Source organism: Brachybacterium phenoliresistens, from assembly GCF_000576425.1.
GTDB classification, from domain to species: Bacteria; Actinomycetota; Actinomycetes; order Actinomycetales; family Dermabacteraceae; genus Brachybacterium; species Brachybacterium phenoliresistens.
Map to the genome: position 1 here is coordinate 56,552 of NZ_KK069994.1, position 57,305 is coordinate 113,856.

General features: G+C 73.7%; 47 protein-coding genes and 1 tRNA gene (2 of these 48 running past the window's edge). 19 read left to right on the forward strand and 29 right to left on the reverse strand.

The features are described 5' to 3' along the window. The 4 genes from BF93_RS09690 to BF93_RS09705 form a co-directional block, all read left to right on the forward strand. Positions 1-1,532 carry the 3' portion of a solute symporter family protein gene (locus tag BF93_RS09690; protein ID WP_038372320.1) on the forward strand. Its footprint begins 55 nt before the window's first position, so only the last 1,532 of its 1,587 coding nucleotides appear in the window; its start codon lies beyond the left edge, outside the window; its stop codon occupies positions 1,530-1,532. A 236-nt stretch (positions 1,533-1,768) separates the two neighbouring features. Beyond that, positions 1,769-2,863 (forward strand): D-2-hydroxyacid dehydrogenase, encoded by a 1,095-nt coding sequence (locus BF93_RS09695; protein ID WP_051486803.1) that lies wholly within the window; start codon positions 1,769-1,771, stop codon positions 2,861-2,863. A gap of 3 nt (positions 2,864-2,866) precedes the next feature. Further along, on the forward strand, positions 2,867-3,646 hold the full coding sequence (locus BF93_RS09700; protein WP_038372321.1) for an IclR family transcriptional regulator: 780 nt from the start codon (positions 2,867-2,869) through the stop codon (positions 3,644-3,646). 737 nt (positions 3,647-4,383) lie between these two features. Further along, positions 4,384-5,808: an MFS transporter gene (locus BF93_RS09705; protein ID WP_084148436.1), complete on the forward strand. Its 1,425-nt coding sequence runs from the start codon at positions 4,384-4,386 to the stop codon at positions 5,806-5,808. Positions 5,809-5,980: 172 nt separating this feature from the next. On the opposite strand, the gene BF93_RS09710 is transcribed toward BF93_RS09705, so the two are convergent. Continuing rightward, positions 5,981-6,622, reverse strand: coding sequence for a response regulator (locus tag BF93_RS09710; RefSeq protein WP_038372322.1), 642 nt, complete (start codon positions 6,620-6,622; stop codon positions 5,981-5,983). Continuing rightward, entirely contained in the window at positions 6,610-7,929 is a 1,320-nt protein-coding gene (locus BF93_RS09715; protein WP_051486804.1) for a sensor histidine kinase, read from the reverse strand. Before BF93_RS09715 ends, BF93_RS09710 begins: the two co-directional genes overlap by 13 nt. 171 nt (positions 7,930-8,100) lie before the next feature. Between BF93_RS09715 and nrdF the strand changes: the two genes are divergently transcribed. Next, positions 8,101-9,069, forward strand: coding sequence for a class 1b ribonucleoside-diphosphate reductase subunit beta (gene nrdF, locus BF93_RS09720; RefSeq protein WP_038372547.1), 969 nt, complete (start codon positions 8,101-8,103; stop codon positions 9,067-9,069). A gap of 29 nt (positions 9,070-9,098) precedes the next feature. Here the strand turns inward: nrdF and BF93_RS09725 are convergent, their stop codons facing one another. After that, the gene (locus BF93_RS09725; RefSeq protein WP_038372323.1) at positions 9,099-10,214 is read right to left on the reverse strand and encodes a methyltransferase; all 1,116 of its coding nucleotides are present in this window, start codon (positions 10,212-10,214) and stop codon (positions 9,099-9,101) included. 179 nt (positions 10,215-10,393) lie between these two features. Between BF93_RS09725 and BF93_RS09730 the strand changes: the two genes are divergently transcribed. After that, on the forward strand, positions 10,394-11,392 hold the full coding sequence (locus BF93_RS09730) for a phosphotransferase family protein (protein ID WP_038372324.1): 999 nt from the start codon (positions 10,394-10,396) through the stop codon (positions 11,390-11,392). 21 nt (positions 11,393-11,413) lie between these two features. On the opposite strand, the gene BF93_RS09735 is transcribed toward BF93_RS09730, so the two are convergent. From BF93_RS09735 to BF93_RS09755, 5 genes are all read right to left on the reverse strand, one after another. Further along, positions 11,414-12,541, reverse strand: a complete 1,128-nt coding sequence (locus BF93_RS09735; RefSeq protein WP_038372326.1) for a glycosyltransferase family protein — start codon at positions 12,539-12,541, stop codon at positions 11,414-11,416. Position 12,542: 1 nt separating this feature from the next. After that, positions 12,543-13,193, reverse strand: a complete 651-nt coding sequence (locus BF93_RS19795) for a DUF3349 domain-containing protein (RefSeq protein ID WP_051486805.1) — start codon at positions 13,191-13,193, stop codon at positions 12,543-12,545. 12 nt (positions 13,194-13,205) lie between these two features. Then, positions 13,206-13,493 carry a hypothetical protein gene (locus tag BF93_RS09745; RefSeq protein ID WP_051486806.1) on the reverse strand — a complete coding sequence of 96 codons (288 nt, stop codon included), beginning with the start codon at positions 13,491-13,493 and terminating at the stop codon, positions 13,206-13,208. Between the two features lie 3 nt (positions 13,494-13,496). Continuing rightward, positions 13,497-14,723 (reverse strand): inorganic phosphate transporter, encoded by a 1,227-nt coding sequence (locus BF93_RS09750; RefSeq protein WP_038372327.1) that lies wholly within the window; start codon positions 14,721-14,723, stop codon positions 13,497-13,499. Between the two features lie 103 nt (positions 14,724-14,826). Beyond that, positions 14,827-15,501 carry an IMPACT family protein gene (locus tag BF93_RS09755; protein WP_038372329.1) on the reverse strand — a complete coding sequence of 225 codons (675 nt, stop codon included), beginning with the start codon at positions 15,499-15,501 and terminating at the stop codon, positions 14,827-14,829. 166 nt (positions 15,502-15,667) lie between these two features. On the opposite strand from BF93_RS09755, the gene BF93_RS09760 reads away from it, so the two are divergent. The 4 genes from BF93_RS09760 to BF93_RS09775 all read left to right on the forward strand — a co-directional run bounded on the left by BF93_RS09760 (position 15,668) and on the right by BF93_RS09775 (position 18,259). Then, positions 15,668-16,234 carry a hypothetical protein gene (locus tag BF93_RS09760; RefSeq protein WP_156954116.1) on the forward strand — a complete coding sequence of 189 codons (567 nt, stop codon included), beginning with the start codon at positions 15,668-15,670 and terminating at the stop codon, positions 16,232-16,234. Between the two features lie 88 nt (positions 16,235-16,322). Further along, positions 16,323-16,395 (forward strand) — tRNA-Lys (locus tag BF93_RS09765). A 294-nt stretch (positions 16,396-16,689) separates the two neighbouring features. Beyond that, complete coding sequence (locus BF93_RS09770) at positions 16,690-17,316, forward strand: HAD family hydrolase (RefSeq protein ID WP_051486808.1); 627 nt, start codon at positions 16,690-16,692, stop codon at positions 17,314-17,316. A gap of 295 nt (positions 17,317-17,611) precedes the next feature. Continuing rightward, positions 17,612-18,259 (forward strand): phosphoribosyltransferase, encoded by a 648-nt coding sequence (locus BF93_RS09775; protein WP_038372330.1) that lies wholly within the window; start codon positions 17,612-17,614, stop codon positions 18,257-18,259. A gap of 3 nt (positions 18,260-18,262) precedes the next feature. Here the strand turns inward: BF93_RS09775 and BF93_RS09780 are convergent, their stop codons facing one another. Next, positions 18,263-19,162, reverse strand: coding sequence for a macrolide 2'-phosphotransferase (locus BF93_RS09780; protein WP_038372331.1), 900 nt, complete (start codon positions 19,160-19,162; stop codon positions 18,263-18,265). A 184-nt stretch (positions 19,163-19,346) separates the two neighbouring features. On the opposite strand from BF93_RS09780, the gene BF93_RS09785 reads away from it, so the two are divergent. Further along, positions 19,347-19,697 (forward strand): hypothetical protein, encoded by a 351-nt coding sequence (locus BF93_RS09785; RefSeq protein WP_038372332.1) that lies wholly within the window; start codon positions 19,347-19,349, stop codon positions 19,695-19,697. 51 nt (positions 19,698-19,748) lie between these two features. On the opposite strand, the gene BF93_RS09790 is transcribed toward BF93_RS09785, so the two are convergent. From BF93_RS09790 to BF93_RS09815, 6 genes are all read right to left on the reverse strand, one after another. Then, positions 19,749-20,534, reverse strand: a complete 786-nt coding sequence (locus BF93_RS09790; protein ID WP_038372333.1) for an NAD-dependent epimerase/dehydratase family protein — start codon at positions 20,532-20,534, stop codon at positions 19,749-19,751. Positions 20,535-20,612: 78 nt separating this feature from the next. Continuing rightward, complete coding sequence (locus tag BF93_RS09795) at positions 20,613-21,770, reverse strand: GmrSD restriction endonuclease domain-containing protein (RefSeq protein ID WP_198025401.1); 1,158 nt, start codon at positions 21,768-21,770, stop codon at positions 20,613-20,615. A gap of 48 nt (positions 21,771-21,818) precedes the next feature. Continuing rightward, positions 21,819-22,499, reverse strand: coding sequence for an adenylyl-sulfate kinase (locus BF93_RS09800; protein ID WP_051486809.1), 681 nt, complete (start codon positions 22,497-22,499; stop codon positions 21,819-21,821). Positions 22,500-22,583: 84 nt separating this feature from the next. After that, positions 22,584-23,471 (reverse strand): EamA family transporter, encoded by an 888-nt coding sequence (locus BF93_RS09805; protein ID WP_038372334.1) that lies wholly within the window; start codon positions 23,469-23,471, stop codon positions 22,584-22,586. A 184-nt stretch (positions 23,472-23,655) separates the two neighbouring features. After that, positions 23,656-24,465, reverse strand: coding sequence for an HNH endonuclease family protein (locus tag BF93_RS09810; RefSeq protein ID WP_084148439.1), 810 nt, complete (start codon positions 24,463-24,465; stop codon positions 23,656-23,658). Positions 24,466-24,578: 113 nt separating this feature from the next. Beyond that, positions 24,579-25,217 carry a phosphoribosylanthranilate isomerase gene (locus BF93_RS09815; protein ID WP_232226305.1) on the reverse strand — a complete coding sequence of 213 codons (639 nt, stop codon included), beginning with the start codon at positions 25,215-25,217 and terminating at the stop codon, positions 24,579-24,581. A gap of 113 nt (positions 25,218-25,330) precedes the next feature. Between BF93_RS09815 and BF93_RS09820 the strand changes: the two genes are divergently transcribed. Then, positions 25,331-27,088, forward strand: coding sequence for a bifunctional 3'-5' exonuclease/DNA polymerase (locus BF93_RS09820; protein WP_051486810.1), 1,758 nt, complete (start codon positions 25,331-25,333; stop codon positions 27,086-27,088). 34 nt (positions 27,089-27,122) lie between these two features. On the opposite strand, the gene BF93_RS09825 is transcribed toward BF93_RS09820, so the two are convergent. The 5 genes from BF93_RS09825 to BF93_RS09845 all read right to left on the reverse strand — a co-directional run bounded on the left by BF93_RS09825 (position 27,123) and on the right by BF93_RS09845 (position 34,489). Beyond that, positions 27,123-28,796: an FAD-dependent oxidoreductase gene (locus BF93_RS09825; RefSeq protein WP_051486811.1), complete on the reverse strand. Its 1,674-nt coding sequence runs from the start codon at positions 28,794-28,796 to the stop codon at positions 27,123-27,125. After that, positions 28,793-30,976, reverse strand: a complete 2,184-nt coding sequence (locus BF93_RS09830; RefSeq protein ID WP_038372336.1) for a molybdopterin oxidoreductase family protein — start codon at positions 30,974-30,976, stop codon at positions 28,793-28,795. Before BF93_RS09830 ends, BF93_RS09825 begins: the two co-directional genes overlap by 4 nt. A gap of 134 nt (positions 30,977-31,110) precedes the next feature. After that, positions 31,111-32,553 carry an HNH endonuclease signature motif containing protein gene (locus tag BF93_RS09835; RefSeq protein ID WP_051486812.1) on the reverse strand — a complete coding sequence of 481 codons (1,443 nt, stop codon included), beginning with the start codon at positions 32,551-32,553 and terminating at the stop codon, positions 31,111-31,113. 266 nt (positions 32,554-32,819) lie between these two features. After that, positions 32,820-33,776 carry a transketolase family protein gene (locus BF93_RS09840; protein ID WP_038372337.1) on the reverse strand — a complete coding sequence of 319 codons (957 nt, stop codon included), beginning with the start codon at positions 33,774-33,776 and terminating at the stop codon, positions 32,820-32,822. After that, positions 33,773-34,489 carry a 1-deoxy-D-xylulose-5-phosphate synthase N-terminal domain-containing protein gene (locus BF93_RS09845; protein ID WP_051486813.1) on the reverse strand — a complete coding sequence of 239 codons (717 nt, stop codon included), beginning with the start codon at positions 34,487-34,489 and terminating at the stop codon, positions 33,773-33,775. Before BF93_RS09845 ends, BF93_RS09840 begins: the two co-directional genes overlap by 4 nt. A gap of 106 nt (positions 34,490-34,595) precedes the next feature. Between BF93_RS09845 and soxR the strand changes: the two genes are divergently transcribed. Next, a complete protein-coding gene (soxR, locus tag BF93_RS09850; protein WP_198025402.1) occupies positions 34,596-35,078 on the forward strand; it encodes a redox-sensitive transcriptional activator SoxR in 483 nt (160 codons plus the stop codon). Between the two features lie 72 nt (positions 35,079-35,150). Here the strand turns inward: soxR and BF93_RS09855 are convergent, their stop codons facing one another. The 5 genes from BF93_RS09855 to BF93_RS09875 form a co-directional block, all read right to left on the reverse strand. After that, the gene (locus tag BF93_RS09855; protein WP_038372338.1) at positions 35,151-37,298 is read right to left on the reverse strand and encodes an iron ABC transporter permease; all 2,148 of its coding nucleotides are present in this window, start codon (positions 37,296-37,298) and stop codon (positions 35,151-35,153) included. Then, entirely contained in the window at positions 37,295-38,314 is a 1,020-nt protein-coding gene (locus BF93_RS09860; RefSeq protein WP_038372339.1) for an ABC transporter substrate-binding protein, read from the reverse strand. The genes BF93_RS09855 and BF93_RS09860 overlap by 4 nt, the downstream gene beginning before the upstream one ends. Positions 38,315-38,404: 90 nt before the next feature. After that, positions 38,405-39,331, reverse strand: coding sequence for an ABC transporter ATP-binding protein (locus BF93_RS09865; RefSeq protein WP_232226306.1), 927 nt, complete (start codon positions 39,329-39,331; stop codon positions 38,405-38,407). Positions 39,332-39,449: 118 nt separating this feature from the next. Then, positions 39,450-40,910, reverse strand: a complete 1,461-nt coding sequence (locus BF93_RS09870) for a hypothetical protein (protein ID WP_038372340.1) — start codon at positions 40,908-40,910, stop codon at positions 39,450-39,452. Between the two features lie 32 nt (positions 40,911-40,942). Then, positions 40,943-42,046 (reverse strand): serine hydrolase domain-containing protein, encoded by a 1,104-nt coding sequence (locus tag BF93_RS09875; RefSeq protein WP_038372341.1) that lies wholly within the window; start codon positions 42,044-42,046, stop codon positions 40,943-40,945. Between the two features lie 102 nt (positions 42,047-42,148). On the opposite strand from BF93_RS09875, the gene BF93_RS09880 reads away from it, so the two are divergent. Both BF93_RS09880 and BF93_RS09885 read left to right on the forward strand, forming a co-directional pair. Next, positions 42,149-42,445, forward strand: coding sequence for a Dabb family protein (locus tag BF93_RS09880; protein ID WP_038372342.1), 297 nt, complete (start codon positions 42,149-42,151; stop codon positions 42,443-42,445). Positions 42,446-42,885: 440 nt separating this feature from the next. Beyond that, positions 42,886-44,319, forward strand: coding sequence for a dicarboxylate/amino acid:cation symporter (locus BF93_RS09885; RefSeq protein ID WP_084148440.1), 1,434 nt, complete (start codon positions 42,886-42,888; stop codon positions 44,317-44,319). Between the two features lie 110 nt (positions 44,320-44,429). Here BF93_RS09885 and BF93_RS09890 read toward each other — a convergent pair whose 3' ends face one another. Continuing rightward, on the reverse strand, positions 44,430-45,590 hold the full coding sequence (locus tag BF93_RS09890) for a calcium:cation antiporter (protein WP_038372343.1): 1,161 nt from the start codon (positions 45,588-45,590) through the stop codon (positions 44,430-44,432). 682 nt (positions 45,591-46,272) lie between these two features. On the opposite strand from BF93_RS09890, the gene BF93_RS09900 reads away from it, so the two are divergent. Beyond that, positions 46,273-47,115, forward strand: coding sequence for a maleylpyruvate isomerase N-terminal domain-containing protein (locus BF93_RS09900; RefSeq protein ID WP_038372345.1), 843 nt, complete (start codon positions 46,273-46,275; stop codon positions 47,113-47,115). A gap of 4 nt (positions 47,116-47,119) precedes the next feature. Here the strand turns inward: BF93_RS09900 and BF93_RS09905 are convergent, their stop codons facing one another. Beyond that, positions 47,120-49,504 carry an ATP-binding cassette domain-containing protein gene (locus BF93_RS09905; RefSeq protein WP_038372346.1) on the reverse strand — a complete coding sequence of 795 codons (2,385 nt, stop codon included), beginning with the start codon at positions 49,502-49,504 and terminating at the stop codon, positions 47,120-47,122. A 122-nt stretch (positions 49,505-49,626) separates the two neighbouring features. Between BF93_RS09905 and BF93_RS09910 the strand changes: the two genes are divergently transcribed. After that, positions 49,627-51,057 (forward strand): mycothione reductase, encoded by a 1,431-nt coding sequence (locus BF93_RS09910; RefSeq protein ID WP_038372348.1) that lies wholly within the window; start codon positions 49,627-49,629, stop codon positions 51,055-51,057. A 27-nt stretch (positions 51,058-51,084) separates the two neighbouring features. Here BF93_RS09910 and BF93_RS09915 read toward each other — a convergent pair whose 3' ends face one another. Then, positions 51,085-53,379 carry an LCP family glycopolymer transferase gene (locus BF93_RS09915; RefSeq protein WP_232226308.1) on the reverse strand — a complete coding sequence of 765 codons (2,295 nt, stop codon included), beginning with the start codon at positions 53,377-53,379 and terminating at the stop codon, positions 51,085-51,087. A gap of 576 nt (positions 53,380-53,955) precedes the next feature. Between BF93_RS09915 and BF93_RS09920 the strand changes: the two genes are divergently transcribed. Together BF93_RS09920 and galE are read left to right on the forward strand one after the other, a co-directional pair. Next, entirely contained in the window at positions 53,956-55,416 is a 1,461-nt protein-coding gene (locus tag BF93_RS09920; protein ID WP_038372351.1) for a GuaB1 family IMP dehydrogenase-related protein, read from the forward strand. 40 nt (positions 55,417-55,456) lie between these two features. Further along, entirely contained in the window at positions 55,457-56,437 is a 981-nt protein-coding gene (gene galE, locus BF93_RS09925; RefSeq protein WP_038372352.1) for a UDP-glucose 4-epimerase GalE, read from the forward strand. A gap of 42 nt (positions 56,438-56,479) precedes the next feature. On the opposite strand, the gene ilvA is transcribed toward galE, so the two are convergent. Beyond that, positions 56,480-57,305 carry the 3' portion of a threonine ammonia-lyase IlvA gene (gene ilvA, locus BF93_RS09930; RefSeq protein ID WP_038372353.1) on the reverse strand. The gene runs 443 nt beyond the window's last position, so the window shows 826 of its 1,269 coding nt (coding positions 444-1,269); the start codon falls outside the window, past its right edge; it ends in the stop codon at positions 56,480-56,482.

A 57,305-nucleotide genomic window follows, 5' to 3' on the forward strand; every position in this document is an offset into this window, starting at 1 on the left:
CGTTCACGCTCTTCATCGTCTTCCGCGTCTCCCGGCAGAAGGCCAGTGCGGCCGAGTTCTATGCGGGCAACCGCTCCTTCACCGGCCCCCAGAACGGCATCGCGATCGCCGGCGACTACCTCAGCGCCGCGAGCTTCCTGGGGATCTGCGGCGCCATCGCCGTGGCCGGCTACGACGGGTTCCTGTACTCCATCGGCTTCCTCGTGGCCTGGCTGGTGGCCCTGCTGCTGGTCGCCGAGCTGCTGCGCAACACCGGCAAGTTCACGATGGCCGACGTGCTCTCCTTCCGCCTGAACCAGCGCCCCGTGCGCATGGCGGCCTCGCTGACCACCCTCGCCGTGTGCTTCTTCTACCTCATCGCGCAGATGTCCGGCGCCGGCGGGCTGGTCGCCCTGCTGCTGGGCCTCGAGGGCGGGGTGGCCACCGCCGCGACGGTCGCCGTGGTCGGCGTGCTCATGATCGTCTACGTGATCGTCGGCGGGATGAAGGGCACCACCTGGGTGCAGATCATCAAGGCGGTGCTGCTGGTGATCGGCGTGGGCATCCTGGCCCTGATCGTGCTGGGGAAGTACGGATTCGACTTCTCCGCGATCCTGGACGACGCCGTGGCCCTCTCGCCCCACGGCGAGGCCGTGCTCTCGCCGGGGCTGAAGTACCCCAACCCGATCGACTTCCTCTCCCTGGGCCTCGCGCTGGTGCTGGGAACCGCCGGGCTCCCGCACGTGCTCATGCGCTTCTACACGGTGCCCACCGGCAAGGAGGCGCGGCGCTCGGTGGTCTGGGCGATCTGGATCATCGGCAGCTTCTACGTGCTCACCCTGGTCCTGGGCTACGGGGCGGCGGCGCTCGTCGGGCCCGAGGTCCTGCAGGATCCGACCACCCCGGGCGGGGAGAACGCGGCGGCGCCGCTGCTCGCCCTGGTGATCGGCGGGCCCGTCCTCATGGCCATCGTCTCGGCGATCGCCTTCGCGACGATCCTCGCGGTGGTCGCGGGCCTCGCGATCACCGCCGCGACGAGCTTCGCCCACGACATCTACGCCTCGGTGATCAAGAACGGCACCGTGCAGCCCGACGAGGAGGTCAAGGTCGCCCGGGCCACGGTGGTCGTGATCGGGGTGCTGGCGATCATCGGCGGCATCGTCGCGCTGGGCCAGAACGTGGCCTTCCTCGTGGCGCTCGCCTTCGCGGTCGCCGCCAGCGCCAACCTGCCCACGATCCTCTACTCGCTGTTCTGGCGGCGGTTCAACACCGGCGGCGCGCTGTTCTCGATGCTGGGCGGGCTCGCCTCCTGCCTGATCCTCATCGTGCTGTCCCCGGCGGTCTCGGGCCACGAGAAGTCGATGTTCCCGACCCTGGACTTCGACCTGTTCCCCCTGTCCAACCCCGGGATCGTCTCGATCCCGATCGGCTTCGCGCTCGGGATCATCGGCACCCTGCTCACCGCGCCGGAGCCCGACCACGAGGAGAAGGCGGCGGAGATGGAGGTGCGCGCCTTCACCGGCGCCGGCGCCGAGGCGGCCTCCGACCACTGACCGCTCCGCCCTGCGGGCGCAGGCCCCGGAGCCCGTCGCGCACCCCCGAGCCGGGGAGCGCGGCGGGCTCCGGCCGTCTGCGCGCCGGCGCCGCGGAGCGCGGGGCCCCGCGCGCCCCGACGGGCGTCATTCAAAGTGTCGAACCGCAAACAACATGTTGAACTTCGGGTAGTCTGGTCGGACGACGTCCGGCCGCCTCGTCGGTGCGGCCGATGGATCCGAGCAGAGGAGCTCCCATGTCCCACCCCAGCGCCAGCGTCATCGACCATCGCGATCCGCCGCGGACGGCCCTGGCGCGGGTCGTCATCGCCGTGGACCTCCCCGAGCCGCTCTGCCGCATGATCGAGGAGGCGGAGCCCCGGGCGGAGGTCGTCCGCGACCACAACCTGTACCGTCCGCGCCGCGGGCCGGCCGACTGGGCGGGCGACCCGGAGCATGCGCGCACGCCCGAGCAGGAGCGCGCCTACACCGCCATGGTCGACTCCGCCGACATCCTGTTCAGCCTCCCGGACGTCGAGCCCGCCCAGCTCGCCCGCACCGTGCGCGCGAACCCGCGCCTGCGCTGGGTGCAGGCGATGGCCGCCGGCGGCGGCGCCCAGCTGCGCGCCGCGGGCCTGGACGCCGAGGAGCTCGCGCGCGTCGCGGTGACGACCACCGCCGGGGTGCACGGGTCCCCGCTCGCGGAGTTCGCCGTGTTCGGGGTGATGGCCGGCGCCAAGAGCCTCCCGCGGCTGCTGGAGCAGCAGCGCGCCCACGTCTGGAGCGACCGCTGGGAGATGCGCCAGATCGACGAGATGCGCGTGCTGATCGTCGGCCTCGGCGGGATCGGCGCCGCCTGCGCCGAGAAGTTCTCCGCCCTCGGCGCGCACGTCCTGGGCACCACGCGCAGCGGGAACCCCGTCCCGCACGTGGACGAGCTCGTCCCGATCGACCAGCTCGCCCGGGCCGCCGCCGACGTCGACGCCCTCGTGCTGACCCTGCCCGGCACCGCCGCCACCGAGGGCCTCATCGGCGACGAGGTCCTGGGCGCTGTCCGGCCCGGGACCATCCTGGTCAACGTCGGGCGCGGGAGCGTGGTCGACGAGGACGCCCTGCTGCGCGCCCTGGATGAGGAGCGCATCGGCTTCGCGGCGCTGGACGTGACCGCCGTCGAGCCCCTGCCCTCGGCCAGCGAGCTGTGGGATCATCCCAGGGTCCTGCTCAGCCCGCACACCGCCGCGCTGTCCTCGCGGGAGGAGGAGCGGATCGTCCGGCTGTTCATCGACAACCTGCGCCGCTTCCTCGACGAGGAGCCGCTGCGCAACGTCGTCGACACCGTGGAGTTCTACTGACCCATGAACGAATCCCGTGACCCCTCGCCCGCCGTCAGCCGCGCCCTGCGCATCCTCGAGGCGCTCGAGGCGGCGGGAGGGGCTCCCCAGACCCTGTCGGACATCGCCCGCACCGTCGGCATCGCGAAGTCCTCCGCCTCGAACATCTGCGCGGCGCTCGAGCGCGAGCGGATGATCCACCGGGTCGGCAGCGGGTACCGCCTGGGGATGCGCACCGCCGAGCTCGGCGGGGCCTTCGCCTCCCAGTTCAACCAGGTGCGCGAGTTCTTCGAGGTGGTCGAGGACGATCCGCTGCTGTCCCGCCAGGTGGTCCAGATCGCCACCCTCGACGTGCCCGACGCGATCTACCTGGCCCGGCACGAGGGGCGACCGAACCGCCTGGGGACCCCGCTGGGCTCGCGCCTGCCGCTGATCTACTGCGCGGTCGGCAACGCCATGCTCATGGCCATGGCGGACGCCCAGGTCGACGAGCTGCTCGAGCAGGAGGCCTTCACCCCGCTCACGGGCCGCTCCGTCAGCTCCGCCCCCGCGGTGCGGGAGAAGATCGCCGGGGCCCGTGCCCGCGGCTACGCCATCGACCGGGGGGAGTCCTTCGAAGGGATCTGCGGCATCGCCGTCCCGCTGGAGCCCTGGCAGCCGGGCGACCCCCTGATGGCGATCGGCGTCGCCGTGCCCGGCACCGAGGCCGATGACGAGACCGTCGCCCGCCTGGGCGAGGCGATGACCGGCGCGGCCTCGCGCCTGTCCAACCCGCTGGCCCGGCGTCCCGGCGCCCCGGCCTGATCCCGCCTTCGACGGTGCCGCGCCCGATGGCGCCGCGCCGGTTGGTGCCGCGCCCGTTGGCGCCGCGCCCGATGGTGCGGCACCCGATGCTGCCGCGCCCGATGGTGCGGCGCCGCATCGCGGTCGCCTGACCTCCCCTCCTGGCGACGCGCCCGAGCCCTGTGCCCGGGCGCTCCTGGTCGTCCCCGGCGCCGCCGCGGGACGCGCGCGATGGCGCCGCGACCGCCGTGGGTGGGGTGGATCCTCTGGCCGGCAGGGTCGATGACACGGCGCGGTCGACGCTCGGGCCGTGCACGAACGGCTGCCTGAGGGCCTCGAGCCAGGCAATCGCCTGGCTCGAGGCCCTCAGGCAACCATCCGTGCACGCGTCACCCCGGGAGCCGCCCGTGGCGCCCTCGGTGCGATGCGGCCCGAGGGGTGATCGGTGCTCGGTCAGCCATTGCCGGCTGGTCGGCGCTCGTGCGGCCGATGCCGGGTGATCGGCGCTCGTGCGGCCGATGACGGGTGATGGGTGCCGCCCGGAAGGTGTCGGGTGATGGGTGCCGACCGGAAGGTACCGGCGGGACTGCGCGACAGAGATTCTGTCCAACGGGTTGCACATCGTTCAGAACCTGGTACGTTGGGACGCGTCACCACGGACGAGGTGCTCCCCTCGAGGAGTCCCCGCCATCGGACGCATCGAAGGAGATGTCGTGAGCTCATCGCAGAGCAGTGCACCACCCCAGAACGCCTCGCCCATGAGCGAGGCCGAGTACGCCGCGAACCTGCGCCGTGCCACGCTCTCGGCGAGCGTCGGCAGCGCCCTGGAGTACTTCGACTTCGCCATGTACGGCCTGATGACCGCGCTGGTGTTCGACAAGCTGTTCTTCTCGGCCGACAACCCCGCCATGGCCACGGTCGCGGCCTTCGGCATCTACGGCGTCGGCTTCGTCGCCCGCCCCTTCGGCGGTCTCTTCTTCGGGACCATCGGCGACCGGATCGGCCGGCGCTGGGTGCTGGTGGCGACGATCCTCCTGATGGGCGGCGCCTCCACCCTCATCGGCGTCCTTCCCACCTATGAGACCGCCGGGATCCTCGCCCCGATCCTGCTGATCGTGATGCGCCTGGCCCAGGGCTTCGGCGCCGGCGCGGAGCAGGCGGGCGCCACGGTCCTCATGGCCGAGTACGCGCCGGTCCGCCGCCGCGGCTTCTTCTCCGCCCTGCCGTTCATCGGCATCCAGGCCGGCACGCTGCTGGCCGGCGTCGTGTTCTTCCTGCTGAACCTCATGCCGGAGGACGCGTTCATGGCCTGGGGCTGGCGCATCCCGTTCCTCGCCTCGATCCTGCTGATCCTCATCGCGCTGTTCATCCGGGCGCGGCTGCGCGAGACCCCGTCCTTCGTGCAGCTGGAGAAGCAGGAGCAGATCGCCGAACGGCCGCTGCGCGAGATCTTCACCCGCGGCCGCGCCGGGGTCGTGGTCGGCATCGGGCTGCGCATGGCGGAGAACGGCGGGTCGTACATGTTCCAGTCGCTCGCCCTGGCCTTCGTGACCTCCGCGGCGATCGGGATGGATCGCGGCATCGTGACCTGGGGCGTGACCATCGGCAGCCTGATCGGCGTGTTCTCCGTGCCGCTGTGCGGGGCGCTCTCGGACCGCTTCGGGCGCGTGCTCGTGTACCGCTTCGGCGCCGTGTTCATGCTCGCCTACGCCTTCCCGGCCTGGTACCTGCTCTCCCAGGGCGACGAGATCGTCGCCGTCGCCGTGATCGCCGTGGGCATCGGCATCGCCGTGGCCTCGATGCTCGGCCCGCAGTGCGCGATGCTGCCGGAGCTGTTCGGCAACCGGCACCGCTACCTGGGCGTGGCGATGGCTCGGGAGATCTCCGCCGTCCTCGCCGGCGGCCTGGTGGGCGTCCTCGGCGCCGCCCTGCTGGTGTGGACCGACGGCAACTGGATCGTGCTGGCGATCTACATGGCGACCCTCGCCACCATGACCACCGCCGCGACCTTCCTGGTGCCCGAGACCCGCGGCCGCGACCTGCTGCGGATCGAGGATGCCGTGCGCATCGCCGACACCGAGAAGGACACCGCGACCGACCTGGTCTTCTCCGATGCGGCCCCGGCCGCCCGCGTCGCGGCGCCCGCCGTCCCCGAGGCGGCCACCACGGCCCCCGGCCGCTGACGCGGATCGACCGCTGCGCGCGCCGCCGTCCCCGGATGGTGCGCGACAGGGCCGCTCCGAGCCGCCGACATGGTCATCGCCATGTCGCCGGCTCGGAGCGGCCCTCTTCTGCACGCCCCCTTCTGCACGCCCCGCGCCGGCACGCCCCGCGCGGATCCGGGAAAGAGCCGCCTCAGCCCCCGAGCAGGGTGAGCACGGCGGTCACCCGGCGGTGGACGCTCGCATCGGCCGCGAGGCCCAGCTTCGCGAAGAGCCGCTGGGTGTGCTTCTCGACCGCGCCCTCGGTGACCACCAGGCGCTCGGCGATGCCGGCGTTGGTCAGGCCCTCGCCCATCAGCTCGAGGACCTCCCGCTCGCGCGGGGTGAGATCCTCCAGCGGGGAGCGGCGCCGGGCGGCGAGCACCTGCCCGACGACCTCCGGGTCCATCACGACGCCGCCCGCCGCGACCCGCTCGATGCCCTCGAGGAAGGGGCCGATGTCGCTGACGCGGTCCTTGAGCAGGTATCCCGTGGCACGGGTCCCCGAGGAGATCAGCTCGGCGGCGTAGGCGACGACCACGTACTGGCTCAGCAGCAGGATCGGCGCCTCCGGCCAGCGGCGGCGGATCTCCTGGGCGCTGCGCAGCCCCTCGTCGCTGTGGCTGGGCGGCATGCGGATGTCCGCGATGATCAGGTCCGGCCGCTGGGCCAGGGCGGCGGCGACCAGCTCGGGGCCGTCGGACGCGGCGGCGACCACCTGGTGGCCGGAGTCCTCCAGCAGCAGGCGCAGCCCTTCGCGCAGCAGCGCCGAATCGTCCGCTATCACGACCCGCACGGGATCACCGCCTCGATCCGCGTGCCCTGCCCGGCGGGGGAGGAGACCTCGAGGATCCCCTCGAGGGAGGCGACGCGCCCGGCGAGCCCCGCGAGGCCGTGACCGGCCTGCACCCGGGCGCCGCCGATGCCGTCGTCCTGCACCCGGACCCGCACCGTGTCCTGGAGGCGGGCCACGGAGACCTCGACGGCCCCGGCGCGGGAGTGCTTGGCGGCGTTGGCCAGGGACTCGGAGACGACGTAGTAGATGCCGGTCTCGACATGCGCGGGCAGCTGATCGGCCTCGACGCGGACCGTCGCGGGGACGGGGGAGGTGCCGGCGAGCTCGGCGAGGGCCGCGCGCAGACCGCGGTCCACCAGCACGGGCGGGGCGATGCCGCGGGAGAGCCGGCGCACCTCGTCGAGGGTCCCGCCGAGCAGCTCGCGGGTCTCGCGGACGATCTCGCGGGCCCGCTCGGGATCCTCGGCGGCCAGGCGCTCGGCCCGGGCGAGGGCCATGCCGGCGCGCACGAGACCCTGCTGCGGACCGTCGTGCAGATCCCGCTCGAGGCGGCGCAGGGACTCGGACTCGGCGGTGCGGGCGGCGGCGCGGGAGGCCTGCACGTGGACCAGCTGCTGCTGCTCCTCGAAGCGGGAGCTGAGCAGGGCCCGGCCCACCTCGGCGTGCAGGGTCCTCACCAGCAGCGCGACCGGGTACAGGGTGAGCAGGAAGACGAGCCCGGCCCCGGCCTGCAGCGCGAGATCGGCGACGAGGGCGCCCTGGCCGCTGAGGCCCAGCAGCGAGCCGAGGCCGTCGACCTGGTCCTCGGGCAGCACGCGTCGCAGGACCAGGGTGGCGAGAGGGCCGCCGAGCGTGCCGATCGCGCCGATGGTCCAGGCGACCATCACCGGGAAGGTGACCAGGACCAGCACGAACTGCACGAGCACCCACAGCACGTCCAGCCAGCGCTGCGGATCCGACAGCGGGGTCAGCATCCGCCGCACCCGCCCGGCGCCCTCGGGCGGGAGCTTCGGGGCGGGGACCGGCAGGGGCCGGCCGAGGACGGAGGTGATCAGGCGGCGCCCGGCGGCGGCGAACCCGCGGGCCACCAGCACGGCGAGCACCAGGATCGGCAGCCCGATCCACAGGATCGCCGTCCCGACGCCGAGCGACAGCAGCGAGATGACCAGGGCGAAGGCGGGGATCGCGAGGACGAGGGAGAGCAGTGTGTAGCCCAGGGAGCGGCCGATGGTCGAGGCCGCGCGGGCCAGGACGCCGCGGCGCGGGGCCGGGACGGGGGAGGAGATCAGGGCGGGCATCGTGGTCATGGCTCCAGTCTCCGGACGCGGCGGCACCGGCCCCATCCTGCCACCCGGTGTATTCCCGTCGGGGTGGCCCGACACGGCGGTGATAGCTCACGTCCGTGCGGCGGGTCTGGCCCCCTCGGCAGACCTAGACTGAGGAGGATCCCAGCGAACCCCAGCGAGTGCGAGGTAGTGGTGAACGATCACCTGAAGACATCCGTCCAGGCCATCAACTGGAACCGGATCCCCGACCCCAAGGACCTCGAGGTCTGGGACCGCCTGACGGGCAACTTCTGGCTCCCGGAGAAGGTGCCGCTGTCCAACGACATCCAGTCCTGGAACCGGCTGTCCGAGCAGGAGCAGCAGCTCACCATGCGGGTGTTCACCGGCCTGACGCTGCTGGACACCGTCCAGGGCACCGTCGGCGCGGTCTCCCTGATCCCCGACGCGCTCACCCCGCACGAGGAGGCGGTGTACACCAACATCGCGTTCATGGAGTCGGTGCACGCCAAGTCCTACTCGCAGATCTTCTCGACGCTGTCGGACACCAAGCAGATCGACGACGCCTTCCGCTGGAGCGAGCACAACGAGTCGCTGCAGAAGAAGGCGAAGATCGTCATGGGCTACTACCAGGGCGACGACCCGGAGAAGCGCAAGGTCGCCTCGACGCTGCTGGAGTCGTTCCTGTTCTACTCCGGGTTCTACCTGCCGATGCACTACTCCAGCCACGGCGAGCTGACGAACACGGCGGACATCATCCGCCTGATCATCCGCGACGAGGCCGTGCACGGCTACTACATCGGCTACAAGTTCCAGAAGGCCGTGGAGAAGGCCTCCGAGGCGCGCCGCCAGGAGCTCAAGGACTACACGATGTCCCTGCTCTTCGAGCTCTACGAGAACGAGGAGGAGTACACCGAGGATCTCTACGACCCGGTCGGCTGGACCGAGGACGTGAAGACCTTCCTGCGGTACAACGCCAACAAGGCGCTGATGAACCTGGGCTACGAGCCGATGTTCCCCTCCGAGATCACCGAGGTGAACCCGGCGATCCTGGCCTCGCTGTCCCCGAACGCCGACGAGAACCACGACTTCTTCTCCGGCTCGGGCTCGAGCTACGTGATGGGCAAGGCCGTGGACACCAGCGACGACGACTGGGACTTCTGAGCCTCAGCCGATGATCGCCCTCCGCGAGGTCACCTCGGCGCCAGGCGCCACAGCGAGGTGACCTCGCGGCTGCGCGCCGCGTGGAGGGCGTCCTCCGCGTCGGCGGCGCGCGGATGCCGCGGCGCCGTGTCGTGCCGGTCCAGGATCTGCAGGCCGGCGGCGTCGATCCGCTCCAGCAGCTCCTCGCGCGTGCGCAGGCCCAGATGCTCGGCCAGGTCGGAGATGACCAGCCAGCCCTCGCCGCCCGGCGCGAGATGCGCCGGGAGGCCGTCGAGGAAGCGGTGCAGCATGTCCGAGCCCGGATCGTAGATGCCCAGCTCGAGCCGCGAGGTCGCCGCCGCGGGCAGCCACGGCGGGTTGCAGACGATGAGGTCGGCACGGCCCTCCGGGTAGAGATCCGCCTCGAGGATCCGCACCCCGGCCTGCAGGCCCAGGCGGCGCATGTTCTCGCGGGCGCAGTCCACGGCGCGGTCGTTGATGTCGGTGCCCAGGACCTCCGGGATCCCGCGGCGGGACAGGATCGCCGCGAGCACGCCCGTGCCGGTGCCGAGGTCGAAGGCGGTCGCCGGCAGCGGCCGCGGCAGCGGGGCGGCGGCTACCAGGTCGATGTACTCCCCGCGCACGGGGGAGAACACGCCGTAGCGGGGGTGGATGCGCGAGCCGAGCGCCGCGATCGGCACGCCCTTGATCTGCCACTGGTGGGCGCCGAGGACCCCGGCGAGCTCGCTGAGCGCCACGCACATCGGCCCCTGCGGCGGGCCGTAGGCCGCGCGGCAGGCGGCCCGCACATCGGGAGCCCTGCGCAGGGCGAGGGAGTGGTCGGCCTCGAGCTCGACGACGAGCCGGCCCTGCAGGCGGGCCCGCTCCGCACGGGTGCGACGGTGCTCGAGGAAGCTGGGGGAGTCCGGGCGCCGGGCCGTGCGCTGCCGGTCCAGGCGGCGGGTCATGGCGCTGAGCAGCTGACGGCCGTTGTGGTAGTCGCCGCGCCACAGCATGGTGGTCCCGCCCCGCGCGAGCTTCAGCGCCGCATCGGCGGTGATGTCGTCGCCGACGACCGCGATGCGCGAGGGGGCGGGGGCGTCGGACTCCGAGTGCCACAGCGCGGCGCGCGGCTGATCGTCCTCGGTCCAGCGGATCGTGGACATGGGTCTCCCGGGGGTCGGCGGTGCAGGATGGCGGCGCTCCGCAGCGCGGGGACGGCGGCCCCGCGGCGGAGACGGATCCGGCAGGCGCGCCTGCGCGGGGCGGAGGTCCCCTCGAACGATACCCGGGTCCGTGCCGCTGCGGGCGTCCGTGCAGGTCCGGGGTGTGCGAGGCTCGACGCATGCGCGACCTGCCCTCCTCTCCCGTCGATCAGCCGGCCGATGACCCGGTGCTGCGGAGGATCCTGCGCGCCGCCGGGATCCCGCAGGCAGGGCGGTTCCGGGCGAAGGCCGGCTGGACCAGCCGGGCATGGGTCGGCGAGGAGCACGTCGTGCGGCGGGGCGACGGCCGCTTCCGCGACGCGTACGCGCACGAGGCCGCGGTGGTCGGACTGCTCCGCGGCAGCGCGGTTCCCCATGCGCGCCACCTCGCGCACGGGGTCGGTCCCGACGGTCCCTGGTACGTCTCCGCGCGCCTGCCCGGGCGGACCCTGCAGGAGGCCTGGCCCGGCGCGGGCCGGGCAGAGCGCCGGGCGATGATCGAGAGCCTCGGGTCCGCGCTGCGCGCGCTCCATCGCATCCCCGTGCCCGCGCGACTCCGCCCGCCCTGGCTCGCCGATGCGCTCGCCGGCGGTCCCTGGCCCGCGTTCCATCCGCCGGTGCTCCGCGGCCTGCGCCGGCTGATCGAGACGGCCCGGCGTCGTCCCGGCCAGGACTCCCGCCTGCTCTCCGATGCCGACGCATGGGCCCGGGAGCGGCTCGGGCTGTTCGCCGAGGACGTGCCGTGCCTCGTCCACGGTGATCTCCACGGCTCCAACGTGATGGTCGACCGGGGGAGGGTCACCGGCCTCATCGACTTCGCGGAGGCCTCGGCGCAGCCGGCGGACGTCGAGCTCGACACCCTCCTGCGCTGGTGCGCGAGATCCGCGGAGTATCCGGCCGCCCCCGGAGGGCCCGTCCTGGAGGCGGGCTCCCTCGCCGAGGTCCCGGCCTGGCTGCACAGCGCCTACCCGGAGCTGTTCGCCGCCGAGCACCTGCGCGCACGGCTGGACGTCTATGACATGCACGAGGCGCTCGCGCTGCTCGTCCACCACCCGGATCCGGAGGTCCGCGCCGCGGTGCCGGGCCGCATCGCCCTCCTCCTGTCCGGGCACAGCCACCTCGACCGTCTCCTGCCGTGAGGGGGTGCCCGGCGCGGCCGTCTAGGACCGGCTCTGCCGCAGCCGGGCGACGGTCTCCTCGAGCCGGGCGACGCGGGCGTGGGCCTGCTCGAGGCGCCGCGGGGAGGGATCGGAGGCCCAGTCGGGGTGGGGGCGGGTGCCGCGCGGGACGGGACGGGTGTAGATCTCCTCGAGGAGGCGCGCCGTGACCGGCGCGGAGTGCTCCGCCTCGACGTAGCGGCGGCCGGCCGCGCCGCGGCGGGCCCGCTCCTCCGGATCGGCGAGCAGGCCGGCCATGACCTCCGCGAAGGTGTCCGGGTCGGCGCTGACCACGGGCATGTCGGGGTGGCGCTCGCGGACCTCGGGCCGGATCCGGGCCACGGCGACGCGGCCCAGCGCCATCGCCTCCAGCGACAGCACCCCGGCGTCCCCGCCCAGAAGCTTCTCGATGACGATGTCGGCGCGGGCCATCTCCCGCAGGAGCTCGTCGTGGCTCGCGCCCTCGAGGATCCGCACCTCGATCTCGAAGCGATCGGCCAGCTGCGCGAGCTGGGCCTCGATGATGTCGGTGCCCTTGGTGGCGCGGCGGCGGGTGGCGTGGAGGATGACGGGCCGCTCGCGCCCGGGCAGCGGCGTGGGCGTGTACGCGTCCAGGTCCAGGCTCTTGGGCAGGTAGGTGGCCTCGGGGACGTAGACCTGGTCCAGCACCGAGGAGACCGTCATGGCGTGCGCGTAGGTGCGGATCAGCGCCAGGCGCGCGTCGATCTTCTCCTCGTCGCAGGGGATGTCGGCGAAGCGGTAGAAGCTCCACGGGTCGTCGTCGAGGTGGTGGCTGGCCTTGCGCACGTCCGAGCCGTGGAAGGAGACGACGATCCGCTTGCCCAGCGCCCGCAGCATCGGCAGATCCCACATCTGCGGGAGGCCGTCGCGGGCGGGCATCAGGGAGCGGGCCGTGTGGAGGTGGTACACGTCGAAGCCCTCGGCGAGGGTCTCGTTCAGGATCGCGAAGTAGTCGGCGGCCGTGACGGGATCCAGCTGGCGGTCCACGCGGAAGCCGTTGGGGCTGGGGCCGTAGTTCCAGATCTGCGCCTCGTGGCCGAGCGCCGTCAGCCCGGCGGCGATCGCCGTGGACTGGTCGGCCACGTTGCTCGGGGCGAGGAGGACCTTCACCTCAGTCCCGCCTGCTGCTGCGCAGCGGCCAGCCCTTCGCCGCCAGGTGCGAGGCCAGGCGCGTCAGATCGGACTCGGCGGGCAGCTCCCGGGTGTAGCGGGTGATCAGGGCGCCGGCATCGGCCGCGTCGATCTCCGGGGACCGGGCGTCGTCGACCAGGCGCCGGGCGATCTGCTCGACCTCCTCGTCGGTCAGCCGTCGCCGCAGGAGCGCCATCAGCGGCAGGCGGTCGGTCGGCGGGATGCCCTCGGGGTAGCCCTCGGTCAGCCAGGCGAGGATCCGCTGGGCGAGGTTCTGGTGCTCGGAGGCAGGCAGGTCGGGGGCGGGGGTCCGCTGGATCTCGCGCAGCTGGTCGTCGTCGGGCGCCTCGCTCAGCGGCCAGCCGACGGCGGCCAGGCGCGCCGCGACCGCGCGGACCGAGGCCGGCGTGGCGGGGGTGTCGGTGAGGTGCTCGATCGCGCCGTGGACGTCGCGGGCGTCGATGTCCCCCTGCGGGTTCTCGCGGATGACGGCGGCGACGATCTCGTCGAGCTCCTCCGGCCGCAGGGTGCGGCTCAGCAGGGCCAGGAGGGGGGAGACGTCCGTCGGCGGGACACCGTCGGGGTACCCGGCGCGCAGCCAGTCCAGGACCCGGTTCAGAGGGTTGCTCATGGTCGAGGCACCTCAGCCGAGGGGCAGGTCGATGCCCAGGTAGTGGCTGATGCTCTTGCGGGTGATGAACAGCAGCCCGTACAGGACGATCAGCGCGACCAGCACGAAGATCGCCCGGGCGCCGTGCTTCGCGGCCGGGTTCGGTGCGGCGACGGAGCCGTCGGCGAGCTCGCCGCCGGCGCCGCGATCGGCCAGGACGATCCCGACCGAGAACAGCAGCGGCAGCCCAGCGCCCAGGACGAGGCCCGTCAGCAGGACGTTCAGGCTCGAGGAGAAGATGGAGGAGAGGTCGATGTCCATGGATCAGACTCCCTGTGCGGCCGGGGCGGGGACGGTCTCGGCGGGAGCATCGGCCCCGGCCTGGCCGGCCTCCCACTCGTCGTTGACGTTGTCGGCGTCGACCTTCTGGCGCTGCGAGCGGCGGTAGATCAGCGCCGCGGCGGCCACGAGGATCGCGAAGATGACGACGGCGCCGGCGACGCCGCCGATGAGGCTGCCCACGAAGTACGTCACCGCGCCGACGATCGCGGCGGCAGGGAGCGTCATCAGCCAGCCGACGACCATGCGCCCGGCCACGCCCCAGCGGACCCGGGCGCCGGGACGGCCCACGCCCGAGCCGATGATCGAGCCGGTGGCCACGTGGGTGGTCGACAGCGCCATGCCCAGGTGGCTGGAGGTGAGGATGATCGCGGCCGAGGAGGCCTCGGCGGCCATGCCCTGCGGGGAGTCGAGCTCGACCAGGCCCTTGCCGAGGGTGCGGATGATCCGCCAGCCGCCGAGGTAGGTGCCCAGCGCGATCGCGCCGGCGCAGACGACGATGATCCACACGGGCAGGCCGTCCTCGAGGATCTCCTGCGAGGTGAGGGAGCCGTGGGCGATCATCCCCAGGGCGATCACGCCCATCGTCTTCTGCGCGTCGCCGGTGCCGTGGGCGAGGGAGACGAGGGAGGCGGTGGCGATCTGACCGGCGCGGAAGCCCTTCTCGCGGCGGGCCTCGCGCACCCGGCGGGTGACCCGGAAGACGAGCCACACGCCGATCGCGGCGATCACCAGGGCGATGAACGGGGACAGGAGGCCCGGGATGACGACCTTCGCGGCGAGCCCGCTCCAGTTGATCCCGGAGGTGCCCAGCGCCGCCAGGCCCGCGCCGAGCAGGCCGCCGAACAGGGCGTGGGAGGAGGAGGACGGGAGGCCGAACAGCCAGGTGGCGAGGTTCCAGAGGATGCCGCCGACCAGGCCCGCGAAGATGATGAACATGGCCGTCTGCGCGTCCAGCCCCGCCAGCAGGGCGCCGGTGTCGGAGTCCTGGATCCTGAGCACGGAGGTGGTCACGGTGACCGCGACCTCGACGGAGAGGAATCCGCCGATGAGGTTGAGGATCGCCGAGAGCGTGACCGCCGTCTTGGGCTTGAGCGCTCCGGTGGCGATCGACGTCGCCATCGCGTTGCCGGTGTCATGGAAGCCGTTGGTGAAGTCGAAGGCGACAGCCGTGACGATCAGCAGCAGCAGGATGACGAGTTCTCCTGTCATATCGCCAGAGTGACCGCCGGAACGGGCCTCCGCAAGGCCACGACGAGGCAGTTCACCTTCCGTTCACCTGCGACCTGGGCACTTTCCCGCGGTGTCCCGGAAGTCACATCGTCCGGCGGTCCGAGAGGTGATCGACCTCCACCGTGCGGGCCCCGGCGCGCTCCGGTCGCAGCCGGCCCTGGGACCACGCGGCGACGTCCTGCGCGAGATCCTCGGCGAGGGACGGGTCCACGAGGACGCGCAGCACGGCGCAGCGCGCGGTGTACTCCGTCGCCAGGGCGCGGGCGGCGCGCCCCTCGGCCCAGTGCCGCACCGCGTTCTCGGCGATGCCGGCCTCGGAGAAGGGCGCCTCCAGGCGCATCTCCCACATGACCGTGCGCCGATGCAGCACGGCGGCGGCCACCGCCTGCTCGACGCCGGCGGTGTAGGCGCGCAGCAGGCCGCCGGCGCCGAGCTTCACGCCCCCGAAGTAGCGGATCACGATCGCCAGGGTGTCCTCAAGGCCGGCATGCAGCAGCGACTGCAGCATCGGCATGCCGGCGGTGCCGGAGGGCTCGCCGTCGTCGCTGGACCGGTGGACGGGGGCGTGATCCTCCGTGCCCGCCAGGACCAGGGCGGTGCAGTGGTGGCGGGCTCCCGGATGCTCGGCCCGTGCGGTGCGGATCCGGGCCTCGGCCTCCTCGACGTCCGCGACGCGGTGCAGCCGGGTGAGGAAGCGGGAACGGCGCTCGACGAGCTCGGTCTCGACGTCGGCGGCGAGGACCAGGGGTTCGGGCATGCGCGGCAGTCTACGGACCGTCGCGGACATCCCCGGGACCGGCCTCGACATCGGCCGGACGCGCCTGCTCCCTGCGCCACGGGCCGGCCGGGGATACGATGACGAACGGGACCAGCACGCGGGCCGATGGGATCGGCCGCGTGGCAGACGCACGAAGGAGATCATCGTGACCGCTCTTCCGTACCCGCAGCCCGGTGGCGGGCATGCCTCCGCGCCCCAGCCGGCCCGGCGCAGCAGAGCGGGGATGATCGTCCTCATCATCGGGGCGGTGATCCTGCTGGGGAGCATCGCCGCGGGCGTCATCCTCGCCGTGATCGGCTTCGGGGGGATCGCCGACGACACCGCGAAGAACGAGATCCTCTCGGGCGGACAGGGAGTGATCACCCTCGAGGAGGGGGAGGCCCGTTCGCTGTACGCCGAGGCCGGACAGCCGACCCCGGAGTGCACCGTCCTGGACCCCACCGGTGCACCGCCCCAGGACGGCGGCATCCAGAGCAGCACCATCACCTACGACGGAACCAGCTGGAGCTCCTTCGAGAACTTCCGCGCCGGGGCTGCCGGCGAGTACCAGATCTCCTGCGGCGCGACCGTCATGGTGGGCCCGCCCGTCTCCATCGGCGGGATCTTCGCGGGCGTCGGCGGCATCCTCGCCGCCGTGTTCGGCGGCGCCTTCGGCGCGCTGCTCGTGGTCGTCGGCCTGGTGCTGCACTTCGCGCTGAAGCGCAAGGCCTGAGAACCCCCGACCGATCGGCGGACGAGCACGGACGATGCGTCCGGCGCCGGGCCGGGCCGCTACGATGGACCGGCCCGAGAGGGCGCGAGGGCCTCTAGCTCAGTCGGTAGAGCATCGGACTTTTAATCCGCGGGTCGTGGGTTCGAGCCCCACGGGGCCCACCCTGGTCGCAGACCCGCTCGTGGATCTGAGCATCGCCCTGGACAGGGCAACGGCGGCAGCTTCCAGCAATGTGGGTGCGCGTGCTGTGCCGGATGCGGGGTGACGGCTGTCCTGCGATGCGTTGCTTCGCCGCGATGATGCGCTGGTCTCCCTGCATGCGCCGACGCGCGGACGGGTCGGCTCCACAGCGATGGCGTCCATCATCTGCGTCATCCATCGGTGAGGCAGTGCCGTACTCCTGTAGTTCGTATCGCATCCGCTGCGAGGGAGACGCGTCCAGTCGAGGAGAGTGCGTGGTGAGCAGGGAACGTGTCATCGGGATCGATCTTGATCTGACGCTGATCGATACGCGACGGGCCACGGGGTTCGCCCTCGAATCCGTCAATTCCCGTTTGGGTGTGGAGATCGACGTCGAGGCCGTTCTTGGTCGCCTCGGCCCGCCCCTCAGGGACGAGCTGGCGCAGTGGGTTCCGCGCGATCGTGTCGAGGAGGCAGTTCAGCAGTTCCGTGCGGTGCTGGTCGCGGAGGGTGTGGCACTGATGGAGCCCATGCCCGGGGCGCAGGATCTGTTGGCATACATGGACCGGATCGGTGCCGCTGCCGTCGTGGTCACATCGCGACGAGTAGAGATCGCCACAGCCTGCTTGAATGCGTGTCGACTGGAGGTATCCCGGGTAATCGGATCGGTGACGGGTGCGGAGAAGGCTCCGCCGCTGCGCCAGGAGAACGCATCTGCATACATCGGCGACCACCCCTTGGACATGGAGGCGGCACGAACGGCCGACGTCGTTGCGATCGGGGTGACCACCGGCAACCATGCTGCTCTCGAACTCCAGACCGGTGGCGCAGATCGAGTTTTCGGGACGCTGTGGGAAGTTCAGAGGTGGTTGGATTCCGCCGAGTTCAGGGATCAGCTGTGAGTGCTCTGGATATCTCTGCCTCCTAGCTGGCGTCTGCTCGACGCGCCCTGGCAGGCAGACCGACGAGGATCTCGTGCTGGCCCGGGACGAGATCCGCAGCGCAGCAAGGTTCTGCGCACTTGAGATGCCCTCGAGGCTCAGCACTCTCGCTCTCCGCTTCGTCAGCGCTGGACTCCAGGCGCGGGAACGATCGGTGTTGGTCGAGTTCGATCGCTCGTCCCCGAGCGCCGACACCCGTTGACGACCACCGGTCGCAGGAGTATGCCTGAGGGCACCCTGCGGGAGGCGGTGGACGATGAGGTTCCAGGACAGGCGCGAGGCGGGCGAGGCGCTGGGCAGGCTGCTCGCGCAGGGGGAGCACGTGCGTCCCGTCGTGCTCGGCCTGCCGCGGGGCGGGGTCCCCGTGGCGGAGGAGGCCGCCCGCATCCTCAGGGCTCCGCTGGATGTGCTCGTCGTGCGCAAGCTGGGCGTCCCCGAGTACCCCGAGCTCGCGATGGGGGCCGTCGGGGAGGGCGGGGCGATGGTCCTCATCGAGGACGTGATCGCCTCCGCCGGGGTGCCGCCGGACGAGGTGGCTCGATGCGCGGAGCGGGAACGCGCCGAGGTCGTGCGGCGGACCGCCCGGTTCCGCGAGGGCCGCGCGGGCATCGACCTCGACGGCCGGACGGTGATCGTCGTCGACGACGGATTCGCGACGGGCGCCACCGCCCGGGCCGCCTGCAGGATCGCGCGGGAGCGCGGCGCCGCGCGCATCGTGCTGGCGGTGCCCGTCGCTCCGCCGGGCACCGCCGCATCCTTCGAGGAGGCGGACGAGACGATCTGCTGCGCCGAGCCCCGGGACTTCGTGGCCGTCGGCCGGCATTACGCCGATTTCACGCAGGTCGACGACGCCGAGGTCGTCGCGATCCTCCGTGCCGCGCACGGAGGAGACGCACCGTCCTAGCCCTCACGGGGCAGGAGGGTTGAGCCCCGCCTCCGCTGCGGCACGATGCGTCTCATCTCCGGTCTCGAGGACGAACACCCCGTAGGCGATGGGGCTGGCCGCGAACATCTCCGCGCAGTGCTCGGCGAGCCGGGGCCAGGTGCGGCCGCCTCCGGCCTCGTAGTGCTCGAGGAGCGTCGCGAACGCCTCCGGCGGCGTGCCGGCCTGCTGGAACGTCAGGTCCCGGGCGGGGTCGCCGACGCCGGCGGTCGTCCAGTCGAGCACAGCGGTCAGGCGCTCGCCGTCGACCAGCGTGTGCGCGGGGTAGATCTCGCCGTGGGTGAGGACGCTGTGCCCGGGCCAGTAGCTGTCCTCGCCGACCCAGGCCGTCCACCGTTCCAGCAGGGCCGGGGACACCTCGAAGGCGTCCGCGACCCGTGCGATGTCGTCCCGCCACTGCTGGCGGGCCTCCTGCGGGCTGCGCACCTCGACGCCGGTGGCCCGCGCCTCCTCGATGTCGATCGCGTGCAGCTCGGCGATGACCTGGCCGAGCATCGCCGAATAGGTGGTCGAGGAGACGTCCACGTGCCACTGCGGGGTGCCGTCCTCGGCCAGCGTCAGCCCGGGCTCGCCCGGCAGCAGCGGGTACGCGATGAGCTCCGCCGAGCGGATCCGCCAGTCCGGGACCGCGATCGACAGCCGCGGGGCCACCAGCTCCAGGAGGCGTCCCTCGACCTCGGCGCGGTCCAGGACGTCGGGGCGCCGTGGCATGCGCAGCACCCAGCGCTGTCCGTCGACGGCGCGGCCGATGGCGACGCGGAAGTCGAGGCCTGCCTCGATGACCCGCAGATCCTCCGGGTCGAGGTCCAGATCGTGGCGGGCGGCCAGGGCCAGGATGGCGGAACGGTCTGCAGGAGCGGTCATGGCGCGAGTGTGGCATGGGGCGATGCTCCGGGTCACCGTCTTTTCCGTCCGGGATCGCCTCTGCGGTCCGGCATCGCGAGCGGGAAGGCATGATGGACCCGTGCCGGGGCCGAGAGCCCGGTCGGCACGTCCCGTCCCGCCGCCGCAGGCGACCATCCATGGAGCTCGATCCGAGGAGACCATCGTGGAACCGACCACCCCCGCCGTCGCACCGCAGGCCAACCCCGTCGGAACGGCCTCCCTGATCACGGGCGTCGTCCTGCTCCTGGTCTCCATCGCCACCACCGGCGTGTCTCAGGCGCTCCCGCTCATCCTGCAGGAGCTTGACCTGTCGATCGCGCAGGTCGCGTGGATCCTGCCGCTGCCGTCCGGGGTCGTCGCCGTCGTCGCGACGGTGCTGGGCGTGATCGGTCTGCTCCTGCCGAACCGTCGACGGGTCGCCGCGATCATCGGCACCACCCTCGGGGCCGCCCATCTGATCTCCGGGATCGCGGTCATCCTCAGCGGAGCGATCATCAGCCTCATCGTCCCCTGATCGACCTGACGATCCTCGCGGCGACGCGGCGCGGGCCCGGTCGACGCCCGGTCAGGACCCGCGGGGCCAGTCGTCCCGGACGTCCTCGCCGCCCTCGACGACCTGCTCCTGCGCTCCGGGCAGCGCGGTCCACGAATCCTGGGGCCGATACCCCAGCTCGAGCATCGTGTTGGTCATCGACCAGCGGCGGTTGGGGTTGTCGGAGATCGCGTAGTACAGCCCGAATCGCGCCTCCGCCTCGATGGCGCGGCGCACCACCCGGGTGCAGTCGGCGGGGCTCAGCCACATGGCGCGCAGGATGTCCTCCTCGGCCTCGAGCGGGTCCTCGGTGACCCAGCCGATGCGCAGGGCGATCACGTCCAGCCCGTGCTCGTCGTGGTAGAAGCGGCCCAGCGCCTCGCCGAAGATCTTCGAGACGCCGTACAGCGAGTCGCCGCGCGGGATCTGGTGGGGGTAGACGGGCCACTCCTCGTGCCGGTCGTACATCCCCATGGCGTGGTTGGAGGAGGCGAGCACGACCCGTCGCACCCCGGCCTGCCGGGCGGACTCGAGCACGTTGCGCAGGCCGATGATGTTCGCCTCCAGCACCAGCTCCCAGCTGGATTCCGGGGAGGCGGCGCCGGCCATGTGCACGACGGTGTCGATCCCGTCCATCATCGCGGCGACCTCGTCGTAGTCGTCGAGGTCCGCGATCTTCAGCTCGTGCCCCGGCGGCGCGTTCTCGGGGTGGCGGCCGTGCAGGACGAGGTCGTACTCCTCCTCCAGCGCCTGGGCGAGGTGGGAGCCGACCCCGCCGGTCGCTCCCGTGATCAGCACGCGTCTTCTGAAGCTGCTCATGTCCCCAGTATGGGGGAGATCCCCCGCCTGTGAAGGGGTCCGTGGCGCCGAGGAGGTGACCGGGCGGTCGGGCTCGGATCAGTTCTCGCAGGCCACGCCGTCGTCGTCGCGGTCCAGCCCGGGGCGATAGCCCGGATCGCCGCGATACAGGGGTGCGGCGCCGGCCTCCCTCGCGGCCGTGCAGTTCTTGTAGTGGACGCTGCCGCCGTCGTCCTCGCGCTCCTCGGGCGTCGTGGGCTCGGGTTCGGGCTCGCGCGTGGGCTCCGGCTCCGGGTCGGGCTTCCGCTCGGGCTTCGGCGTCGCCGTGGGCTCCGACGTCGGCTCGGGATCAGGCTCCGGGGCGCGGGTCGTGGGGGCCTTCGTCGGCTCCGGCGTCGGCTCGGGCTCCTCGCGGGCGCCGTCGCCCGCCCCGAGCATCGGCCACATCACATCGGCGGCGAAGGCGGCCTGCCCGGTGCAGTCGGAGAGCACGCGTTCGATGGCCTCCTTCTCGGCGGGCTTGACCCAGAGCCCGTAGGCGGCCTTCACCGCCACCTGCCGCGAGACGTACTCGCAGCGGAAGTCCGTGTTCGGCGGCAGCCAGGTCGCGGCGTCACCGTCGCCCTTCTGCTGGTTCAGCGAGCTCTCGACGGCCAGGAGGTTCAGCGGATCGTTCGCGAACTCGTGGCGGGTCGCCTCGTCCCAGCCGGAGGCGCCCGTCTGCCAGGCATCGGAGAGCGAGACGACATGGTCGATGTCCACGGTGCTCCCGGCCTCGCGGTCGAAGCCGATGACCTCGCCGCTGTAGGGCGAGGGGCTCAGCGTGCCGGTGAGCACGACGCAGCCCTGGGTGCCCCGCTTCAGGACGATGTCGCTCAGGTCGCGCCGGAGGATGTCGTTGCGGGTGTCGCATCCGTTGCGGTCCGTGTCCTCCCGCCAGCCGAACAGGTCGCGGTCGTAGCCGGACGCGTCCCCGCGGGCCTGGACGGTGAGGGTCGTCAGGACGCCGAGGGAGGTGGAGGTGTCGGGCGTCGGCGACGGGGACGGCGTGACCTCGGGCGTCGCGTCCTCCGTGGGCGTGGAGGCATCGGCCGTGGCGACCGCCGCCGAAGGCTCGGGGGAGTCCAGGTCCACCGGCGCCGGCGCGACGATCGATCCGAGCACCCCGAGGACGGACAGCAGCACGACGGCGAGCCCGCCGCACCCGCAGCAGGCGGCCCCCGAGATGAGGCCGACCTTCGTCGTCCTGCCGTTCACGCGAAGATGGCGCGCCATAGTACTTCCCCCTGATGTCGTGGACGCACGTCATCCGCGGGCACCCTCGCCCTGCGGCCTGTTTCGTGTCGTATCGACATTTTGAGGCTTTTCTCCGGTGCCGTCCCCCGAAAGAAGCCTCGGGGCGGTCACCGTTCGGTCACGCCTGGTCACAGTCCTGCAACGGCACGGCAGGAAGGGGCATGGTGCCTCGGGCAACCGGGAGCGGATCGTGCGTGCGGCCTCCTCGGCGCTGATGCGCGTCGAGTCCAGGACCAGGTCGGCGGGGATCCCCGCGAGGCGCTCGCGGAACAGGGCGTGGGCATGGTGATGGAAGCCGTGCTCCCGCGAGAGCCCCCGCGTCTCATCGGCCGTGGCGCGCTCCCAGGTGGTGGCGACGTCGGCGTCGAGCAGCACGCGCAGCACCGATGTCCCCGCGGGAACGCCGCGATGCAGGGCATGCTGCTCCTGCTCCGTGTGGAACGGGCCGATGGCGATCACCACGTCGACCTCCGAGCGCAGCCACTGCGCGACCATCGCCCCGTGCGCAGCATGCGCGGCCGGCCATAGGCCCGTGGCGCCTGCGCCGGGCTCGGCGACCATCTCCGCGACGTCGTCGACATCGGCGATCACCGCGGTCCTGCCCTGCGCGGACAGCAGCGCGGCGAGGTGCGCGGCGACGGTGCTCTTGCCGGCGGCGATGGGCCCGGTGATGGTGACGAGGATCGGCATGGATCGAGGATCCCGGGCCGGACGGCCGATGTCGAGGACGATTCGGTCGCCGAGCGCTCCTCACCGGCGCGTGCCCCGACCGGCTCAGGCGGCCAGCAGCACGATGCCGACCAGCACCACCGCTGCTGCGGCGATCCGCCGGCGCGGTCTGCCCTCGTGCAGGACGAGCGCCCCGAACAGGCTCACCAGCACCACGCTGACCTCGCGCAGCGGGGCGACCAGCGCGACCGGGGCGATCTGCACCGCCTCCAGCACGAGGATGTACGACAGCGGGGAGAGCACCCCGAAGGCGAGGATCCGCGGCCACTGCGTGCGGGCCAGGGCGAGGGTCTCGGACCATCGGCCGCGAAGGGCCAGGGCGTAGGCGGGGACCTGCACCGCGGTCGTCCCGACCATGAACGCGACGGGGGAGAGGCCGAAGGCTCGCACGCTGTGCGCGTCCCAGATCGTGTAGGTCGCGATGGCGACGCCGGTGAGCAGTCCGAACGCCACCCCGGGGTCGACCCGTCGGCGCTGCGAGCTCGCCGGCAGGCCCGCCCCCGGCCCGCCGGGCCGGTCGATGAGGCCGATGCCGACGATCCCGGCGATCACGACGGCGACCCCGAGCAGGGCGATCGGGGAGGGGCGTTCGGCGAACAGGATCATCGAGGCGATCACCGACAGGAACGGCCCGCTGCCGCGAGCGGTCGCGTACACCGTCGAGAGGTTCCCGACCCGGTACCCGTGCTGGAGCACCACCATGTACGCCACGTGCAGCGCCCCGGAGACGAGCACGCCCAGGGCGAAGGCTCCGAGGCTCCCGGTGCCCAGGCCGCCGGTCGCGGGGATGGCCCCTGCCCAGATGACGGTGCTGGCCAGGGCGCCCCACCACAGGAACGGCGTCCCGGACCGGCTCGCCCCGTGGGCGAGGACGTTCCAGGTCGCGTGCGAGAGCGCGGCGGTGAGGACGAGGACGAATGCGAGAGCAGACATGAGGAACCTCCGGACCGTCGCGGGGCGCGGCGATCGGGTTCCTCCAGGCTTTTGTCCGTTCAGATGACGGCCCGCCCACGGAGGCGGGCCGTGGCGCCGCTCGGACCAGACGGGACGACCCCGGAACCCTAGGCGCTGTCGTCGTCCACCCTAGCGCGGCGCGACGGGCATCGGCCGACGCAGGTCAGGTCGTCGCGGGCCGGGGTGCGGGCCAGGCCGCATCGTCGGTGAACGCCGGGAATCCTTCGCAGGTGGCCAGGACGCGCTGCATCGCGTCCTTCTCGGCGGGCTTGACCCACAGGCCGTAGTCGCTCTTCACCGCGACCTGCCGGGCCACGTAGTCGCAGCGCTGGGACGAGTCCGGCGGCAGCCAGGTCGCGGCGTCGCCGTCGCCCTTGGACCGGTTCAGGGAGTCCTCCACGGCCAGCAGGTTGCGGGGATCGTTGGCGAAGGCGCGCAGGGTGTCCTCGTCCCAGCCGGAGGCGCCGCTCTGCCAGGCGTCGGAGAGCGCCACCACATGGTCGATGTCCAGGGAGTTGTCCTTCTCGCGGTCGAAGGCGACGTCCTGCCCGCTGTACGCGGAGTCCTCGAGCGTCCCGGCGAGCACCACGCAGCCGTCGGTGCCGGGCTTGAGCTCGACGTCCGTGAGGTCGCGGCGCAGCACGTCGTTGCGGGTGTCGCAGCCGTTGTGGTCGGTGTCGTCCCGCCAGCCGAACAGGTCCCGGTCGTAGCCGGTCGTCGGGGCGCGGCCCTTGACCTCGAGCGCTGCCAGCTGGCCGGCGGCGGTCGACGGATCGGTCGCGCCGGAGGGCGCGGGGGCCGCCGACTCCGTCCGTGTCGGGGCGGAGGGACCGAACGGCAGCTCCGCCTCGGGATCCGGGCCGATCATCACCCACGCCACCAGCAGGAGGAGCGCGAGCGCCCCGACGCCGATGCCGCCGGCCCGGCGGGGAGAGGCGTTCCGGCGGGTGCTGCGTCCTCTGGCCCTGGTCATCGTGCTCCTCATGCTCGGCGGCGGAGGAACCATCCTCGGTCAGGGCGGGGACGGTCGACGCCGCGCGCCGCAGGGGAGGAGACCTGTCTCTCGCCGGCTGCGGCGGTCCGCGCTCAGGCCCCGGCGCAGCGGGCGGCGGCGAGGAACCGGGCGATGCGGTCGGGGTCCTTCACCCCGGGCGCGGACTCGACGCCGCTGGAGACGTCCACGCCGCCGAGCTGCGCCTGCGCGACCGCGCGGGCGACGTTGTCGGGGTCCAGGCCGCCGGCGAGGATCCAGTCCGTGCCCAGGCGCCGCGCATCGGCCGGATCGAGCTGCCAGGTGCGCCCGGATCCCGGGTCCGCGCCGTCGACCAGCAGGCGCTCCTCGCCGACCTCGCCGGGGCGCAGCCCCGGGTTCCGGGCCAGGGACGTCGCCCGCCACAGCCGGGGCAGCACCTCCCGGGCGGCGGCGAAGTCCTCCGCGGTGTAGGAGCCGTGCAGCTGGAGGACGTCGGCCCCGATGGCGCGGGCCTCCTCGGCGGCCTCGCGGGCCGGCATGGTCGCGACGACGAGCACCACGTCGACGGACGCCGAGGCCTCGTGGGCCGCGCGGGCGATCTCCGTCGCCTGCTCCCGGGTGACGTGGCGGGGGCTCCTCGGCGCCATCACCACGCCGATCGCATCGGCCCCGCAGGCCACCGCGTGCCGCGCCATGGCGGCATCGCGCAGCCCGCAGATCTTCACCAGCAGCTCGGGTCGGGGCGCATCCATGCCCGCCACCGTAGCGCTTTCGAGGACATCGGCCGTCCGCGGACCGTGCCGGGAGAGCACGGGGGCGCCGCGGCCGGGCAGAGGCGCCGGTCCCGGGGCAGTAGCGTTGACCCATGACCGCGTCCAGCCCGCCCCGACCAGCGGCGATGCCGCCTGCCTGGAGCGTGGTGGGTCGCGGCGCCGACGGCCGCACGGCGGTGGTGGATCTCGATGCGCAGGGCGAGGAGCTCTCGCGCGTCGTCGTGGACCTCGAGCAGCTGCCGCAGCTGATCGCCGACCGCGAGGCCCGCGGCGGGCCGCGCTGGGTGTGGAGCGACACCCCGGCCTGGTACGACGCGGTGCTGCGCCGCGGCGTGCGCGCCGGCCGCTGCCACGACCTGCGGCTGGTCCACACGATCCTCCAGCACTCCCTGCTGGTGGCCGATCACGGCCCGATCCGCGCGGCGCGCGCCTGGGAGACGGGGCCGCCGGTCCCGGCCGAGGCCCGCTCGGGCGAGGCGACGCTGTTCGACCTGGACCGCACCGCCGCCACCCAGGGGTCGGTGCCCCATGACCTGGAGGCCGCGCTCGCCGAGCTCGCCCGCCAGCGCTCCGCGATCGACGGCTCCGCCGATCCGGGACGGCTGCGGCTGCTGGCGGCCGCGGAATCGGCCGGGGCGCTGGTCGCCGCCGAGCTGCATGCCGCCGGCATCCCCTGGGACGTGGACGAGCACGACCGGATCCTGCGCGAGGCGCTGGGCCCGCGCCCGTCCCCCGGGCAGACCCCGGCGCGGATGGCGGAGGCCGCCGCGGAGGTGCGTGCCGCCCTCGGCGACCCCCTGGTCAGCCTGGACTCGCCCCCGAAGCTGCTGCGCGCCCTGCACCGGGCCGGCATCGACGTGGAGTCCACCTCCCAGTGGGAGCTGACTGCGCACGAGCATCCGGCGATCGAGCCGCTGCTGCGCTACAAGAAGCTCTCGCGCCTGCTCACCGCCAACGGATGGACCTGGATCGACGAATGGGTCCGCGAGGGCCGGTACCGGCCGCTCTACATCCCCGGCGGGGTGGTCACGGGCCGATGGGCCAGCAACGGCGGCGGCGCCCTCCAGATCCCGCGGCAGCTGCGCCCGGCGCTGCGCGCCGACCCCGGCTGGGTGCTCGTCAACGCCGACGTCGCCCAGCTGGAGCCGCGCGTCCTGGCCGCGATGGCCGGGGACCGGGCGATGGCCGCCGCGGCCGCCGGCACCGACCTGTACGCCGGGATCGTCGCCAGCGGCGTCGTCGCCACCCGGCAGGAGGCGAAGGTCGGGGTGCTGGGCGCCCTCTACGGCGGGACCACGGGGGACAGCGGGCGGATCGTGCCGCGGCTGCGCTCGACCTTCCCCGCCGCGATGGGGCTGGTCGACGAGGCGGCGCGGACGGGGGAGCGGGGCGGCGGCGTCTCGACCTGGCTGGGGCGCTCGTCCCCGGAGCCGGATCCCGCCTGGATCGCCTCCCAGCAGCGGGCGCATCAGGCCGATGCCGATCCGCGCGACGGGGAGCGCGCCCGCCGCGCGGCCCGTGACCGGGGCCGGTTCACCCGGAACTTCGTCGTCCAGGGCACCGCGGCGGAGTGGGCGCTGGCCTGGCTCGCGGACCTGCGGCTGCGCCTGGCGCGCCTGGAGGCGGTGGAGCCGGTCGCGACAGGCTCCGGCCCGGCCCTGGGTGGGCGCGCCCACCTGGCGTTCTTCCTGCACGACGAGGTCATCGTCCACGCGCCGCGGGAGCAGGCCGAGGCCGCGGCGGAGGCGATCCGCGAGGCGGCGGCCGCTGCGGGGCGACTGCTCTTCCCGGGCAGCCCTGTGGACTTCCCGCTGGACCTGCAGATCTCCGAGCGCTCCCAGAAGGGCTGATCCGCGGCGCCGACCCCGGCCCCTCGGTCGCGGCTCAGACGAGCTCGGGCTCCGGGACGGCCGTCGCGCTCGACGTGCTCACCGGGACCGACGATCCGCCCCCACCTCGCGTGCTCGGCGCGTCGGCCGGCTCCGGGGCATCCGCGGGCTCGGGGGCGGTCGCCGCCCGCGCCGCGGCCATCGCCGGCGGCGGCTGGACGGGGGCGGCCTCGCGCGAGGGACCGTCGGGCGCCGCCCCGGCCGCCGCGGCGGCCTTCGTGGCCGTGCACAGCTCCTCGATCTGGAGCCGGCAGGTCCCGCAGCCGGTGCCGGCGCGGGTCGCCTTCGAGACGGCGCCCGCGTTCGTGCTGCCGGCGTGGACGGCCTGGCAGATGGCGCCCTTGGAGACGCCGTTGCACTGGCAGACGATCTCCTCGTCGTCCATCTCGGTGACGGGCCGGGCGGTCCCGGCCGCGCCCTGCACGGCCAGGGGGCGGGCCAGCAGGTGCACCGGGTCCCGCGGCACCGGGGTGGCCCGGGTGAAGGCGGCGCTGAGGGAGGCGGCCGCCTCGTCGTCGCCGATCACGGTCGCGGCGACCAGGCGCCCGTCCTGGACGACGACCTCGGTGAAGCGGCCCCCGGCCGGATCGCTGAGGCGCACCGAGCGCGGGGCATGGCCCGAGGGCCCGGCCCGGTCGATGCGGCCCATCGTCACCAGCGCCAGTCCCACCGCCTTGACCCGCACCAGGTCCCCGCCCCGCGGCCCGGCGGGCACGGGGGCGGCGCCGGTCGCGAGCGCCGGAGACCAGGCCTGGACGAGTCGACGGGCCTGGTCCCAGCCCTGGGCGACGAGGCCGCTGGCGCCCTCGGGCGGCTGGGCGCAGTCGCCGATCGCGAAGATCGCGGGATCCTTCGGGGTGGCCTGGTCCTCGCCGACGACGATCCCGTGCTCGCAGTCCAGGCCGGCCGCGGCGGCGAGGGCGACGGCGGGGACCGTCCCGGTGCACAGGACCATCAGCTCCGCCGGATGCATGCTGCCGTCGGACAGCCGCACCCCGGTCAGGCGGCTGTCGCGGGCCGTGATGCCCGTGGCGTCCACCCCGGTCGCCACGACGATGCCCAGCCGCTCCAGGGCGCCGCGGGTGATGTCGGAGGCGTCGGGGTCCAGCTGGCGCTCCATGAGGCGTTCGCGATGGTGGACCAGGGTGACGCGCATGCCACGCGCGGCCAACCCGGTCGCCACCTCGAGCCCCAGCACGCCTGCGCCGAGGACGACGGCGCGGCGCCCGGGCCCGGCGGCGTCGATGATGCGGCGGGCGTCGTCCAGGTCCTTCAGCGGGCTCACCCCGGAGATCAGCCCGTCATGCGCGGGATCGGGGTCGATGCGCACGCCGGGGATGTCGGGGATCCGCGCGGCCGAGCCCGTGGCGAGCACCAGCCGGTCGTAGGGGTGCCGGTCCCCGCGGGCGTCGACGACCTCGCGCCGCTCCCGGTCGATGGCCACGGCGCGCACGCCGCGCAGCACCCGCACCTGCGGGGAGTCGGCCTGCTCGAGGGCGAGGGAGGTGGCATCGGCCTTGCCGGCGACCACCGAGGACAGCTGCACCCGGTTGTACGGGTCGTGGTCCTCGTGGCCGAGCACGGTGATCTCGGCGGAGGGGTCCTCCCGGGCCAGATCCGCGGCGAAGCGGGAACCGACCATGCCGTGGCCGATCACGACGATCCTCATGCGGGGCTCCTCTCGAGGGAACGGACGGGCAGCACCTCGACCGCCGTCATCTTGAACTCGGGCATGCCGGAGAGCGGGTCCGTGGCGTCATTGGTCAGGAGGTTCGCGCTGCCCTCGCCGGCGTAGTGGAAGGGCATGAACACGGTGTCGGGGCGGATGTCCTCGCTGATCCGGGCGGGGGCGCGGGTCTCTCCGCGGCGGGTGCGCAGCAGCACCACCTCGCCGTCCTCGACGCCGAGGCGGTCCGCCAGAAGCGGGTGCATCTCCACGAAGGAGCCGGGGCGGGCCGCGAGCAGCGAGGGGACGCGGCGGGTCTGGGCGCCGGACTGGTACTGCTCCAGCAGCCGTCCGGTGATCAGGTGCAGCGGGGCCTGCTCGCGCACGTCGTCATCGGGCGCCCGATGCTCCACGGGGATCAGCCGGGCGCGGCCGTCGGGCGTGGGGAAGCCGTCGAGGAACACCCGCGGCGTGCCGGGATGCTCCGGGCCGGGGCAGGGCCACTGGATCGACCCCTCGGCGTCCAGGCGCGCATGGCTGATGCCGGAGTAGTCGGCGCGGCCGCCGGCGGAGGCGCGGGCCAGCTCGTCGAAGACGGCCGCGGGATCGGTGGGGAAGCCGGAGGCGTCGCCGAGGCGGGCGGCGAGCTCGCGGAGGATCCACAGCTCGCTGCGGGCCTGCCCGGGGGCGGGCCGGGCCTGCCGGCGCCGGATCACGCGGCCCTCGAGGTTGGTCATGGTGCCCTCCTCCTCCGCCCATTGGACGACGGGGAGGATCACGTCGGCGCACAGGGCCGTCTCCGACGGCACGGTGTCCAGCACGACCAGCAGGTCCAGCGACGCCAGGCGTTCGCGGACGGCGCCGGCGTTCGGGGCGGAGACCACCACGTTCGCGCCGGCGACCAGCAGGGTCGAGGGGCCGCCGGGCCGGCCCAGCATGTCCAGCAGCTGCACGGCGGGAACGCCCGGGCCCGGCAGGGAGTCGGGGTCCACGCCCCACACGCTGGCGACATGGGCGCGGGCGGCCGGGTCGGAGATCAGCCGGTAGCCGGGGAGCTGGTCGGCCTTGAGGCCGTGCTCGCGACCGCCCTGGCCGTTGCCCTGGCCGGTGATCGGCCCGTAGCCGGAGCCCTCGCGGCCGATGAGCCCCAGCAGCAGCGCCAGGTCGATCGCGGCGGTGACGGTGGCGGTGCCCTGGGTGGACTGCTCCACTCCGCGGCCGGTGAGGATGTAGGCGCCGCGGCCGCCGCGGGAGGGGGAGGCCTGCGCGAGCCGCCGGGCGGTCTCGCGGATCCGTTCGGCGCCGATCCCGCAGACCGCCTCGGCCCGCTCGGGCCACCAGGCCGCGGTCGCGGTGCGCAGCTCGGGCAGGCCCGTGGTGCGCTCGGCCACGTAGTCGGCGTCCAGCAGGCCCTCGGCGAGGACCACGTGGATCAGGGCCAGCAGGACCACGAGGTCGGTCCCGGGGACGGGGGAGAGATGGAGTCCGGCGCCGTCGGCGGTGAGCTTCGCCGTCGCGGAGTCCCGGGGATCCAGCACCATCAGCCCGCCGCGGGAGCGCACGCCCTCGAGATGCTGCACGAACGGCGGCATGGTGGCGGCGACGTTCGAGCCCAGCAGCAGCACGGCGTCGGCGCCGCCGAGGTCCGCCAGCGGGAATCCGAGCCCCCGGTCCAGGCCCAGGGAGCGGTTCGAGGCGGTCGCCGCGGCGGACATGCAGAACCGGCCGTTGTAGTCGATCAGGCGCGAGCCGAGGACCACGCGTGTGAACTTGCCCAGCGCATACGCCTTCTCGTTGGTGAGGCCGCCGCCGCCGAATACGGCCACGGCATCGGCGCCGTCCCGCTGCTGCGCGGTGCGGATCCCGGCGGCGACGAGGTCGAGCGCCTCGTCCCAGCCGGCCTCGCGGAAGCCGCCGTCCGGGGTGCGCAGCTGCGGCATGAGCAGCCGATCCGGGGCGGTGAGGACCTCGGCCGATGTCCATCCCTTGCGGCACAGACCTCCCCGATTGGTCGGGAAGTCGCGCCCCTCGACCACGAGCGGCGGTTGCCCGTCCTGCCCCGCCCGCGCGGAGTCGGCACCGGCCGCCGTGTCGCGCGGCGTGAGGGTCTGCGCGCACTGCAGGGCGCAGTAGGGGCAGTGCGTCGGCGTCCCGGGGAGGGAGCTCGTGCTCGGGCTGGGCATACCCCGAGCCTGCGGCGCGCGGCAGGGTCTTCTCACAGTGCGGTCAGCGCCCGGGACGCCGGGTCACGATTCGGTCACGGCGACGCGGCCTCGGCGACGCAGCGCGCGGGGTGGTGCCGGTCCTGCGCGTCGGCTCAGTAGGGCGGGGGATCGCCCTCGGGCTCTTCCGCCGGATTCCCGAGCCGGGCGGGGCGGGGCGCTGCGGGGCGTCGGATGAACGTCGCGATGAGGTCGCGATATTCGGGAAGGAGCGTCGGCGTCACGAGGTCGGTGTTGTCGAGGATGTCGACGGTGAGATCACGGCCGAGCCGCCATCGGGTGGTGTTCTCGGAGATTCTCACGGGATCGATGTGCTCGTCGGTCTTGATCCGATGATGGGCGACGCACAGGGAATGGAGATTCTCGGGATCCGTGGGCCCGCCGCGCACGGGATCGTCGTGATCGAATTCTTCGATATGGTCGACCTCGCTGCGTCCCCGCGACGGACGCAGGCACCCCGGGGCGGCGCAGACGGGCGTGGTCATCCGCACCTGCTCGATCATCTCCGGGGTGGGCCGGTAGCGCTGCGATGCCCCGGGGAGGTAGGCGCCGGTCGCCGGGTCCACCAGCACACGGTGCCAGTCGGTGCTGCGTGCCGCGAGCCCCCGGGCCATGGTCGCCGGGATCGGGGTGTCCCCGTCGAGGAGGCCGGGCTCGTTCGACCGGCCCATGAGCGTCAGGGCAGGGACGGTGAGGTTGATCCGGCATTCCGTCGCCGGGACGGGAGCGGTCCCGGTGTCCAGGACGGAGCGGGTGAGGATCTCGTAGCGCAGCTCGCCCAGGCTGAGCGGCATGCCCGTCTGCTGGACCTCGTCGTCCACGTCGAAGGGGATCTGCGCCTCGCCGTCGCGCAGGGCGCGGCGCTGCTGGTCCTGCACGGCGCGGGCCGCGGCGTTGATCCGTGCGCCGAACTCCGTCATGCGGTCCAGCGGGCCGGTGACCTCGAGCGTCATGGTGCCGTCGACGAGATCCGGCTCGCGCCAGGCGACGCGGCCCGTGCGGCGCGAGGACCGGGGGCGATCCTCCTCCGTCAGCCGAGTGACCAGCAGCCGCAGCCGGCGCCGGAAGGCGCCGTAGGACATGTCCCGCAGGGGCAGGGAGGCGAGGGCCCGGTCGAGCTCGCCGAGCCGGCGCGGATCCAGCGACGCGGCGTGCCGGAGGACCCGGTCGAACCAGGGCGCCGGGATGGCGGCCGCGTCGAGCAGCGCGAACACCCCGGGAAGCTGCGTGGCGGTCACCGCCCCCGCGATGAGCGCCCGGGCCCGGCGGACGTCGCAGCGCAGCGCCGCGGCGCAGGCGAGATCCGCGGCGGCCTGTTCGTCCCGGACCTCCCGCGCGGGCCGCCCGGAAGGGGCGACGTGGAAGCGCAGGAGGTCCCGCTGGAGATCCGCGTGCTCCTGGGCGCGCCGGGCCGTCCTCTGCTGGAGCGCGAGGACGCGCGGGGAGACGGGATCCGCCGGGACCGCCCCGCCCAGAGGGAGCGCCTGCTGGGCAGGAGCGGTGCCGCCCTCGGGGTCGGGGACTGCTGGCGCCGGCACGGTCACCTCCTGCGGATCGCGGACCCTGCGTCGGGAGCAGCGGCCCAGAACAATGCTGAAGAACGAGGGAGGCGAAAACGCCAGAAACTCCGTGCAGATATGCGCGGCATCCGTGCATCGTCGATGCTGCACGGAATCTGTGACCGCCTCCCCTGATGTGCTTCATTCTATCGCGGGCACGGCTGCAGGTCGAGCGTTTCGCGCCTTTCCTCCGAGAATGTGGAGAACTCTGCATGGGGAGGGGGAGCGTGCGCTCGCCGCGCGCGTCAGCGGTGCGGGGAATCGGTCGGGCGAGACCATTCCCGGATGCGCCGCACCAGCCCTGCGGCATCGAGGCCGTGCGCGACCTCGTGCTGGGCGGGCGTCCCGTAGCGGCGCAGCTCCGTGCGGGAGGTGCCGATGCCCAGGAAGCGGCGCGGCGCATCGTCGAGCTCGGCGGCGACCGCGGCCAGGGAGGTTCCCGCGAGCCATGGCTCGATGACGACGACCTCGGCCCCGGCGTGCGCGCGCAGGGCGGCGCCGTCCAGCGGCAGCGCCGTGGTCGAGGACAGCAGGGTCGCATCCAGCGCGCGGGCTGCCTCGAGGGCCGCGTCGCGCACCGTGCCCAGGGCGATCAGCGTGAGCGGCGGCCGCCGGGCGCTGCCCCGCTCGGCGCTGCCCGTGCGCAGGACGTGCATCGCGCCGTCGGCCGGGATCTGCGTGCGCTGCGCCCGGTCGGAGACGCGCACGTAGTGCAGGCCGGTGTCGGCCGCGGCGGCGCGGAGGGTCGCCTCGACCTCGTCGGAGGTCGCGGGGGCGTGGATCACCATGCCGGGCACCGTCGCGGCGAGCGCGACATCGGCCGGGCCCTGGTGCGTGCGTCCCTCGCCGGACATGTCGAAGGACCCGCCGGAGCCGACCAGCACCCCGCCGACGCCCTGGTGGGCGAGGTCGAGGGTGATCTGCTCGAAGGCCCGCTCGACGAGGAACGGGGCGAAGGTGTGGATGAGGGGCCGGATGCCGTTCAGGGCGAGCCCGGCGCCGGTGCCCACCAGCAGCTGCTCACGGATCCCGACGTTGATGACCCGCTCGGGGTGCGCCCGGGCGGCGTCCTCGAGGTGCTGGGCGGAGATCTCGGCGATCACCACGGCGAGGTCCTCCCGCTCCGCGAGCAGGTCGGTGGCGGTGCGGCCGAAGCGGGCCCGCGGGGAGAGGGCGGCGGGGGCGGTGGCGGTGGAGCTCATCGGGCGGCCTCCGCCTTGTCCTCGACCTGGGCGATGACGGCGTTCGGCCTGCCGGGGACGCGGCGCGACAGCGCCTCCTCGAGCCGGGCGTGGTCGCGGCCGTCGACGCGCAGGGCGTCCCATCCGTGCGCGCGCAGGCGCTGCTCGATGCGCCCCCGCACGGCGTAGGAGGACGAGGCGTTGTCCACCACCACGAGGGTGAGGGCGTCCAGGCCGATGCCGCCGGCGTATTCGATCGCCTCCGTGCACGAGCCCTCGTCGAGCTCCGCGTCGCCCACCAGCACGATCACCCGCGCGGGGCTCCGGCGGATGCGCAGGGCGTGCGCCGCGCCGACGGCGAGGGGCAGCCCGTGGCCCAGGGAGCCGCTGGAGATCTCGACACCGGGGACGAGCAGGCGGTCGGGGTGCAGGCCCAGCGGCGAGTCGAAGTCGGTGAAGGTGTCCAGGACGTCCTCGGGGAAGAAGCCGTGGGCGGCGAGGACGGCGTAGAAGGCCATCGGGCCATGGCCCTTGCTGAGGTAGAAGCGGTCGCGGTCGGGATCATCGGCGGCGGCGGGGGAGACGCGCAGGATCCTCCCGTAGAGCACCTGGAGGACGTCGAGGGTGGAGGTCGCGGCGACGGTGTGCTTCTCGTCGCCGGTGAGGCGGGACATGAGGGCCGTGATGCGCTCGCGGGTGACCGGCGGCGCGCCGAGGATCTGGGGAGATGTCATGCCCTCTACCCTGGAACCTCAAGCTCGCATGAAGTCAAGCCCGCAAGACGTCACGCCCGCACCACGGCGGGCGGGCGGCGCGGGACGACCCGGGGGAGGACCCGCGATGACCACCGTGCACGACCTGACCATCGGCCAGCTCGCCGAGCGCGCGGGCGTGGCGACCTCGGCGCTGCGCTACTACGAGGAGCGCGGCCTCATCGGCTCCCACCGCACCAGCGGAAACCAGCGCCGCTACGAGCAGGCCACCCTGCGCCGAGTCGCCTTCATCCGCGCGGCCCAGAACGTCGGGCTCAGCCTCGAGGAGATCGGGGAGGCGCTCGCCTCCCTCCCCGAGGGCCGCACCCCGACGAAGCGGGACTGGCACCGGCTCAGCCGAGCGTGGCGGCCGCGGCTGGATGAGCAGATCGACCGTCTCGAACGGCTGCGGGACCGGCTGGACGGGTGCATCGGCTGCGGGTGCCTGAGTCTCAAGGCCTGCGCCCTGTACAACCCGGAGGACGAGCTCGCGGCGGAGGGCACCGGCGGCGTGCTGCTGGAGCCGGGCCATGACCCGGAGCCCGGGGACCTGCGGCGCGGGCGCCGCTGACCGGCGGATCCGCGGCTCAGCAGCTCAGCAGCTCCGCCGGGTCGATCGCCGCGAGCCCGGCGGCGGGCGCCGTCAGCCGCGGCGGAGACGACCGGTGCGGGCGAGCAGGTACAGGAAGTACGGCGCCCCGAGGACGGCGGTCGTCGTCCCGGCGGGCAGCTGCCCGGGAGCGATGAGGGAGCGGCCCAGCACATCGGCGACCACCACCAGCGTCGCGCCGAGCAGGACGGTGAGCAGCAGCAGGAACCGGTGCCGGGGGCCGGTGAGCATCCGGGCGGCGTGCGGGGCGACGAGGCCCACGAAGGCGATCACCCCGACGATCGCGGTGGCGGAGGCGGCCAGGACCACCGAGACCCCCAGGATCGTCCAGCGCAGCCCGCCCATCCGCACCCCGAGCACCACCGGGGTGGTCTCGTCGAGCTGGGCGAGGTCGAGGCTGCGCGCCAGGTGCTGGGCGAGCGCGAACGCCGCCACCAGCACGGCCGCGCCGACGAGGGCGTGGACCGGCGTCGCGCCGTAGGTGGAGCCGGCCAGCCAGGTCAGGGCCTTCGCCTGGTTGTAGGGGTCGGTGCCGGCCACGATCATGGTGGTGAGGGCCAGGGCGGCGGTGCCGACCCCGAGCCCGACCAGGACCAGGCGGGTGGTGTCGTCCCGCCCGCCGGTCAGCCCCAGGCCCAGGGTGAGGGCCGCGGCGATCCCCCCGCCGATCAGCGCGCCGGCGATGATGCCGGAGAATCCGACGCCCGGCAGCACGAGCAGGGAGACGATCGCCCCGGTGCCGGCGCCCGCGCTGACGCCGAGCAGGCCGGGGTCCGCGAGCGGGTTGCGGGTGACCGCCTGGACCAGCGCCCCGGACAGGGCGAGGGAGGCGCCGGCGACCGCCGCCACCGCCACCCGCGGCCAGCGGGTGGACAGCACGATCTCCAGACGGACGCTCGCGGCGCCGCGCAGCCAGTTGGCCACGTCGCCCAGGAGCACCGTCGCATCGCCCAGCAGCAGCCCGGCGACCAGCGCCCCCATCAGCAGGGCGAGCGCCGCGACGATCGTGTAGGGGTGGCGCCACCAGGCCAGCCGGGCGCGCAGTCCGGCGGCGGAGGAGAGGGTCGAGGCCCGGCCGTGCCCCGCGCCCCGGCGGTCGCCCAGGAGGAAGGCGATCACGATCATCACCGCGGCGCCCAGCAGGCTGGTCGCGACGCCGGTGGGGACGTCGAGCGCGCCGAGCGCACCGAGCACCGAGCGCAGGGCGACGTCCGCCCCGAGGGAGACGACGGCCCCGGCCAGGGCGGCCGCGGCCATGAGGGCGGCGCTGCGGCGCAGGGCCTGGACCTTCACGCCCAGCAGCCGCACCACCGCGGGGGCGGCGAGGCCGACGAAGCCGAGCGGCCCCACCACGGACACGGCGCCCGCCGCGAGGGCCACCGCGCAGCACACGGTGAGCACGCGCACCCGCGCCACCGGCACGCCGAGCGAGCGGGCGGTGTCCTCGCCCAGGGCCAGCACGTCCAGCCGCCGCGACAAGGCGAACAGGCCCACGGCCCCCACCGCGAGGAGCGGCGAGGCCTGCAGCAGCGGGGCCGAGCTGATCTGCGCGAGGGAGCCCGAGCCCCAGCTGTACAGCCCTTCGGTGGACTCGGTGTTCAGCAGGATCAGCATCGAGGTGAGCGACCCGATGGCCATGGCCAGCACGCTGCCGCCCAGCACGAGGCGCACCGGATCGGATCCGCCGCGGGTCAGGAGCATGGTGGCCCCGGCCGCGGCGAGCCCTCCGGCGAAGGCGAGCAGCGATCCGGTGATCCCGCCGATGCCGATCCCGAGCACCGCGGCGAGGGTGAGCGCGAAGAAGGCGCCCGCGTTGACGGCGAGGGTGTCCGGGGAGGCCAGCGGATTGCGGGTGAGGGTCTGCAGCGCCGCGCCGGACAGGCCCAGGGCGGCGCCGAGCGCCGCCCCGGCCAGCAGTCGCGGCACCCGGGTGGTGAGCACGAGGGCCCGCGTCTGCTCGTCGCCGCGTCCGAGGAGGGCGCTGATCACCTCCCCGGGGGTCATGCCGGAGGTGCCCTGGGCGATGTTCAGCACCCCCAGCACGGCCAGGGCGGCGACGAGCCCCAGCATCAGCAGTCCGTAGGCGCCCCAGCGCCGCGCGCGGCGGGCGGGGCCGGGCGCCGTCGCGGCACCGGTCCCGCCCGCCGGCCGGGTCGCGGCGTGCTGCGGGGCGAGGGTCATGCCAGCGTCTCGACGAGCAGGTCGAGCCAGCGGATCATCGCGATGGGGCCGCCGTAGGGCCACATCTGGGTGATGTTGTGCAGGCGGCCCTCGGCGACGGCGGGGATCGACTCCCAGGCGCTCTGGCCGGTGAGGGAGGCGGCGACCTGGTCATCGGCCGGGTCGGTCCAGCTGAGGATGGTGGCGTCGTCGGGGAGGTTCGCGACCATCGCCTCGAGGTCCCAGCTGCCCAGGCCCCAGGCGTCGTCGCCGGGGTCGGTGAAGCCGTTGGTCAGGCCCGCGGCGTCGGCCACCGCCCCGGCGAGGGAGCGGGTGCCGTGCATGCGGAAGAGGATCTGGCCGGCGTTCTCGGAGGCGTTGACGAACACGAAGCTGCCGGTGACGCCGGCGAGCTGCTCCTTCGCCTCGGCCAGGCGCGCCTCGTAGGCCTGGAGGTTCTCCTCGGCCTGGTCGGGACGGCCGACGGCGAGGCCGACGGTGCGGTGGTTCTCCTGCATGATCTCGATCGGCCGGTCGCCGACGGGGGCCTGGATCGTGAGCACGGGCGCGATCTGCTGCACCTGGTCGAGCGCCGTCTCGGGGATCGAGCTGTCGGTGCCGATGATGACGTCGGGGGCCAGGGTCGCGATGGTCTCGATGCTGGGCTCGCGGCGGGTGCCGAGCTCCGTGACGCCGGCGGGGATCGGGGCCGTGCTCGTGCCCCAGGCGGTGTAGCCCTCGATGTCGGTGGCGCCGGTGAGCGGGCCGCCGACGGCGATGATGTCCTCCAGGACGCTCCACTCCAGGCCCGCGACGCCGGTGGGGTTCGCCGGCACCTCGACCTCGGTGCCGTCGCCGCTGGTCACCGTGACGGTGCCGGCGTCGCCGGAGGCCTGGTCCGCCCCCGAGCCGGAGGCGGGGCCGGTGGTGGCGTCGGTCGCCGGGTCGGTGGTGCCGCAGGCGGCCAGGCCCAGGCCGGCGAGGCCGAGGCCCGCGCCGGACAGGGCGAGGCGGCGGGAGAAGCGGGGAGCGGTCATGGTGTTCCTCCGGGAGGGGGTGGGATGCGCGGTGCGCGGGATCGCGGCGCGCGGTGATCGCCGGGGCCGCGGGCGGCCCGGGGCGGACGGTCAGAGCGACAGGGCGGGCAGGTCCTCGACCTCGTCGAGCAGCGTGAGGGTCTCGATGCGCACGGTGCCGGAGCGGGGGTCCGTCACGGCCTGCACCGGGACCTGGTAGGTCCGGGTGAGGCGCGCGGAGGTCATCACCGCGGCCGGCGGGCCCGCCGCGACGACGCGGCCCTCCTCCAGGAGGATCACCTCGTCGGCGAGCGCCGCGGCGTGCTGCAGATCGTGCAGGACCAGGCCGACGGCGAGGCCGCGTTCCCGGGCGAGCCGGCGCACCAGGCGCAGCAGCTCGACCTGATGGCGCAGGTCCAGGTGGTTGGTGGGCTCGTCCAGCAGCATCACCTCGGGGTCCTGCGCCAGGCACGAGGCCAGCCAGACCCGCTGCAGCTGCCCGCCGGAGAGGGTCTCCACGGTCCGGTCGGCGAGGTCCGTGAGGGTGGTGGCCTCGAGCGCGGACTCGACGACCTCGCGGCCGGCGGGGTCGTGGCCGGTGAGGCGGGAGCGGTGCGGATGCCGCCCGAACTCGACGACGTCGCGGACGGTGAATCCGGAGGGGACCGGCCGCTGCTGGGCCAGCAGCGCCAGGCGCTGGGCCAGCTCCCGGGGCCGATGGGCCGCCAGCGGACGATCGCCCAGGGCCAGGTGCCCGCTCTGCGTCGGGTGCAGCCCGGCCAGGGCGCGCAGCAGCGTGGACTTCCCGGAGCCGTTGGGGCCGATGAGCACGGTGATCCGGCCCGGGTGGAGATGCGTGCTCACCTCGTGCACCGCGGGGACGCCGTCGTAGGAGAGGGTCACGGACTCCGCGCGCAGCAGCGGCGCGGCCGGTCCGGCGTCAGCATCCGGTCCGGCGGCAGCGGCTCCCGGTCGCGTCGCCACGCTCAGGGGCGCCACGGCCGCCGGGGCCTGCGAATTCTGCGTGTCAGTGCTCACGAAAACAGATTAGGGTTGCCTTATCTCAGCGGCAACGTGTGTCCACCGCGGCGTGCTCCAGCTCACGTTCCCGCGGGGCCGGCCCGTGGCGGTCCGCGGCCGCCGGGGCCGCGGGCGGTCAGCGCCCCAGGGTTCCCGCCACCACCCGCAGCGCGCTGACGGCCTTCGCGGGCGCTCCGGGCCGGTCGACCTCGCCGATCTCCGCGACGTCCAGGGCATCCAGCGCCCGCAGCAGGCGGTCGCTGCTGGCGACCTGCCGGAGCAGCAGCTCGTGGTCGACGCAGTCCTCGACCCGCGCGGAGAGCAGGTACGGGGGCGCGGTGACGAGGCTGACGGCGGGGATGAGCTCCTCGAACAGCGGCTCGCCCTCGCCGAAGTGGATCAGGGCCCCGGGGCGGGAGATGCGCACGGGGCGGTCCGTCGCGCCCTGCCAGGTCCTGCGGGCGAGCGCCGCCAGCTGCGGGGTGGTCGCATACAGGAGCTCGGGCTCCGATGCCCCCGTGGGGGAGAGCTCGTCCCCGTCCTCCCGCATCGATCGGGCTCCCAGGTGCTCGATCGCGAGCCCGGCCACGGCCCGGCGATTGCCGTGCCCGCCCTTCCACCAGCGGGGATGGTCGGCCAGCCACCGGGTGGTCGCCTGGCCGTGCTCGGTGAGGGCGGGGATGCGCAGGTGGCCGGTCGTGAAGACGAGCACCACGGTGCGCCGGGGTCGGGTTCGCTGCAGGGATGCGGCGATCTCCAGCAGGGCCAGATGCCCGTTCTCCTCCACGCTGTTGGGGCCGTCGGTGTGGGTGACCAGCAGGATCGTCTCCTGCGGACGCTCGGAGCCCTCGACCGCCGACCATACGGTGCGGGTGGGGGTGTCCGGGTGCAGGGCGGCGGGCAGCGCCAGATGCGCGCGGCGGCGCTCGCGCGCTGCGGAGACGACGGCATCGGCGGCCGCTCCGGCGACGAAGACCGCCGGCAGGTCCTGGTACGGGAGGGTGAACGGGAGGACCTGGTCCCGAGCGCCGGAGGCGCGGATGCCGCGCCAGGCGAGGACCACGGCGCGCACCCCGGCGCGGCGGGCCGCGCCCAGGCCGAGGGCATGCAGGGTCGCCGGCAGCAGCGGATGCTCGGCGCGGGGCCACGGCTCGGAGCCCTCCCAGACGTGGACGACCTCGCCCATCGGCCAGGAACGGTTGTCGACCTCGAGCACCGCTATCCCGTCGCGGGCCCGTGACCAGCGCGGCAGCAGGCCTCCCAGATGGCGCAGCGGCCCGCGGACGCCGCCTTCCGGCGTGGTGCCGGAGTAGTGCAGGGGCGCGGAGACGGGGATCCGTCGGGCGGGTGCGGGACCGGTCCGGGCGGGGGCGCCGGCATCGGCACCGGCCTCGGCCTCGATCTCGAGGACGATGTCGGAGGCGCTCGGCGGGTCCCAGCGGGTGAAGCGGTGCTCGTCCGTGTGCACGGGCAGGTCCAGCTCCCGCAGCCGCGCGACGATGTCGTCGATCAGCGCCTCGTGGGCCGGGCTCCCGGTCAGCCGCGGCCCCAGGGCGTCCAGGCGGGAGATGCCCTCGCGGGCGGCGGAGATGTCCACGCGGCGATGCTAGACCCGGCGGATGGGAGAGCTCAGGGGGCGTCGACCTCCTGCAGCTCTCCGAGCAGGCCGAAGACCGGCTCGTCCATCTCGACCTGCATCATGAGGAGGCAGCAGGTGCCGTCGGGGTCGACGAAGAAGTCCGTGCCCAGGCCGCCGGACCAGCCGAAGCGCCCGCGGTGGGGGCCGGCCGTGGTGACGCCGACCCCGAAGCCCCATCCGCCGGACTCCCAGAAGCCGGGGAAGAAGCTGTCCTCGCGCTTGATGCCCGCATCGATCTGGTCGCGGCGCATCTCCGCGAGCAGATCGGGGTCGATCAGGCGGCCGTCGAGCAGGGCGCGCAGGAAGGCGTGGACGTCCGCGAGGGTCGAGACGAGCTCGCTGTGGCTCACGTCGAAGGGGGCCGGCGCCGCGGAGAACCCGGCCGCCGCCGGCTCCGTCTGCTCGAAGCCCGCGGGGGTGCGGCGCCACGCCGGCAGCAGCCGATGCACCTGCTCGGGCGGGACGCTGAAGCCGGTGTCGACCATGCCGGCGGGGGAGAGGACCGTCCGCCGCAGGACCTGGGCGGTGCTCCCTCCGCCCGCGCGTCCCAGCAGGATCCCGAGCAGGCCGAAGGAGTGGTGGTAGCGCCAGCCCTCCCCGGGCTGGAAGGCGAGCGGCAGGGAGGCCAGGGCGTCCAGCCAGGCGCCGGCGTCGAGGGCCACCGGCTCGGCGCCGGCCTCGACCTGCGCGGAGATCATCGCGCGCTTCAGCGGGGAGTCGGTGGTCATCATCCCCACGCCGGAGGTGCAGGTCAGCAGGTGCCGGACGGTGATCGGGCGGCGCAGCGGCTCGGTGTCCTCGAGCGGGGCATCGGGCGCACGGAGCACCCGCGGCGCGGCCAGCTGCGGCAGCCAGGAGGCGACCGGCTCGTCGAGGTCGAGCACGCCCTCCTGGACCAGCCGCAGGGTCGCGACGGCGGTGATCGCCTTGGTCATCGACTGGATCCGGAAGATCGCGTCCGCGGTGAGGGCGGGGCCGTCGGGGCCCGTGGCGCCGAGGACGAGGGGGTCGAGGTCCGTGCCGTAGGACGCGACGACCCCCGGCATGGTGCCCTGTGCGACGTGGCGGGACAGAAGGGCGTGCAGGCTGCTCATCGGGACCTCCGGGTCGGGATGGCCAGGATAGTGCGCGGGCCCCGCCGGTCCGGCGGCCGGTCCGATCCCGTCCGCTCCGGCGCACCCCGATACGGTGCGGGCATGATCCGTCACACCGTCGCCTTCACCCTCGTCCACGCCCCGGGATCCCCGGAGGAGCAGGACTTCCTCACCCGCGGGCCGGAGCTGCTGCGCGCGATCCCGGGCGTCACGGACTTCACCGTCTCGCGCCAGGTCAGCCCCAAGAGCGACTTCCGGTTCCAGTTCGCCATGAGCTTCGCCGACGAGGAGGCCTACGCGGCGTACGACGCGCACCCGGACCATCGGGGATTCGTCGCCGAGCGGTGGCAGAGCGAGGTCGCCCGCTTCGAAGAGCTGGACTTCGTCGCCTACCCCTGAGCGGCGCGGCCCGGGAGCGGCCCGGCGGGGAGCGCGCGTGCACCGGACGCGGACACGGCGGGCCGATCGCCTCGGCCCGCCGTGGTCCAGAGATGTCCGTCCGCTTCCGCGGACGTCCTCGGCCCGGGTGCGAGACCTGAGCACGCCCGATCGGCCGCTGCGCGCGCCGATCGAATCCCTTGGTCTCGCCCGGACCGGAGTCCTCGCGCCGGAGCGCGCCTCAGCCTATCGGCACCGACGCGGCCGCGTGGGCCGCAGGAGCTCCCGCGGGCCATCGGAAGGATCACGTCCTCAGGATTTGCCCGAGCGGCGCGGGGCATGGCCCCGGGTTCTGCGGGGTCCCCGCGCTGGCCATCCGCGCGGCGCGCGAAGCTGGGCTTATGTGACCCACAGGCCAAACTGTTGAAAGGGGTCGTGACCCCGGAGTAGCGTCGCGGCCCGTGAACACCTCCTCGTCCGCGCCGGCCGCTCCGGCGCCCTCCCGCAACCCCCTGCGCGCCCTCGCGCGCATCCCCTTCGGATGGCAGGTCCTCATCGGGCTCGCGCTCGGCGTGGCCCTGGGCCTCGTCGCCGCGAGCATCGGCCCCGTCCCGGGCGCCGGCGAGGACGGCGGCGACGGTCCCAACTGGCTGACCACCACGCTGCAGACCATCGGCGGAACCTTCGTGACGCTGCTGAAGGCGCTCGTGCCGCCGCTGATCTTCCTCGCGATCGTCACCTCCATCGCCAACCTGCGTCAGGTCACCAATGCGGCGCGCCTGGCCTGGAAGACGCTGCTGTGGTTCGCGATCACCTCCCTGATCGCGGTGGTCATCGGCATCGGCCTGGGTGCCGTGACCGGGCCCGGGCACCGCACCGGCGTGGACGCCTCCGCGGCCCAGGCATCCTCGACCCAGGGCGGCTGGCTCGACTTCCTCACCGGCCTCGTGCCCGCGAACTTCCTCGGGATCACCGGGAGCGCGGGCGATGACGGCTCCGTCTCCCTGAGCTTCAACGCCCTGCAGATCCTGGTCATCTCCATCGCCGTCGGCGTCGCTGTGCTGTCCATCGGCGAGAAGGCCGAGCCGTTCCTGCGCTTCACCTCCTCCGCGCTGGAGATCGTGCAGAAGCTGCTGTGGTGGGTCATCCGCCTCGCGCCGATCGGCACCGTCGGCCTGCTGGGCAATGCCGTGGCCAGCTACGGCTGGGACGCCATCGGGCAGCTCGGCGTGTTCGTGGCCGATGTCTACATCGGCATGCTGCTGGTGCTGCTCGTCGTCTACCCGGTCCTGCTGAAGGCCAACGGCCTGAGCATCGGCTCGTTCTTCCGCGGCGTGTGGCCGGCGACCTCCCTGGGGTTCGTCTCGCGCAGCTCCCTGGGGACCATGCCGATGACGCAGACCGTCACCGAGCGCATGGGCGTGCCGCGCCACTACGCCTCCTTCGCCGTGCCGCTGGGCGCGACCACCAAGATGGACGGCTGCGCCGCGATCTACCCGGCGCTGGCCGCGATCTTCGTGGCGAACTTCTACGGCGTGCAGCTGGGGGTCACCGACTACCTGCTGATCGTGCTGGTCTCGGTGCTCGGCTCCGCGGCGACCGCCGGCATGACCGGCGCGACCGTCATGCTCACCCTGACCCTGTCCACCCTGGGCCTGCCGCTGGAGGGCGTGGGCCTGCTGCTGGCGATCGACCCGATCCTGGACATGGGCCGCACCGCCCTGAACGTCACGGGACAGTCGCTGGTGCCGGTCATCGTCGCGAAGCGCGAGAAGATCCTGGATCGCGCGCGCTACGACGCGACGCGCCGCACCTCCTTCTCGGCCATCCAGGAGGAGCAGGAGGCGGCGCGCGCCGAGGCCCGCGAGGACTCCGCCGAGCGTGTCCCGGCCTGACCCTCGCGGTCTGACCCTCCCGGTCCGACCCTCCCGCCGCCGCGCCGGTCCGTGCTCCCCTCCCGGGGCGCGCGGACCGGCGCGGCGGTGCTCCGGCGGACCGTCGCGGGTCAGCCCGTGGTCAGCGCCAGCACGTACAGGGCGAACACGGCCAGGTGGGCCGTGCCGTGGATCGCGCCGACCGTCCGCGAGGAGAAGGTGACCGCGCTCAGCATCAGCGTGATGCCCAGCAGCATCAGGTTCTCCGCGCTCTCGCCGAGCACGACCCGCTGCCCGGTGAGCATCCCGATCCCGAGGACCGCCGGGACGGTCAGGCCGACCGTCGAGACCAGCGCGCCGTGGCACAGGTTCACCGCCCGCTGCATCTGCCCGGCCAGCGCCGCCCGGACGGCGGTGATCGACTCGGGCAGGAACACGATCATCGCGATGACCAGCCCGGCCAGCGCCGGGCGAGCCCCCAGCCGGGTCAGGCCGTCCTCGAGCATCGCGGCCATGTCATGGGAGAGCAGGACGATGGGCAGCACGGCGGCCACCAGCAGGGCCAGGCGGCCCAGGACCTCGCCGCGATGCTCGCGCAGCACCGCGCCGACGCCGCTCCCGCCCCCGGGGCCGGGCCCCGGGGCGGACGCGGCGGAACCGGTCCCTGTCGCCTCCCGGAAGTCTCCGGACTGCGGGCCCATCTGCCGGGCGAGGAAGACGGCGTAGGTCCCGGCGGTGAGGACGAGGACCGCGACCCCCTGGCCGGTGCCGAGGGACCCGGCGGTGCCCAGGACCGTGGGGGCGGCGAGCCCCAGGGCGCCCAGCACGAGGATCATCGCGAGATAGGCGGAGGTCCCGGCGCGGCGATGCGCCAGAGCGCCGTGGCGGATGCCGCCCGCCACCAGGCAGAGGCCGATCACCAGGTTCATGATGATCATCGCCACGGCCGTGACGGAGTCCCGGGCGATGGTGGCGTGCTCGCCCGGTCCCAGCATCACCGCGACGATGAGCACCACCTCGATGAGCACGATGGACAGCGTCAGCACGAGGGAGCCGTAGGGGTCGCCGAGCCGGTGGGCCAGGTGCTCCGCCTGGTGGACGACGCCGAAGGCGCACAGCACGATCACGGCGATGATCTCGGCGAGCAGGCCGGCGAGGGCCGAGGCGGGCAGGGAGGGCAGAGCGGCGAGGGCGGGGGAGGACAGGGCGGCGACGGCTCCCCAGCCCAGCACGAGGCGGAGGAGGACGGCCGGGGTGAGGAGGGAGCGCAGCGCGGCGGCGGGAGCGGGCATGACCGTGGGGTCCTGTTCCGCAGGGTCGTCCCTGCATGCCGTGCCCGGCCGGGTCGTCCCGGCCGCCGCGCCCAAGGGGGCGCTGCCCTCAGCGTACCGGCGCCGCTGCTCGCGATGACCGCTCCCTCGACGAGCACGAACACTCGACCGCGCCGAAAGGCAGGATCGCTACACTGCAGGCGGATGAGGCGTCCACGGTGCTCGGAGGGGAAATACCCGGTGGGAGTACTCACGCCGAGGCTGTGCTCACGACATCCACCGGCGCGTTCTCTGTCTCCCAGCAGTCATGTCGAAGGAGAAGAATGAACGGCGACGGCTTTGTGGGGTTGTTCCTGCTGGTCTGGATCAGTATTGCGATTCTCTCGGGAGGCCTGGCTCAGTCGCGCGGACGTTCGGGCTGGCGCTGGTTCCTGGCGACTCTCCTTGCTGGACCGCTGGCCTGCGCTGTGCTCGTGGTGTGGCCGATGGTCCCGAGCCGGAATGCGCGAGGCCGCTAGGCGTCGCTCTCGTTTCCTCCGCCCGGCACCTGGGGAGCGCGGGGCCGTCGTGCACGGCTGGCCGGGCGGGTGCACCCGGGGGGGCCGCCTCCGTGGTCGCGGTCGCTCGGTGGCGCAGGGGGCGGTTCGATCCCGTCGGCGCGTATTCCCTTGTGCGCTGGATCACGCGGTGGAATCCTCGGGGGATGGATGCCACCACGCTCATCGGCCGGGAGTCGCAGCGCCTCGCCGACCTCCTCGTCCGTGCCGACCCCGCCGCCGCCGTCCCGACCTGCCCCGGCTGGGACGCGGCGGAGCTGCTGGCCCACGTGACGCAGGTCCACGGCTTCTGGGCGGAGGTGCTCGCATCCCGAGCCTCCACCGATGCCCAGATCGAAGCGCTCGAGAGCTCGCTCGAGCCGCCGCCGAAGGACCCCGAGGCCCTGGCCGCCGCCCGCGCCGAGGCGACCGCGGCCCTGCTCGCCCAGCTCGGGACGCGCGCGGACGAGGAGCCGGCGTGGAGCTGGCTGTCCTCGGACCAGTCGCTCGGCTTCACCCGGCGCATGCAGCTCCACGAGGCGACGATGCACCGCGTCGATGCCGAGCTGACCTGCGGGCAGGCGGTGACGGAGCCCGGCGAGGAGGTCGCCGTGGACGGGATCGCCCACTGCGCGGACGTGATGTGGGAGGCGGACCACCAGTGGACGTCCATGCAGCGCGCCGTCGTCCCCGTCGCCCTGCTGGTGCTGCGACCGCAGGGCGGCCCTGAGACCTTCGTCGAGCTCAGCCGCGCCGCGGCGACCGGGGAGGACGAGGAGGACATCGTCGTCGCCCGCCGAGCCCCCGACCAGGACCTCGCCCCCGGCACCGCGCTGCGCGAGCTGCCCCGCGCCGAGGCGACCGGGAGCCCCGTGGCGCTGTACCTGTGGACCTGGGGGCGCGGCCTCGCCCTCGAGGCGCTGGCCGGCGGCGCGGAGTCGGTCGACGTGACCGGCGATCCGGACGCCGTCGCGGCGCTGGAGGCGCTGCTGCGCCGCGGCCTGCAGTGAGGGCTCAGTCCCCGACGTACCGGGCGAGGTGCTCCCCGGTCAGCCCCGCGCGCTGGGCGATGATCTGCGCCGGCCTACCCTCGAAGATCACGCGGCCGCCGTCCTGACCGGCGCCCGGCCCCAGGTCGATGATCCAGTCGGCGTGGGCCATCACCGCCTGGTGGTGCTCGATGACGATCACCGTCCGACCCCCGTCGACCAGGCGGTCCAGGAGGCCCAGGAGCTGGCGGACATCGGCCAGGTGCAGGCCGGTGGTGGGCTCGTCCAGGACCAGCACCGCGCCCTTCTCGCCCATCCGGATGGCGAGCTTGAGCCGCTGGCGCTCGCCGCCGGAGAGGGTGTTCAGCGGCTGGCCCAGGCGCAGGTATCCCAGGCCCACGTCCTCGAGATGGCCGAGGACCTTCTTCACGGCCGGGATCCTCGCCTCCCCGGAGCCGAAGACCTCCGTGGCCGCGCTGACCGACAGGTCCAGCACCTCGGCGATGTTCAGGCCGCCCAGGCGGTACTCGAGGACCTCGGCCATGAACCGCAGCCCGCCGCAGTCCTCGCAGGGGGTCTCGACCGTCTCCATGAAGCCGAGCTCGGTGAAGATGCGGCCGTTGCCCTTGCAGGTGGGGCAGGCGCCCGTGGAGTTGGCGCTGAACAGCCCCGGGGCGACGTCGTTCTTCTTGGCGAAGGCCTTGCGGATCGGCTCGAGGATCCCGGTGTAGGTCGCGGGATTGGAGCGGCGGGACCCGGTGATCGCGCTCTGGTCGACGACGACCACGTCCTCGCGGCCCGCGAGATGCCCGTGGATCAGGGAGCTCTTGCCGGAGCCGGCGACGCCCGTGACGACGGTCAGCACGCCCGTGGGCACATCGACGTCCACGTCCTGGAGGTTGTTCTGGTGGGCCCCGCGGATCTCGAGGGCTCCGCGGGCGGTGCGGACCTCGTCCTTGGGCCGGACCCGGTCCTCGAGGTGGCGCCCGGTGAGGGTGTCGCTCGAGCGCAGCCCGTCGAAGCTGCCCTCGTAGCAGACGGTGCCGCCCTCGGAACCGGCCCGCGGGCCCAGGTCGACGACGTGGTCGGCGATCGCGATGGTCTCCGGCTTGTGCTCGACCACCAGCACGGTGTTGCCTTTGTCCCGCAGCTCCAGCAGCAGGCGGTTCATGCGCTGGATGTCGTGGGGGTGCAGGCCGATGGTCGGCTCGTCGAACACATAGGTGACGTCGGTCAGGGCGGAGCCCAGGTGGCGGATCATCTTCGCGCGCTGCGACTCGCCTCCCGAGAGGGTCCCCGAGGGGCGCTCCAGGGAGAGGTAGCCCAGGCCGATCTCCACGAACTTGTCGAACAGGTGCAGCAGGCTGCGCACCAGCGGGGCGACGGAGGGGTCCTCGATGCCGCGGGCCCACTCGGCGGCGTCGGTGATCTGCATGCGGCACACGTCCGCGATGCTCGCGCCGCGGATGAGGGAGGACCGCGCCGCCTCCGTGAGGCGGGTCCCCTCGCAGGCCGGGCAGGCCGTGAACACGGCGGCGGACTCCACGAAGCGGCGCACATGCGGCTGCAGGGAGGCGGGGTCCTTGGAGAACATCGACTCGCGCAGCTTGGGGATCAGGCCCTGGTAGGTCATGTTCATCCCCAGCGCCTTGATCTTCCCCTTCTCGCGGTGCAGGAAGTCGTGGCGCTCGGTCTCGGTGTAGTCGCGGATCGGCTTGTCGCCGTCGAGCATGCCGGACTCGGAGAAGCCGCGGACCATCCAGCCGTCGGCCTTGTAGCCGGGCACCAGGATCGCGCCCTCGTTCAGGGACTTCGACTCGTCCACGATCACCGACAGGTCCAGGTCGGAGACGGTGCCGCGCCCTTCGCACTCCGGGCACATCCCGCCGAGGTAGACCTGCTCCCGGACCTTCTTCTTCTCGACCTCGCCGCCGGCCCGCCGGGTGCTCATGACACCGGTCGCGATCGAGGTGGGCACGTTGAAGGCGAAGGCCGTCGGCGGGCCGACGTAGGGGTCGCCGATCCGGCTGAACAGGTGGCGCAGCATCGCGTTGGCATCGGTCACCGTGCCGACGGTCGAGCGCACGTTCGCGCCCAGCCGTTCCTGGTCCACGAGGATCGCGGTCGTGATCCCCTCGAGCCGGTCCACGTCGGGCCGGGGGAGCGAGGGCATGAAGCCCTGCACGAAGGTCGAGTAGGTCTCGTCGATCAGGCGTCGCGACTCCGCCGCGATGGTCCCGAACACGAGGGAGCTCTTCCCGGAGCCGGACACACCGGTGAACACCGTGAGCCGGCGCTTGGGGATCGCGATGCTCACCTCCCGCAGATTGTTCTCCCGCGCGCCCTCCACACGGATCATGTCGTGGGCGTCGGCGGAGATCGGACGGGTATCGGTCGACGGATCGGACATCGGTCCTCCTGCACGGAAACGTCGGGCCCGGCCCTGCGCACGGCCCCCGGTCACCATCATGACGTGCCGATGCCCGTCGATGTGACCGACCGCGCGGACTTCTGCCCGACTAGCCTGGGGCGGTGACCCACTACGACATCGCCCTGATCGGATCCGGCTCCGCGAACTCGCTGCCCGGTCCGGACCTCTCCGAGACCACGATCGTCCAGATCGACCGCGGCGTCGGCCCCGAGCACCGGTTCGGGGGGACCTGCCTGAACCTCGGGTGCATCCCCACCAAGATGTTCGTGCACACCGCGAACCTGGCCTCCGCCCCCGCCCGCTCCAGCCGCTTCGGCGTGGACGAGACCCTCGACGCCGTCCGCTGGCGGGACGTGCGCGACCGCATCTTCGGGCGCATCGACCCGATCAGCGCCGGAGGCGAGGACTACCGCGCCCACCACGAGGACAACGCGAACCTCACCCTGCTGCGCGGCACCGCCCGCTTCACCCGACCGGCGTCCGAGGGCCTGCACCACCTGCGGGTCGAGCTCGCCGACGGCGGCACCGAGGAGATCAGCGCCGGCACCGTGGTGATCGGCGCCGGGTCCCGTCCCGCCATGCCGCCGATCGCCGGGCTGGCCGAGGCCCGGCCGCTGACCTCGGACACCATCATGCGGATCGACGAGCTGCCGGCCTCGATCGCGATCCTCGGCTCCGGCGTCATCGCCGCCGAGCTCGCGCACGTGCTCGCCTCCTTCGGCGTCGAGGTCACGATCATCGCCCGCGGCGACCGGCTGCTGCGCCGGGCCGACGACGACGTCTCCGCCCGCCTGACCGAGGTGCTCTCCGCGAGGATGCACGTGGTCACCGGGTTCCATGCCACCCGCGTCGAGCGCGACGACGACGGCGTGCGCCTGCACGGGGAGCGCGGCGGCGCCGCCGCGACGATCCGCGCCGAGGAGCTGCTCGTCGCCACGGGCCGCACCCCCAACGCCGACCTGGTGGACGCGGCGGCCGCCGGCATCGACGTGAGCGGGGACGGCCGCATCGAGGTCGATGCGTACCAGCGGGTGCTCGCCGGCGGCGAGGTGCTGCCCGGCGCCTGGGCGCTCGGGGACGTCTCCAGCCCCCACCAGCTCAAGCATGTGGCCAACCACGAGCTGCGCATCGTGCGCCACAACCTGCGCCATCCCGAGGCGCTGCGCCGCTCGGACGAGATGCCCGTCGCCTACGGCGTGTTCTCCAGCCCGCAGGTCGCAGCCGTCGGCATGACCGAGAAGGAGGCCCGCGCCTCCGGCCGCACGGTGCGCGTGGCCGTGCAGGAGTACGCCTCGATCGCCTACGGCTGGGCGATGGAGGACACCACGGGCTTCGCGAAGATCATCGTGGACGCGGACAGCGAGCTGTTCCTGGGCGCGCACATCATCGGCCCCGAGGCGACGAGCCTCATCCAGCTGATCACGCAGGCGATGAGCACGGGGCAGCGCCCCCGCGACATCGCCGCCACCCAGTACTGGATCCATCCCGCGATGCCGGAGCTGATCGAGAACGCCCTGCTGCAGCTGGTGTGACCCCGGCGGAGGGCCGGGAGCCGTCGCTCAGCCCGTGCCCTCCGCCTGGCCGGGCATGCAGGACTTCAGGGGATCGGCCACGATGACCGGCTCCTCGGTGGCCTCCTGCGAGGTCTCCGCGTCCTCCGGCGTGGTGGTCTGCTCCTCGGTGGTCTCCTCGGCGCTGGGCTCCTCGGTCGGGGTCGTGGTCGCCGTGGAGGAGTCGGCCGGGGCCGAGGGCTCCGCCGGGGCGGTCGGCTCGGCGGAGGGGTCCTCGCCGCGCACCGACTCCGGAGCGACCTGCGACATGGAGTCCTCGATCGACGCCTGCACCCACTGCTCGATGTAGTCGTAGTCCGGCCGTCCGGGGTTCGTGACCTCGGTGGTGATGGGGTACGAGGTGAACCCGGCCTTCTTGATCCGCATGCCCAGGTCGACGAAGGCGCTCAGCTGCGTCGAGGGGATGTTCGTCTCGATGTTCCGCTCGGTGGCGGTGACCAGCCCCGGCACCGACAGGGCTAGGGTCGCGGGATCGGCCTCCTCGGTCACCACGCGGACGATCCGCTGCTGGCGGCACATGCGGTTGAAGTCGTCCGAGCCCTCGCGGGAGCGGGCGTACCACAGCGCCGTGTAGCCGTCCAGCTCCTGCCAGCCCGGCTCGATGTAGCCGCTGATGGGGTACTTGCGTCCGGTGGACTGGTTGGTGCCGCCGCCGATGGGGATGCGGCGCTCGACCTCCATCTTGACACCGCCGATCGCGTCGACGAGGTCCTCGAAGCCCTGCAGGTTGACCATCGCGTAGTAGTCGATGTCCAGGCCCAGGGTCTCCGAGACGGCCTGCGTGGTGGCGGTCAGGCCGGGGGACGGGTCCCCGGGGTAGAGGTCCGGGCGGTCCTCCGCCCAGGTCCACACGGCGTTGATGAGGTTCTCGTTGCGCCCGAAGTAGTCGAAGCCGTCGGGGAACTCCTTCGCCGCGGCGGATCCCTCCGGGAACTCCACGTACTGCAGGTTGCGAGGGATCGAGAACAGGGCCGTGCGGCCGGTGGCCGTGTCGATCGAGGCGACCATGATCGTGTCCGGACGCGTGCCGGTGCGGTCCGCGCCGGCGTCCTGGCCCAGCAGCATGATGTTCACGCGGCCCCGGCCGGCCCAGGGATCGGGCTGGTCCAGGGAGTCCTCCGTCGCCCCGCCGAAGACGGTCTGGTTGCCCAGCAGGCCCTGCGCGGCCCACAGGGACTGGACCCCGCGGCCGAAGGGGAGGGCGACCGCGATGACCATCACCAGGGCCAGCACGAGGGAGATGCCGCGCTTGGCGCCGGTGAGCCCCTGACGCGTCGTGTGCGCGAGGTTGGTGGCGATGATCTGGAGAACCCAGACCACCCCGACCAGGCCCGAGACCACCATCAGCGCCACCACGAAGGTGCGGTCCGTGGCGAGCGAGAGCAGGGCACGGGTGGGATCGGCCAGCAGCAGCCAGGCGCCGAGCGCGACCGCGGCGACGACGAACACGGCCGTGAGCAGGATGCCGACCCGTCGCAGCCGCGTCGGGATCAGGCCGGCGCCCGGCACGACGGCCGAGAGCAGGGTCCACAGGGCGGGCACGCGCAGCCGGCCGCCCGACGGCTCCTCGGAGGCCGATGCCGCAGCACCGGTCGCCGGCGCCCCGGAGGCCGATGCCGCAGCGGCCGACGTCGGTGCCGGCGCCGCAGCGGCCGCCGCGGCGACCGCGGGCCCGCCCTGCGCCGGGGGCTGCGCGTCGTCGGCTTCGCCGGCCGCGGGCCGGGGCGCGGAGGCCGCGGGCACGGAGGCCGTGGGCACGGACCCCTCAGGCGCGGGCGAGGCGGGCACGGACTCCGAGGGCTCGGGCGATGCGGGGGCCGGCGCGGCAGCTTCCGGCGTGCTCGCGAAGGCGGCGAGGTCCGGCGGAGGCACGGCCCATGCGTCGCGCTCCTCCGGCGAGAGCTCGCGGGCCCGTCGACCGCGGGGTCGCGGGGCGGTGTCCGCGGCCGCGTCCGAGGCCTCGGGCCGCCCGGCGGTCGCGGATGCCTCGGGGACGACCGGGGTCGGGCGGGTGGGAGCGTCGTCGTCCTGACCCGACCGGGCCGCGGCGCCGCTGCCCGCGGCGGCGGCGGGGAAGGCGCGGCGCGTGCTCATGGCGGCGGCGCCGGCGGTGGGCACGACGGGGGACGGCTCAGCCGCCGAGGGGGAGGCCGGAGAGGCGGTGGCCTCGGAGGGGCGCCCGGGGACGATCTGCGGGGCGGTCTGCGCGGCGCGGCGCGACGAGGCTCCGGCGGCATCCGGGCGGGATGCGGGCTGCTCGTCGGGCACCGGGGGCAGCGGCACGGTCTCCGGGCCCGCCGGCGCGGCCGGCGACTCCGGGACGGAGGATCCCGGGACGGTCGACTGCGGGGCAGAGGATCCCGGGGCAGGGGCCGGCGCGCGGCCCTCGTCGGCGGGGGGCCGAGGCGGCTCGGACGGCGAGGCGTCCGCCTTCTGGTCCATCCACGTGCGGCGGGCGGTGCCGAACGCGGCGTCGCGCGCGGCGCGCGTCTGGTCCGGGGGGACCGGCGGTGTCGCCGGTGCGGGACGCGGCGCCCTGCGTTGCCGGGCGCCGGACGCACGTCGGCGCCCGCGACCGGAGTTGTGCTCCGTCATGGGGACATCCTAGGAAGTGGCCGGCAAAAGGAAGCTCATCGTCCTGTGTGCGGTTCGTGCAGATCCCCCGACGATCCCGTACCCGGTGGCCGCCAGGCCGCTGCCGCGGGGGACCCCGCGGCAGCCTGCCGTCCGCCGGGCCGCGCGAGGCGGACACGAGGACCGGGCCACTCTAGCCTCCGCACCTCCGCAGGACCTGCGCCCTCGGTGAACCCCGACCGCCGACGCCCCGCGCTGCGGTGCGGGCTCCGTATCGTAGGGAGCATGCGCCTGATCCACACGCCCACCACGGACCTCACCTACGACGACTGCTTCTTCCTGCCGTCGCGATCGGCGGTGGCCTCGCGCTTCGACGTGGACCTCGCCTCCGACGACGGGACCGGCACCACCATCCCGCTGGTGGCGGCGAACATGACGGCCGTCTCCGGCCGGCGCATGGCCGAGGTGATGGCGCGCCGCGGTGGGCTCGCCGTGCTCCCGCAGGACCTCGACCCCGAGCGCGTGGACGAGATCGTCCGCACCGTCAAGAGCCGGGACGTCCTGCTGGACCACCCGCTGACCCTCACCGCGCGGGGGACCATCGGCCAGGCGCGGGCCCTGCTGCCCAAGCGGCCGCACGGGATCGTCGTGGTCACCGACGAGGACGGCGCCGTGCTCGGGACCGTGTCCCCGCAGCAGCTCGACGGTCGCGACGCCTTCACCCCCGTGGGCGAGGTCGTGAGCACCGATGTGCTGCGGCTGAGCCCCGAGGACGCGGGCTCCGACCCGGCGCAGCTGCACGCGCGCATCGCCGCCACCCACGACGACGCCGCCCTCGTGCTCGAGGGGGACGGGACCCTGCGCGGCGTCCTCACCTCCCGCGGCGTGCTCCGCTCGACCATCTACCGGCCCGCGCTCGATGCCGAGGGCCGCCTCCGGATCGCCGTGGCCGTCGGCATCAACGCCGAGGCCGCCGACCGCACTCGCGCGCTCGTGGCCGCCGGGGCCGACGTGATCGTGCTGGACACCGCGCACGGGCACCAGGACCGCATGCTCGAGGCCCTGCGCGCCGCCCGCGGCGTCATCGGGCCCCGGGAGGGCACGGCCGTGCGCCTGGTGGCCGGCAACGTCGTCACCGCCGAGGGCACCCGCGAGCTGCTCGAGGCCGGCGCCGACATCGTCAAGGTCGGCGTCGGCCCCGGCGCCATGTGCACGACGCGGATGATGACGGGGGTGGGGCGGCCCCAGTTCTCCGCCGTGCTGGAGTGCGCGCAGGCCGCCCGCGAGCTCGGGGGCCGGATCTGGGCCGACGGCGGGGTGCGCCACCCGCGGGACGTGGCGCTCGCGCTCGCCGCCGGCGCCTCCAACGTGATGATCGGGTCCTGGTTCGCGGGCACCTTCGAATCGCCCGGCGACCTGCACGTGGACGAGCACGGGCGGCGGTACAAGGAGAGCTTCGGGATGGCCTCCAAGCGTGCCGTCTCCTCCCGCACCGCGGCCGAGGACGCCTTCACCCGCGCCCGCAAGGCCCTGTTCGAGGAGGGCATCTCCACCTCCCGGATGTACCTCCCGGAGACCGGCGGGAGCGTCGAGGACGTCCTGGACGAGATCACCGCCGGTGTGCGCTCCTCGGCGACCTACGCGGGCGCCCGCAGCCTCGAGGAGTTCCGCGAGCGCGCCGTGATCGGCCTGCAGAGCGCGAGCGGCTACGCCGAGGGCAAGCCGCTGTCCTCGTCCTGGAGCTGAGCTGACCGCGTCGGCGGCGGCACCGAGTAGGCTCTGGGCCATGACGACTCTCGTGAGCGGTGGTGCCGGATACATCGGGTCGCACGTGGTGCGGCTCCTGCTGGAGAAGGGCGAAGAGGTGGTGGTCGTCGACGATCTCTCCACCGGCGTCGCCGAGCGCGTCGCCGGCGCGGACCTCGTCCACCAGGACATCACCGCCCCGGACGCGGTCGACAAGATCGCCTTCCACCTCACCAGCTCCGGCGCGGACTCGGTGATCCACTTCGCCGCCCACAAGCAGGTGGGGGAGTCGGTCGCCAAGCCCGAGATGTACTGGCACGACAACATCGGCGGCCTCGCGAACGTGCTCGCGGCCTGCGCCCAGGCCGGGGTCCGGGACGTGGTCTTCTCCTCCTCCGCCGCCGTGTACGGCGTGCCGGACGTCGACCTCGTCACCGAGGACCTCCCCCCGCAGCCCATCAACCCCTACGGCGCCACCAAGTACGTCGGCGAGTGGATGCTGGCCGATGCCGAGCGCGCCCACGACATGCGCACCGTCGCCCTGCGCTACTTCAACGTCGCCGGCGCCGGCTGGCCCGAGCTCGCCGACACCGCGGTGATGAACCTGGTGCCGATCGTGCTGGACGCCCTCGCCGCAGGGCAGTCCCCGGTGGTCTTCGGCGACGACTACGACACCCCCGACGGCACCTGTATCCGCGACTACGTCCACGTCCTGGACCTCGCCCATGCGCACATCGCCGCCCTGGACTACCTGCGCGGCGAGGACCGCCCGCACCGCGTGTTCAACGTGGGCACGGGGGAGGGCTCGAGCGTCCTCGAGGTGATCGACGCGATCGCCCGGGCCAAGGGCATCGACATCCCCCCGGAGATCGGCCCGCGCCGGGCCGGGGACCCGGCGCGCCTGATCTGCTCGGGCGACCGGATCGCCCAGCACCTGGGCTGGAAGTCCGAGCACGGGCTGGACGACATCGTCCGCTCGGCGGTCGAGGCCCGCGAGGTGCTGGACGCCCGCGAGGCGTGATCCTCCGCTGCCGGTCCCGCAGGGGACCGGCGGCGGCCCCGCTCAGGTGAGATAGCGGTACATCGGGTCGTGCGGGTCGATGCGCTCGATCTGCATGCCGGAGGTCGCCATCCTCCCCAGCAGCGGCGCGAGGTTCGCGCGGCTGCCGATCTCGAGGCCCACCAGGGCGGGGCCCTCCTCGCGGTTGTTGCGCTTGATGTAGTCGAACAGGACGATGTCGTCCTCGGGCCCCAGCACCGAGTCCAGGAAGCGTCGCAGCGCCCCGGGCTCCTGCGGGAACGTGACCAGGAAGTAGTGGCGCAGCCCCTCGTGCACGAGGGAGCGCTCGACCACCTCGGTGTACCGGGAGACGTCGTTGTTGCCGCCGGACAGGACGATCAGGATCTCCCCGGCGCCGCCGTCCACCGCTGCGGTGGCGACCGCGGTGGCGGCCAGCGCCCCGGCCGGCTCGGCGATGATCCCGTCGGTCTGGTAGAGCGCCAGCATCTCGGTGCAGATGGCGCCCTCCTCGACGGCGAGCACGGTCGGATCGAACCGCCGGATCGCCTCGAAGGGTCCGTCGCCGATGCGGCGCACCGCCGCCCCGTCGACGAATCGGTCCATCTCCTGCAGCGCGACCGGCCGGCCCTCCTCGAGGGCCCGGGCCAGGGAGCGGGCCCCGGCGGGCTCGACGCCGACGATGCGCATCTGCGGCTCGTGCTCCGCCAGCCAGGTGCCGCAGCCGGCCAGCAGCCCGCCGCCGCCGACGGGGAGCACCACGGTGCCCACGTCGTGCCCGTGCTCGGTGCGGATCTGCTCGATCGCCTCGCGCACCACCGTGCCCTGGCCCGCCATCACCAGGGGATGGTCGAACGGCGGCACGATGATC

Coding starts and splice junctions, on each gene's coding strand:
- BF93_RS09695 (WP_051486803.1), top strand. CDS start 1,769: ATGTCCCACCCCAGCGCCAGCGTCATCGACCATCGCGATCCGCCGCGG.
- BF93_RS09700 (WP_038372321.1), top strand. CDS start 2,867: ATGAACGAATCCCGTGACCCCTCGCCCGCCGTCAGCCGCGCCCTGCGC.
- BF93_RS09705 (WP_084148436.1), top strand. CDS start 4,384: ATGAGCGAGGCCGAGTACGCCGCGAACCTGCGCCGTGCCACGCTCTCG.
- BF93_RS09715 (WP_051486804.1), bottom strand. CDS start 7,929: ATGACCACGATGCCCGCCCTGATCTCCTCCCCCGTCCCGGCCCCGCGC.
- BF93_RS09725 (WP_038372323.1), bottom strand. CDS start 10,214: ATGTCCACGATCCGCTGGACCGAGGACGATCAGCCGCGCGCCGCGCTG.
- BF93_RS09730 (WP_038372324.1), top strand. CDS start 10,394: ATGCGCGACCTGCCCTCCTCTCCCGTCGATCAGCCGGCCGATGACCCG.
- BF93_RS19795 (WP_051486805.1), bottom strand. CDS start 13,193: ATGAGCAACCCTCTGAACCGGGTCCTGGACTGGCTGCGCGCCGGGTAC.
- BF93_RS09745 (WP_051486806.1), bottom strand. CDS start 13,493: ATGGACATCGACCTCTCCTCCATCTTCTCCTCGAGCCTGAACGTCCTG.
- BF93_RS09750 (WP_038372327.1), bottom strand. CDS start 14,723: ATGACAGGAGAACTCGTCATCCTGCTGCTGCTGATCGTCACGGCTGTC.
- BF93_RS09755 (WP_038372329.1), bottom strand. CDS start 15,501: ATGCCCGAACCCCTGGTCCTCGCCGCCGACGTCGAGACCGAGCTCGTC.
- BF93_RS09775 (WP_038372330.1), top strand. CDS start 17,612: ATGAGGTTCCAGGACAGGCGCGAGGCGGGCGAGGCGCTGGGCAGGCTG.
- BF93_RS09780 (WP_038372331.1), bottom strand. CDS start 19,162: ATGACCGCTCCTGCAGACCGTTCCGCCATCCTGGCCCTGGCCGCCCGC.
- BF93_RS09790 (WP_038372333.1), bottom strand. CDS start 20,534: ATGAGCAGCTTCAGAAGACGCGTGCTGATCACGGGAGCGACCGGCGGG.
- BF93_RS09800 (WP_051486809.1), bottom strand. CDS start 22,499: ATGCCGATCCTCGTCACCATCACCGGGCCCATCGCCGCCGGCAAGAGC.
- BF93_RS09805 (WP_038372334.1), bottom strand. CDS start 23,471: ATGTCTGCTCTCGCATTCGTCCTCGTCCTCACCGCCGCGCTCTCGCAC.
- BF93_RS09810 (WP_084148439.1), bottom strand. CDS start 24,465: ATGACCAGGGCCAGAGGACGCAGCACCCGCCGGAACGCCTCTCCCCGC.
- BF93_RS09815 (WP_232226305.1), bottom strand. CDS start 25,217: ATGGATGCGCCCCGACCCGAGCTGCTGGTGAAGATCTGCGGGCTGCGC.
- BF93_RS09820 (WP_051486810.1), top strand. CDS start 25,331: ATGACCGCGTCCAGCCCGCCCCGACCAGCGGCGATGCCGCCTGCCTGG.
- BF93_RS09825 (WP_051486811.1), bottom strand. CDS start 28,796: ATGAGGATCGTCGTGATCGGCCACGGCATGGTCGGTTCCCGCTTCGCC.
- BF93_RS09830 (WP_038372336.1), bottom strand. CDS start 30,976: ATGCCCAGCCCGAGCACGAGCTCCCTCCCCGGGACGCCGACGCACTGC.
- BF93_RS09840 (WP_038372337.1), bottom strand. CDS start 33,776: ATGAGCTCCACCGCCACCGCCCCCGCCGCCCTCTCCCCGCGGGCCCGC.
- BF93_RS09845 (WP_051486813.1), bottom strand. CDS start 34,489: ATGACATCTCCCCAGATCCTCGGCGCGCCGCCGGTCACCCGCGAGCGC.
- soxR (WP_198025402.1), top strand. CDS start 34,596: ATGACCACCGTGCACGACCTGACCATCGGCCAGCTCGCCGAGCGCGCG.
- BF93_RS09855 (WP_038372338.1), bottom strand. CDS start 37,298: ATGACCCTCGCCCCGCAGCACGCCGCGACCCGGCCGGCGGGCGGGACC.
- BF93_RS09860 (WP_038372339.1), bottom strand. CDS start 38,314: ATGACCGCTCCCCGCTTCTCCCGCCGCCTCGCCCTGTCCGGCGCGGGC.
- BF93_RS09875 (WP_038372341.1), bottom strand. CDS start 42,046: ATGAGCAGCCTGCACGCCCTTCTGTCCCGCCACGTCGCACAGGGCACC.
- BF93_RS09880 (WP_038372342.1), top strand. CDS start 42,149: ATGATCCGTCACACCGTCGCCTTCACCCTCGTCCACGCCCCGGGATCC.
- BF93_RS09890 (WP_038372343.1), bottom strand. CDS start 45,590: ATGCCCGCTCCCGCCGCCGCGCTGCGCTCCCTCCTCACCCCGGCCGTC.
- BF93_RS09900 (WP_038372345.1), top strand. CDS start 46,273: ATGGATGCCACCACGCTCATCGGCCGGGAGTCGCAGCGCCTCGCCGAC.
- BF93_RS09905 (WP_038372346.1), bottom strand. CDS start 49,504: ATGTCCGATCCGTCGACCGATACCCGTCCGATCTCCGCCGACGCCCAC.
- BF93_RS09920 (WP_038372351.1), top strand. CDS start 53,956: ATGCGCCTGATCCACACGCCCACCACGGACCTCACCTACGACGACTGC.
- galE (WP_038372352.1), top strand. CDS start 55,457: ATGACGACTCTCGTGAGCGGTGGTGCCGGATACATCGGGTCGCACGTG.